Consider the following 57,671-nt stretch of genomic DNA (forward strand, 5'->3'; position numbering starts at 1 on the left):
CGCGCAGCGGCGCGCTCGCCGTGCGAATGGCGCCGCGACAGCCCGTTGCCGAGCCTCACCGCTACATATCGACCGGCGCCGAGTGCGCCGGTTTTTGTTCGCTACCTTGCGAGTCGGGGCTCGCGTCGGACGGCCGCACGGCTCCTTGCACGAGCGGAATACGCACGATAAAGCGCGCTCCGCCTTCGGGCGCGTCCTCGTAATGCACGCTGCCGCCATGCAGCACCATGATGTCGTGAACGATCGCAAGGCCGAGACCGGCGCCGCCGTCCACGCCGTTATCGCTTTGACCGTCGCCGCGAAAAAAGCGCTTGAAGAGATCGGCTTGTTGCGTATGAGGTACGCCCGCGCCATTGTCTTCCACCACGATCTCGGCCATGCGCACATCGTCAATGACGGTTTGCGACACAGTGACCGTTATGCGCCCGCCATCGAAGCGCGAAGGCGGCACGTACTTCAGCGCGTTATCCAGCAGATTCGCGATCACTTCATGCAGCAACACCGGATTGCCGCGCGCGATCAACGGATGATCGTTGGCCGGGTCGTCGAGCCGCTGAAAACCCAGGTCGAGGTGCGACGTCAATGCACGCGGCACCCATTCGGCGCCCGTGTCGAACGCGAGCGCGGCCATGTCCACATTAACAAACCGCGCGGCCTGCTCGGCCGGTTCCGCCCGCGCGAGAGACAGCAACTGATTCGACAGACGCACCGCACGGTCGGCCGCCGCGCGCAACTCGCGCACAGCAGCGAGCGTCTGCTGGGGGTCGCGCGCCACTGCGGCCTGCTCCGCATGCAGCTTGACGGCGGTGAGCGGCGTGCGCAACTGGTGCGCGGCATCGGCAATGAATTTACGCTGCCCGTCCAGCGCGGTCTTGAGACGGCCGAGCAGCGCGTTCACGGCGCCCGTCAGCGGCCGGATCTCGACCGGCACATAGGTTTCGTCCACCGGTTCCAGTGACGTGTGCGTTTGCCGGTTCAGCGAATCCGCGAGATGGGTCAGCGGATTGAGCTGCTGATTCACCACGCGCCACACGATCACCCAGCCGGCGAGCAGCAGCAACAGCAGCGGCATCATGATGGCAACGAGAAACTCGGCGGCGATGCGAAAGCGGTGATGCACTGGCTGCCCGACTTCCACGACGATGGGATTGCCGACCGGCTGATCGACCCGCACTTGCGCCACGCGCACCGTCACCCCTTGGTGCTGCGTTTCGAACACGTACGCATAATGCATGCGCCGCACACTCGTGCCTTGCAGCGGGAGCGTCTCGTCGCCGGCAATTTCCGTCTCGCCATTGCTAATGCGATAGACGAGATGCTCCATCGGATCGGAGAACATGGCTTGCGCGAGCGGCGGCACGGTAATGGGCGCGTCGGGGCCCGCAATCTGGATCTGCTTGGAGATGGCGGTCGCGAGATCCGCGAGCGAGCGGTCGACCACGTGCTGCGTGTACTGCCACGCAAGCCAGTAGGCGATCAGGCCGCTCATTAGCGCGAGCAGCGAAAGGGGAGCAGCCAGGCGCCGGAGCAGCGTGCGGCGCAGGCTATTGGCGGCCGGCTGGGGCATGATCGAACGCGCGGGAAAGAGGCTGGCGCGAGGCGCCCGGAAGTTTCGCCGGGCGCCGGCGACTCGCGCACGCGGTGCGCTGCGCCGGCCCGGCGCCGTCTGGCCGCAAGCGAACGGCGGCCTTCACGACGATTATGCGGCCTGGCGGATTTCCTGCAACAGGTAACCGAAGCCGCGCACCGTGACGATTTCGACGCGGCAGCTCTCGAGCTTCTTGCGCACACGGTGCACGTAGACTTCGATTGCCGTGTCGCCGAGATCGCCGCCGAAATGCGTCAGATGGTCTTGCAGTTGCGCCTTGCTGACCACGCGGCCGTGACGCAGCAGCAGCATTTCGAGCACCGCGAATTCGCGCGGCGACAATTCGAGCGGCTTGTCGTCGTTGAAAATGCGGCGATCGACGCCCGACAGACGCACACCGCCGAGCGACACTTCCGGACGCGGCATGTCGCCATGCGGACCGCTGCGGCGCATCACAGCACGAATGCGCGCTTCGAGTTCGGTGGGCTCGAACGGTTTGAGCATGTAGTCGTCGGCGCCGGAATTCAGGCCTTGCACGCGGTCGTTCAATTCGTCGCGCGCGGTGAGGATGATCACTGGCGTATGGCGATTGCTCTGACGGAAGCGCGAGAGCAGCGTCATGCCGTCGATACCCGGCAGGCCGAGGTCGAGAATCACCAGTTCGTGGCGGTTTTGCGTGAGGGCCTGTTCGGCGAAAATGCCGTCGTGGACCATGTCGACCGTGAAGCCGGCTTGTTCGAGGCTGCTTTGGATGCCGCGTGCGATGGGACGGTCATCTTCGATCAGAAGGAGTCGCATGGATTTCGCTCAATTACAATGGGTTTAGGCGTTCGGGCAAGCGGTTCGCCGGAGCGCCTGCCAGGCAGTCGTCGAGCCGACGTGCTCGCGCCCTCCGGATAATCGAAGCCATGTCCGAGATCAGCATTCAGGAACTCGAAGCCGCGATCAACTTCTGGCGCGCCCGCTCACCTTCGAGCGGAGACGAACTCGTTCTGTGCAAGGAGGCAAGCGCGCTCTCCAAGCCGTATGCGATCCTGATTGTACAGCGTCGGAACACCCTGTCGCGCGACGATCTGGGCGCTATTGCGCGGCAAGCGTGGGATTCTTACGTGCACCTTAAAAATAGCCTGTAGAACTGAAGGTTTGTGTGCGTGGTTGCCTGCAAAGGCCTTTCAATACGATGAATTGTTCGCGGCCGCCGGCTCGGCTGCCATCGTTCCCGCCGTGGCGTGTCCGGTTCGGTGTCGCGCGGTGCGAGGCAATCCGCTCCTGCGTTCTCAGGTGATTTGCGTTGCGCGGCCTTCCGGCCGCATCAGTTCGCGCATGCAATAATCGCGTATTAAGCGCCTATTGGATGCCGGACCGTTACATGCTCGATCTCGACCACTTCGACCTAGCGCTGCTCGACCTATTGCAGCGCTTTGGCCGCGCCACGCATCAGCAGCTTGCCGAACAGGTGCCGCTGTCGCCGTCGCAGATCGGGCGGCGCTTGCAGCGGCTCGAGCAGATCGGCGTGGTGGACGGCTATCGGGTCGTGCTGCGCCCCGAAAAACTCGGCTTGGCCGTGACCGCTTTTACGAGTCTCAAGCTCAAGCATCACGGCGATTCGGTGATCGAACAATTCCAGCAGCAGATCGACCTGTTGCCTGAAGTGCTGGAATGCCATGCAGTGGTGGGCGACGCCGACTATCTGCTGCGCATCGTCGCGCCCGACCTCAGCTATCTGTCCACGTTCGTCATGAAAAAGCTCATGCGTGTGCCCGGTGTGGACAGCGTGCGCTCGAACATCGTGCTCACCACGTTCAAGCGCAACGGCCCGTTGCCGCTTGCACATCTGTCTTCTTCCGGAACGGCCGCCGCCTGATTTGAGCCGGGGCGGCCGCACGCGGTTCATGCCGCCTGCTTCGGCTCGTGAGGCGCGTTGAGCAGATCCACGTAAGCCACTGCCACCAGATCGGATTCCGCTACGCCGAGGCTCGCGAACATCGCGTGGGCTTCAGCGTGTCCGTCTTCCTCGTTGTCGTCCTGCGCGAGCACCACTTCAAGTTCGACGAAATCGCCCAGACCGTCCACGCGGTCCAGATGAATGCGCGTGCGCCCCGCCAGATACACGTGCCGCTCCTTGGTGACGATGCCGCGCGTGGTGAGCGCGGTGGCCAGCAGCGCGTGCATGGCTTCGGGGTTGGTCACGGGACTGCGCGTGTAGTACGACGCCTTCGGCCCGTCGCGGTCATCGCGCTGATAGAAGATCAGTTCGGCGGGCGTGCCATCGTCGAACTGGCGCAGCTTCAGACGCCCGCGCGGCACGTCATAGAAAAAGTCCTGCTGGCGGAAGATGAGCGGCGCGTCCGGCGCGAGTTGCGCCGCGCGTTCGCGCAGTTGCTCGAAATGCTGGGCGCGGGCTTTGATTTCGATGTTGCGTGCCATATCAGGCTCCTGTCGGGATGGAATGGTCGGCTGCTTGCGTCGCGAGCGGGCGAAGCTGCCGGGAAAGACAGAGTCGGTTGGAAGGGAAAAGCAGCGGCGGGCGCGTCAGTGAAGCGCCAATCTAACAAATACTGCGTGACGCCGCGGTTTCATTGCGCATGCAAGCGTCTGGCGGCGCCTGGCCCGCGCTGTCATGAGAACGGCTCATATCGCAACGCACAACGCATGCGCCGCTGCTCGAAGAAGGCCAGACGCTGCTCGGGTGCATTCAGCTTGCCCATTGCAGCTCGATCAGCTTGAGCGCGGCGGCTATCGCGGGCTCGTCCTTGCGTTGGGCCAGCGTGACGAAGCTGAGTTGTGTCGGCACCGTAATGCCTTCGACGATGGTCAGCGCGTGCGCGTGCGCCTCGGCAATCGCAATCGCGTCGCGCGCGAGCGTCAGCCCCACGCCCGATTTGACGAGATCCAGCATGGACGGCTCCTGGTCCACTTCCGCGACCTTGACGGGCTTCACCCCCGCCTCGCTGAATGCGTGCGACAACAGCCGGTTGTGTGCGGACGCAGGCGGCGTCCAGATCCACGGAAAGGCGGCGAGCGAGCGCCAGTCGCGCGCGCCTTTGACGCGGTCCTTCCAGCCGGCTGGCGCCAGCACGCGGTACTGGAAATGCGTGAGGGTCAGTGTGTGAAAGGCCCGCGCATCGCGGCCTTCGTCGTCCGAAGGCACGCCGATGTAATAGCCCACGTCCAGTTCGCCGGCGCGCACCTGCTCGAGCACCCAGCCCGACATGCCGTGCCGCAAGGCCGTCTCGATGTGCGGCCAGGTTTCTACCAGTTGCTTCAGAAAGCCGCCGAGCCGCAGAAACTCGGGGTCGAGAATGGTGCCGATGCGCAAGCGTCCGTGCACCTCCTGGCGCAGCGACTGCGCGGCGCGCTGCACGTCGCTTGCCGCCGCGAGGGCACGCTCCGCGTGCGGCAGCAGCGCCTGGCCGTCGCGCGTGAGCGAAAGCCCGTGCGAGGTCCGCGTGAACAGCGTGACGCCGAGCGTTTCCTGCAAATGCTTGATTTGCAGGCTGACGGCCGGTTGCGTCAGATGCAGTTGCACCGCCGCGCGCGTGAGGTTGCCCTCGCGTGCCACGGTGACGAACGCGCGTAGCAGAGTGAGATCCATCCGCTGATATTAACTCCGCTTATGGCGCAGTTGAGCATTACTCATTGGATTTCCGCAGGCGAAGCGCCGTACGCTCGTGTTTCAGCACGCCGTTTTCAGGCGGAACAATTCGCAGCAGCCATCATGAATGATGGTCCACAACCGCGAGGAGAGAACATGAGCGAGACATATCCCGACGAAATCGTTCGCACGCGCACCGGCGTGCAGCCGCTGACGCACTTCATCAACGGCAAGGCCATAGAGGGAACCAGCGGCCGTTTTGGCGACGTCTTCAATCCCGCGCTCGGCGAAGTCAGTGCGCGCGTGCCGCTAGGCAGCGTGGCGGAAGTGGATGCGGCGGTTGCCGCCGCGTATGCGGCCTTTCCCGCGTGGAGCGAAACCGCGCCCATCAAGCGCGCCCGCGTGCTCTTCAAGTTTAAGGAGCTGCTGGACCGCCATCACGACGAACTCGCGGAACTGATCACGCGCGAGCATGGCAAGGTGTTCTCCGACGCGAAAGGCGAGGTGATGCGCGGTATCGAAGTGGTCGAGTTCGCGTGCGGCATTCCCAATCTGCTGAAGACAGACTTTACCGACCAGATCGGCGGCGGCATCGACAACTGGAACCTGCGTCAGCCGCTCGGCGTGGTCGCGGGAATCACGCCCTTCAATTTTCCGATGATGGTGCCGTGCTGGATGTTCCCCGTCGCGATTGCGTGCGGCAATACCTTCGTGCTGAAGCCTTCGGAGCGCGACCCGTCGGCATCCAACCGTATAGCCGAACTGCTGCGGGAAGCCGGTTTGCCCGACGGCGTGTTCAATGTCGTGCACGGCGACAAGGTCGCGGTTGACGCGCTGCTCGTGCATCCCGACGTGAGCGCCGTGTCGTTCGTCGGCTCCACGCCGATTGCCGAATACATCCACGCGGAGGGCACGAAGCACGGCAAACGCGTGCAGGCGTTGGGCGGCGCCAAGAATCACCTCGTGGTGATGCCGGACGCGGATCTCGATCAGGCCGTCGACGCACTGATCGGCGCCGCGTACGGTTCGGCCGGCGAACGTTGCATGGCGATCTCCGTCGCCGTTGCAGTGGGCCATATCGCAGACGAACTGGTGGAGCGGCTCACGCCTCGCGTAAAGAGCCTGAAGATTATGAACGGCATGGAGTCGGCCGCCGAAATGGGACCGCTGGTGACGGCCGCGCATCGCGAGAAGGTGCTGGGCTACATAGAAGCCGGTATCGCGGCAGGCGCAAAGCTTGTTGTGGATGGCCGCGCTCATCGGGTAGACGGGCACGAGAACGGTTTCTTCCTCGGCGGTACGCTGTTCGACAATGTGTCGACGGATATGAAGATCTATCGCGAGGAAATCTTCGGACCGGTGTTGTGCGTGGTGCGTGTACCTGATTTCGCGTCGGCGGTTGAACTGATCAACGCTAACGAGTTTGCCAACGGCGTGTCGTTGTTCACGTCCGACGGCGGCATTGCGCGCGCTTTTTCGCGGCAGATCCAGATCGGCATGGTGGGCATCAACGTGCCGATTCCGGTGCCCATGGCATGGCATTCGTTCGGCGGCTGGAAGAAGTCGCTATTCGGCGACCATCACGCGTACGGCGAAGAGGGCGTGCGGTTTTACACGCGCTATAAGAGCATCATGCAGCGCTGGCCCGACAGCATCGCGAAGGGCGCCGAATTCACAATGCCGGTCGCGAAGTAACCGCGGACGTTAGCCTTCGGCTGCGCGGCTTGAACAGCGCGCCGAAGGCGTCGATCAAGCCGGGCGTCGCGCCCTCGGCAAAAAATGATTAGGAGACGGAACGATGAGCCACGTGCAAGCCGCGTCGTCGCAGCGGCGTCTGGAAGGCGAATTCGACTACATCGTCGTGGGCGCAGGGACAGCGGGCTGCGTGCTCGCCAATCGCCTGACCGAAGATCCAGACGTGCAGGTGCTCCTGCTTGAAGCGGGCGGCAAAGACGACTATCACTGGATCCATGTGCCGGTCGGCTATCTGTACTGCATTGGCAATCCTCGAACTGACTGGCTTTACAAAACGCAGGCGGAGCCGGGACTGAACGGGCGCGCGCTGTCGTATCCGCGCGGGCGGGTGCTCGGCGGCTCGTCGTCCATCAACGGCATGATCTACATGCGCGGCCAGCGCGAAGACTACGACGAGTGGGCACGCGTGACGAACGACGCGTCCTGGTCGTGGAATTCGGTGCTGCCCATCTTCAAGCGCAGCGAGGATTACTACGCCGGCGCGAGCGAATCGCATGGCGCAGGCGGGCCATGGCGTGTCGAGAAGCAACGCCTGAAGTGGAAGATACTCGAGGAATTTTCAAAGGCCGCGCAGGAGACCGGCATTCCCGCCACCGACGACTTCAACCGCGGCGACAACAGCGGCGTCGGCTACTTCGACGTCAATCAGAAACGCGGCATTCGCTGGAATGCGTCGAAGGCCTTCCTGCGTCCTGCAATGCGGCGTCCGAATCTCACCGTCATTACCGGCGCACACACGCAGCGCGTGATATTCGAAGGGCGCCGCTGCTCAGGTGTCGAATATCGCGGCAACGGTATCGACTTCGTGGCCAAGGCGCGCTGCGAAGTGATACTTGCTTCAGGCGCGGTGAACTCGCCGCAATTGCTCGAGTTGTCCGGCATCGGTAACGGCGCGCGTCTGCAACGACTGGGTATCGAAGTGGTCAACGATCTGCGCGGCGTCGGCGAGAATCTGCAGGACCATCTGCAATTGCGCATGGCGTACCAGGTCGATGGCGTGCGGACGCTCAATACGGCGTCCGCACATTGGTGGGGCAAGCTGATGATCGGCGTGCAGTACGCGCTTTTTCAAAGCGGTCCGATGTCGATGTCGCCGTCGCAACTAGGAGCGTTCGCAAAGTCCGATCGCGAAGACCGCTCGATCACTCGCCCCGACCTCGAATATCACGTGCAGCCGCTTTCACTGGATCGCTTTGGCGAACCGCTGCACCGCTTCAATGCATTCACGGCGTCTGTATGCCAGTTGCGGCCCACTTCGCGCGGCAGCATTCATATCGAGTCGGCAGACGCTTCTGCGCCTCCGCTCATCGCTCCCAACTATCTCTCCACGGACTACGACCGGCACGTCGCCGCCAACGCGTTGCGTCTCACGCGCCGTATTGCCGCCGCGCCTGCATTGGCGCGCTATCAGCCTCGGGAAATCTTGCCGGGCATCGAATACCAGAGCGAGGAAGAACTGCAACGTGCCGCAGGTCTGGTCGGCACCACGATCTTTCATCCGGTGGGCACGTGTCGCATGGGCACCACCGACGATCCCGGCGCAGTGGTGGACAACCGACTACGAGTTATCGGTGTCGACGGTTTGCGCGTAGTGGACGCATCCGTCATGCCAACCATCACCTCGGGCAACACGAACTCGCCCACGTTGATGATTGCGGAGCGGGCGAGCGACATGATCCGCGAGGACCGTCGCGCGCGCGCGAGCGGCAGCATGGCCGCCCATGCTGGACATGCGGTGTCGATGTCCGCAGTGTGACAGGCTTCTCTCGCAGCATGCACACGGCGCGCGTTGCGCACGCGTGACGTTTGCGCGTGCATGTCTCCAATAAGAGACTGCAGCGCACGATTAGTGAGGGCATATCGTCCACTAAGTGCAAATCCCAATGAATGCGCTGCATCATTGGCGCGACAATGGCAGCCATGCTGCGTGCTGCCCCAGGGATTACCGTCCGGATTGGTGCAGCACGCCAACGAGCGTGCACGGGGTGCCGCCGTCCAAAAAAAGTCGCGCAGAGCTTCGCGCGAAAGATCGTAATGCTTCGCCTAACTCCGCATGGAAGGGAACATGATTCTCGGCGATACGATTCTCGAAACGCGCGGCCTCACTCGTGAGTTCAAAGGCTTCATTGCCGTGAACGGCGTGAACCTGCGCGTGCGCCGCGGCTCGATCCATGCGCTGATCGGCCCCAATGGAGCAGGCAAGACCACGTGCTTTAACCTGCTCACCAAGTTTCTCGAGCCGACAGCCGGACAGATCGTCTTTAACGGCGTCGACATCACGCATGAACGCCCCGCGCAGATCGCGCGGCGCGGCATTATCCGTTCGTTCCAGATTTCCGCTGTGTTCCCGCATCTGACGGCATTGCAGAATGTGCGTATTGGTTTGCAACGTTCGCTTGGCACCGCTTTTCATTTCTGGAAGAGCGAGCGCACGTTGCGCCGGCTCGACGACCGCGCAATGGACCTGCTCACGCAAGTGGGCCTGACCGATTTTGCCGATGTGCTGACCGTCGAACTCTCGTACGGCCGCAAGCGTGCGCTGGAAATCGCCACCACGCTGGCGATGGAACCCGAGCTGATGCTGCTCGACGAGCCGACGCAGGGCATGGGTCACGAAGACGTGGACCGCGTCACGGCGTTGATCAAGAAAGTATCGAGCGGCCGCACCATTCTGATGGTCGAACACAACATGAATGTGATTGCCGGCATCTCCGACACCATCACCGTACTTCAGCGAGGCGAAGTGCTTGCCGAGGGCACGTATGCCGACGTGTCGAAAAATCCGCTGGTAATGCAAGCCTACATGGGCAGCGCCGACGCGGCGCTCGCCGGAGCCCACGCATGAACACAATTGCCGAGCGCGAAAGCCTCGAGGTGAGCGGCAAGGCCGCTGGCGCACCCGCGCTGGAGATCGCGGGATTGCAGGCGTGGTACGGAGAGTCGCACATCCTGCATGGCGTCGATCTGACGGTGGATCGCGGCGAGGTGGTAACGCTGCTCGGCCGTAACGGCGCAGGGCGCACCACGACATTGCGCGCGATCATGGGCTTGACCGGCCGGCGCACGGGGTCGATTCGCATTGGCGGCCGTGAAACGATCAACCTGCCCACACATCGCATTGCGCATCACGGCATTGGTTACTGCCCCGAAGAACGCGGCATTTTTTCGAGCCTCTCGTGCGAGGAAAACCTGTTGCTGCCGCCGCCCGTGGGCGACAAGGCACACATGATGTCGCTCGAGGAAATTTACTCGATGTTCCCGAATCTGCAGGAACGCCGCATGAGCCAGGGCACGCGGCTGTCGGGCGGCGAACAGCAGATGCTCGCGGTGGCGCGAATTCTGCGCACGGGCGCGAGCCTGCTGCTGCTCGACGAGATTTCCGAAGGTCTCGCGCCTGTCATCGTGCAGGCACTCGCACGCATGATCGTCACACTGAAGACGCGCGGCTACACCATTGTGATGGTCGAACAGAATTTCCGCTTTGCGGCGCCGCTTGCCGATCGTTTCTATGTGATGGAGCACGGTACGATCGTCGAGCACTTCGGGGCGGGTGAACTCGAAAGCAAGATGCCGGTACTGCATGATCTGCTGGGCGTGTAGCGCTCGCGCCCGATTGCCTCTGATAACCACAAGTGAAGAACCAGGAGACAGGAATGAAAAAGAACCCACTCGCGCGGCTTGCTTCAGTTTGTTTCGCGGTCGCCGCCGGCGCCGCCATCACTACGGGGAGCGCGCAAGCGGCAGACGACGCAGTGAAGGTCGGCTTCATTACGGACATGTCGGGGCTTTATGCGGACATCGACGGCCAGGGCGGCCTCGAGGCGATCCGCATGGCCGTTGCGGATTTCGGCGGCAAGGTCAACGGCAAGCCGATTACCGTGCTGTACGCGGATCACCAGAACAAGGCGGACATCGCGGCGTCGCGCGCACGCGAATGGTTCGACCGCGAGGGCGTCGATCTGCTGATCGGCGGCACGAATTCCGCAACCGGGCTTTCGATGAACACCGTGGCCGGTGAAAAACACAAGGTGTACATCAGCATCGGGGCTGGGGCCGACACGCTGACGAACGAGCAGTGCACGCCGTATACGATTCACTATGCGTACGACACGACGGCGCTCGCCAAAGGCACCGGGTCCGCAGTCGTGAAGCAGGGCGGCAAGTCGTGGTACTTCCTCACCGCCGACTACGCGTTCGGCAAGGCGCTCGAAAAGAACACGTCGGACGTGGTGAAGGCGAGCGGCGGCCAGGTGCTGGGCGCGGTGCGTCATCCGCTGTCGGCGTCGGACTTCTCGTCGTTCCTGTTGCAGGCCCAGTCGTCGAAGGCGCAGGTTCTCGGCCTCGCGAATGCGGGCGGCGACACGATCAACTCGATCAAGGCCGCGAAGGAATTCGGCATTACCAAGAGCATGAAGCTCGCCGCGTTGCTGATGTTCATCAACGACGTGCATAGCCTCGGCCTCGAAACGACGCAGGGCCTCGTGCTCACCGACAGCTGGTACTGGAACAAGGACGCAAATACGCGCAAGTGGGCGCAGCGCTACTTCGACAAGATGCGCAAGATGCCGTCGAGCCTGCAGGCCGCTGACTATTCGGCGACCATGAACTACCTGAAGGCGGTGCAGACGGTCGGTTCGACCGACGCCGACAAGGTCATGGCGCAACTCAAGAAGACCAAGATCGACGACTTCTATGCAAAGGGCTACATCCGTCAGGACGGCAGCATGATCCACGACATGTACCTGATGCAGGTGAAGACGCCCGCGGAGTCGAAAGAACCGTGGGACTACTACAAGATCACCGCGACGATCCCGGGCGAGCAGGCGTTCACCACCAAGGCGGAGACGCGCTGCGCGCTGTGGAAGTGAAGTAGCCTGAAGGTCCGGCCGACGGCTGGCTCGCCATGCCGGCAGCCGGCCGTTGGTGCGCGTCGCTCCGTCTGTTTCATATGCCGCGCGTGGCCGGCGTCATGCGCGTGTTCAACGTGTGCCGGCCCGATCGCGCACAACCGATCTCACCTTGACGATGGGTGAAGGCTTCAATGGACATCTTTGGCATTCCGCTTCCCGCGATGCTCAGCCAGTTGCTGCTCGGACTCGTGAACGGCTCGTTCTACGCAATCCTGAGTCTGGGACTTGCGGTGATCTTCGGCTTGCTGAACGTGATCAACTTCGCTCATGGCGCGTTGTTCATGCTCGGCGCGATGCTCGCGTGGATGGGCTTCTCATACTTCGGCGTGCCGTACTGGCCGATGCTGATCATTGCGCCGCTGCTGGTCGGCCTGTTCGGCGTCCTGATCGAACGCTCGATGCTGCGCTGGCTGTACAAGCTCGATCATCTGTACGGGCTGCTGCTGACGTTCGGGCTCACGCTGGTCGTCGAAGGTGTGTTCCGCTCGATCTACGGCTCGTCCGGCCAGCCGTACGACGTACCCTCGGCACTCTCGGGCGCGACCAATCTCGGCTTCATGTTCCTGCCGAACTATCGCGCGTGGGTCGTGGTGGCTTCGCTGATCGTCTGCTTCGCGACCTGGTTTGTCATCGAGAAGACGCGGCTTGGCGCATATCTGCGTGCGGGCACCGAAAATCCGAAACTGGTTGAAGCGTTCGGCATCAACGTGCCGCTGATGATTACGCTCACTTACGGTTTCGGTGTCGCGCTCGCCGCGTTTGCCGGCGTGCTGGCCGCACCGGTCATCCAGGTTTCGCCGCTGATGGGCCAGCCGATGATCATCACGGTGTTCGCAGTCGTGGTGATCGGCGGAATGGGGTCGATCATGGGCTCGATCCTGACGGGCCTGATGCTCGGCGTGATCGAAGGGCTCACGCGCGTGTTCTATCCGGAAGCGTCGGCCACCGTCGTGTTCGTCATCATGGCGCTGGTGTTGCTGGTGCGTCCGGCGGGTCTCTTCGGCAAGGAAAAATGATGCAGAGAAAAGTGCTCTACGGTCTGCTGCTGCTCGGGCTCCTCGCGGTGCCCGTGCTCGGCATCTATCCGCTCTTCGTGATGAAGGTGATGTGCTTTGCACTCTTCGCCGCCGCGTTCAATCTGCTGATCGGCTACACGGGCCTGCTGTCGTTCGGACACGCAATGTTCCTCGCGTCGGCAGGTTATGTCACCGGTTATGCGATGCAGACGCTCGGCTTCTCGCCCGAGCTCGGCGTGCTGGCCGGCACAGCTTGCGCGACCTTGCTGGGGCTCGTGGTCGGCATCTTCGCGATCCGTCGGCAGGGCATCTACTTTGCGATGGTGACGCTCGCGCTTGCGCAAATGGTCTACTTTGTGTTCCTGCAGGCGCCCTTCACGCATGGTGAAGACGGTCTGCAAGGCGTGCCGCGCGGCAAGCTGTTCGGCGTGCTCGACCTTTCGTCCGACGTCGCGCTGTACTTCGTCGTGCTGGCGGTCATGGTGCTCGCATTCCTTCTGATCGTGCGGATCGTGCATTCGCCGTTCGGGCAGGTGCTCGTCGCGATCAAGGAAAACGAGCCGCGCGCGGTGTCGCTTGGCTACGATACAGACCGCTTCAAGTTGCTCGCCTTCATTCTGTCTGCTGGGCTCGCAGGACTCGCGGGGTCGCTGAAGGTCGTGGTGCAGGGCTTCGAGACCTTGAGCGACGCCTACTGGACCATGTCGGGACTCGTGGTGCTGATGACGCTGGTGGGCGGCATGGGTACGTTGTTTGGGCCGCTGCTGGGCGCCGCATTGATCGTGGCGCTGGAAGATCGCCTGGGCGATATCGGCAGCGTGCTCGCTTCGGCCACGGGCGTGGATTGGTTCCGCTCGCTGGGCGAGTCGGTGACCATCGTGACGGGGGTGATCTTCATTGCGTGCGTACTCGCGTTTCGTCGCGGGATTGTCGGCGAAGTCATCGCGCGCGTGCGGCCACTGCGCGCGTGAAAAGCGCGACGGGCGCACGCGCAACGGTGCGGCCAATTGCTTCGGCGTCCGATCTAATCGCGCTGCTGTGCAGTATGACCCGCAAAGCGCGCTTGAGCCCTTATTTGTGGAACTTGCAGCAACGCCGCTCAAATGCGCCCCAATTCGGTGCCGCAGTGCACCACTAGGGTAATTGCTAGTTGTGGCGGGGAGGGGGCTCGGTTAACCTTCATGCAGTTCTGATGCACCACGAATTTGCAGGTGGAGAACGAGGAGACATGAGGCACTAAGTGCCCGCACGAAAGCGCTGTTGGATTGATATCCAACAGCGCTTTTTATTTTGTGCTTTTCCATTTGCGCCATTCCAGGAATTCGCTAAGTCGGCGGCCATTTTTATGCCGCCGATAATCGACTCGCCTATCCGTATTCCCCCTTCAAAACGCTTGCGGCGTGGGACTCCGGTCCGCTACACTTCTTATTCACCGACCGCTGGGTTGGGATTTAACTCAAGAATTTGCGTACGAATTTAAGGCGAATTGTTTAACGGGGCATAGAGGAGCGGAATGAAGTCGGCATTGCGTTGGATCAGCGCGGCATTAGTCGCCACCGGAGTTTCGGCTGCCTGGAGCAGCCATGCATTCGCAGATGTGAAAATCGGCGTTACCGTCTCGGCAACCGGTCCGGCCGCATCGCTCGGCATTCCGGAGAAGAACACCATCGCGCTGCTGCCGAAAGAAGTGGCCGGCCAGAAGGTCGACTACATCGTGCTCGACGACGCCACAGACTCCACCCAGGCCGTCAAGAACGCCCGCAAGCTGACGAGCGAAGACCACGTGGACGCAATGATCGGCTCCACGGTCGTGCCGAACTCTCTCGCCATGATTGACGTCGCCGTGGAAAACACCACGCCGGTCATCTCACTCGCCGCGGCGGCAAGCATTGTCGAGCCGATGGACGCCAAGCGCGCGTGGGTCTTCAAGACGCCGCAGAACGATATCTTGATGGCCACCGCCATCGCGCAACACATGTCCAATCACGGCGTGAAAACGGTGGCGTTCATCGGCTTCTCCGACGGTTACGGCGAAAGCTGGTTCAAGGAATTCAGCAAGGCCGCGGACCTGGCGAAAATCAAGGTCGTGGCGAACGAACGCTTCGCGCGTAACGACGCATCGGTCACGGGGCAAGTGCTGAAGATCGTCTCGCAGAATCCGGATGCGGTGCTGATCGCAGGCGCAGGCACGCCAGCCGCGTTGCCGCAGAAAACGCTCAGGGAGCGCGGCTACAAAGGCAAGTACTATCAGACGCACGGCGTCGCCAATAACGACTTCCTGCGCGTGTGCGGCAAGGACTGCGAAGGCACGTACCTGCCGGCGGGTCCGTTGCTAGTCGCGGAGCAATTGCCTGATTCGAATCCGGTGAAGAAGAGTGCGCTTGCCTACAAGCGCGCGTATGAAGGCGCTTATGGAGCAGGCTCGGTATCGACTTTCGGCGGTCACGCATGGGACGCGGGTCTGCTGCTGCAACGCGCGATTCCACTCGCTCTGAAGAAAGGGCAGCCCGGTACGCCGGCTTTCCGTGAAGCGCTGCGCGCGGCGCTGGAAGGCACGAAAGATCTGCCCGCGTCGCACGGCATCTTCAACATGAGCGCGAACGACCACGCTGGTCTCGATCAGCGGGCGCGCGTGATGGTGCAGATTGTCGGCGGCAAGTGGAAGTTGGCCGGCGACTGAGGAAAGGCAAAGCGCCAGGTGAGTTCATAGAAAAAGACGCGTGCAGTTGACGCGTCTTTTTTATTGCGCGCTTGAGGCAACGCGGCGCGTGCGCTCGAGCAGTGCAAGCGAAGGGCACTGCGGCGCGAAACGTGCGGCAATGCGGCTTCAGGACAAACCCGCATTTGGGTTGCAGTCTATTGACCGTCGGCGCGGCACAACGCAATACTACTAACATGTTAGTGGTTTAGGTTGCGCGAGTTCGCGGAGGCATTCGGTTATTGCGGCAGTAGGGAGCGACATACAAGCGGCGAAGGCGCGCACATCGAGCAGGGAAAACCATGCTTGGCACGGCCGGACCCTATAACTAGATTCAGACACCCGACCCACGAGTCGGATAACAGATACGCACTTCGGAGCGTTGGAGACTTGCAATGAGAAAGACAAAACAATGGGTACGAACTGGCATCGCAATGGCATTAATGTGCGGTGCAGGCGCGACGTTCGCTCAGGTAAAGATAGGCGTGACGCTGTCCACCACGGGGCCCGCGGCATCGCTCGGGATTCCTGAAAAGAACACCATCGCGCTGTTGCCGAAGGAGATAGGCGGCAAGACGGTGCAGTACATCATTCTCGACGACGCATCCGACACGGGTAAGGCCGTTCAGAACACACGCAAGCTGATCGACGAAGATCACGTGGACGCGATTATCGGCTCAACGGTGACGCCCAATTCGCTGGCCATGCTCGATCCGGCATCCGAAGGCAAGACGCCGGTCATTTCGCTCGCTGCTTCGGCCGCCATCATTTCGCCCATGGACGCAAAGCGCGCGTGGGCCTTCAAACCGCCGCAGAACGACAGCCTGATGGCCGATGCCATTGCCGACCACATGGAGCGTCACGGCGTGAAGACGGTGGGCTTCATCGGTTTCGCGGACGCCTACGGCGATAGCTGGAACAACGTGTTCAGCGCCGCCGCCGCTGCTCACAAGCTGAAGGTGGTGTCGAATGAGCGCTTTAACCGTACCGATGCATCCGTGACAGGCCAGGTGCTGAAGACAATGGGCGCCAATCCCGACGCGGTTTTGATTGCCGGCTCGGGCACGCCGTCGGCGCTGCCGGCCAAGACGCTCAAGGAGCGTGGCTACAAGGGCAAGGTGTATCAGACGCACGGTGTCGCGAACAACGACTTCCTGCGCGTCTGCGGCAAGGATTGCGAAGGCGAGATCCTGCCGGCGGGGCCGATCCTCGTCGCCGATCAGCTGCCGGAATCCAACCCGGTGAAGAAGTCGTCGCTGGCCTATAAGGCGGCCTACGAGCAGGCGTACGGCGCCGGTTCGGTGGCGACCTTCGGCGGTCATGCATGGGACGCCGGCCAGATGCTGCAGCGTGCGATTCCGGAAGCGCTCAAGACGGCTCAACCGGGCACCGAGGCATTTCGCGTAGCGCTGCGCGGCGCGCTGGAAAGCATCAAGGAACTGCCTGTCTCGCACGGCATCATGAACACGACTACGACGGACCACAACGGCCTCGACAAGCGCGCACGCGTGATCGTGCAGATCGTCGACGGCAAGTGGAAGCTGCAGAACGACTAATACAAGAAGCGGTACGCGCCTCTCATGAAGTGCGGCACATGACGCCGCACTGCCATTCTGTTCGACGACAATGGCACCCACCGCCGCGCCGTGCTCCGGCGCGGCGGTTGTCTTTCAGCACCGCAGTTTCGTTGGCGGCCGCGTGCCGGCACGACCGTTCCCAGTTTCGATTTCGACGCTTCAGGACGAGGAAGTATGGATCTATCAATTGCGGCGATCCTCGCGCAGGACGGCATCACCACGGGTGCGATCTACGCGTTGCTCGCGCTCGCGCTGGTGCTGGTGTTTTCCGTGACGCGGGTGATCTTCATCCCGCAGGGCGAGTTTGTTTCGTATGGCGCGCTCACGCTCGCCGCGCTACAAACGCAAAAGTTTCCGGCCACTTGCTGGCTGCTGATGGCGATGGGCGCGGCCTGCTTCGTCGTAGAAGTAGCGGGGCTTATGCGGCACGCGGAGCGGCGCCGACACGCCGCGCGAACGCTCGCTGTGCTGGCCGGCAAGTATCTGCTGTTCCCCGTGGCCGTGTATGCGCTGACTCAAGGCGTTTTCTCGCAGCCTTTGCCCATGATCGCGCAGATCGCGTTGACGCTGCTGATCGTGATTCCGATGGGCCCGTTCGTGTACAGACTCGCGTATGAGCCGATCGCGGAGGCGACCACGCTGCTCCTGCTGATCGTGGCGGTAGCCGTGCACTTCGCGATGGTGGGCCTCGGTCTCGTGATGTTCGGCGCCGAAGGCTCGCGCACCACGGCGTTTTCGGACGCGACGTTCAACCTGGGCAGTCTGTCGATTTCCGGACAAAGCCTGTGGGTGGTCGGCACGGCGGTAGTGCTGATCGGCGCGCTCTATTTGTACTTTGATCGTTCGATCTCCGGCAAGGCGTTGCGCGCGACTTCGGTCAACCGGCTCGGCGCGCGGCTTGTCGGGATCGGCACGACGCAAGCAGGGCGCCTCGCCTTCACGCTCGCGGCGGGGCTTGGCGCGCTCTGCGGCATCCTCGTGGCGCCCTTGACCACCATCTACTACGACTCGGGCTTCCTGATCGGCCTGAAGGGCTTTGTGGGGGCGATTATCGGTGGACTCGTCAGCTATCCGCTGGCGGCGGCCGGCTCGATTCTCGTCGGCCTGCTGGAATCGTATTCGTCGTTCTGGGCGAGCGCTTACAAGGAAGTGATCGTGTTCACGCTGATTATTCCGGTGCTGCTCTGGCGCAGTCTCGCCAGCCCGCACGCTGAAGAAGAAGAGGAGTGACGCGATGAAACGGATCATGACAAACAAGTTCTTCTGGCTCTTCCTCGCGGTGCTGTTTGCGTTGCCGGTGCTGCCGCAGCCGATTCATGTGCCTGAGTACTGGGTGACGCTGCTCAACTACATCGGGCTGTATGCGATCGTCGCCATCGGGCTCGTGCTGCTCACCGGCATCGGTGGAATGACCAGTTTCGGGCAGGCGGCGTTTGTCGGCATCGGAGCGTATGCGACGGCGTACCTCACCACGCGCTTTGGCGTCTCGCCGTGGTTTGCGCTGATCGCCGGCGTGTTGCTGACGGCGTTGATCGCGCTGGTTCTCGGCCTTGTGACGATGCGTCTGTCTGGCCACTTTCTGCCGCTTGGCACCATCGCGTGGGGACTGTCTCTCTTTTACCTGTTCGGTAACCTGGAGATGCTCGGCAAGTACGACGGGATCAACGGCATTCCGGTGCTGAATGTGTTCGGCATCGACCTGGAATCGGGTCGTCACATCTATTACCTGATCTGGCTGGTCGTGCTTGGCGCAGTGGTTTCGGTTCAGAATCTGCTTAACAGCCGGCCAGGGCGGGCAATCCGTGCACTGCGCGGCGGCGGCATGATGGCCGAGGCAATGGGCGTCAATACTGCGTGGATGCGTGTGGTCATCTTTGTGTACGCGGCGGTGCTGGCGTCCGTGTCCGGCTTTCTGTATGCGCATTTGCAGCGGGCGGTGAATCCCACGCCGTTCGGTCTGAACCACGGCATCGAGTTTCTGTTCATGGCGGTGGTGGGCGGTGTGTCTCACGTGTGGGGCGCGGTGCTTGGCGCAGCAATCCTCACGGTGCTGCAGGACTATCTGCAAACACTGCTGCCGAAGCTGCTGGGCGAGAACGGTAATTTCGAGGTGATCGTCTTCGGCATTTTGATGGTGCTGTTGTTGCAATACGCGCGGCAGGGCGTCTGGCCGTTCGTCGCCCGTTTCTTTCCGCGCGGCCCGCGCGCGCGTCTGCCGGAACATGCGGACCCGCTGCCGCAGCGCAGCAAACCGACAGCCGGTGAGACGCTCTTGACGGTGAACAAGGCCCGCAAGCAGTTCGGCGGTCTAGTCGCGGTCAACGATGTGAGCTTCGACGTGAAGGCGGGCCAGATCATTGGCCTCATCGGCCCGAACGGCGCGGGCAAATCTACCACCTTCAACCTGGTGACCGGCGTTCTGCAGGCCACAAGCGGTGAGATTACGTTCCGCGGCGAGCGGATCGATGCGCTCAGTTCACGTGAAATCGTCAAGCGGGGAATCGGCCGCACATTCCAGCACGTCAAGCTGCTGCCGGGCATGACGGTGCTGGAGAATGTGGCGATCGGCGCGCATCTGCGTGGACATGCGGGTGTCTGGCGCAGCGTTGCGCGTCTTAACAGCGCCGAAGAGGCACGGCTGATGGCCGAAGCCGCGCGCCAGATTCGCCGCGTCGGGCTGGAGCAGCATATGTACGACGAGGCGGGCAGCCTCGCATTGGGCCAGCAGCGGATTCTGGAAATCGCTCGGGCGCTCTGCTGCGACCCCACGTTGCTGTTGCTGGACGAACCGGCGGCTGGCCTGCGGTATCAGGAGAAATTGCAGTTAGCGGATCTGCTACGTCGGCTGAAGGCGGAAGGGATGAGCGTGCTGCTGGTCGAGCACGACATGGACTTTGTGATGAACCTGACCGACCGACTGGTCGTGATGGAGTTCGGTACGCGTATCGCCGAAGGCCTGCCGCAAGACGTGCAGCAGGACCCCGCGGTGCTAGAGGCTTATCTCGGTGGGGTGGAGTAATGGAGAACGACATGAGTGCAGCAGCGGCCATTCTCGACGTGAACGGTCTTTTCGTGCGCTATGGCAAGGTCGAGGCGCTGCACGGCGCGGCGATCAAGGTGCGACCCGGACAGATCGTGTCGGTTATCGGCCCGAACGGCGCGGGCAAATCGACGCTTCTGAACGCAATTATGGGCGCCTTGCCGCCCACCGGACACGCGAAGGGCGCGGTTATTTATCAGGGTGAGGATGTAAGCGCCGTACCTGTGGAGAAGCGGGTGGCACGCGGCATGTGCCTCGTGCCGGAGAAGCGGGAGCTCTTCGCATCGATGACAGTGGAGGACAACCTGGTCCTGGGTGCGTACCGGCGCAAGCGGGCAGGCGAGCGCAATTTCCTCGATCAGATCGAACCCGTCTTCGAGCTCTTTCCGCGTCTGAAGGAGCGCCGTAAGCAGGCGGCCGGGACGCTGTCCGGCGGAGAGCGACAAATGCTTGCGGTGGGCCGCGCTTTGATGGGCAAGCCCGATCTGTTGATGCTGGACGAACCGAGCCTCGGCCTCGCGCCGCTGATCGTGAAGGAGATTTTCCATATCATCAGTGCGCTGCGGCAGACGGGCGTGGCTACGCTTCTCATCGAGCAGAATGCGCGCGCTGCGCTACAAATTTCCGACTATGGGTACGTCCTGGAAACTGGCGAACTAGCGCTCGAAGGTCCAGCTACCGATCTGGCGAACAATCCACGAGTCATCGAGACCTATCTGGGACTGGCGAAGAAAGCAGCCTGACTTCGTTGGGCCTGGGCTTTCGAAGCGGCGTGTTTCACGTGAAACACGCCGCTTTTTTCATGCTTGGCCATTCGACCGAATTCGTGCCAAAACCGAACCCGTTATAATTCGCCCATACATTTTCCTTTGAAGGCTCACGCGATGATCTGGCGTGAGATCCGCGATGCTTTTTCCCACAGAATTTGACGTAATCGTTGTCGGCGGCGGGCACGCCGGCACCGAGGCCGCTTTGGCCTCCGCTCGCATGGGCAATAAGACGCTCCTGCTGACGCACAACATCGAAACGCTCGGTCAGATGAGCTGCAATCCGTCGATCGGCGGCATTGGCAAGGGGCATCTGGTCAAGGAAGTCGACGCCTTGGGCGGCGCTATGGCGGCTGCGACGGATGAGGGCGGTATTCAGTTTCGCATCCTCAATTCGTCGAAGGGCCCGGCAGTGCGCGCCACGCGTGCGCAGGCCGATCGGCTGCTTTATAAGCAGGCCATCCGTCATCGGCTTGAGAACCAGCCGAATTTGTGGCTCTTTCAGCAGGCCGTCGACGACTTGATGGTCGAGGGCGACCGTGTAGTAGGAGCAGTTACCCAAGTAGGAATTCGCTTCCGCTCGCGTGCAGTCGTGCTCACGGCGGGCACATTCCTCGACGGCAAGATTCACGTTGGCTTGAACAATTACACGGGTGGTCGTGCCGGCGATCCGGCGGCCCTGTCGTTGTCGGCGCGTTTGAAGGAATTGAAGCTGCCGCAAGGTCGTCTGAAAACTGGGACGCCTCCGCGTATCGACGGCCGCACAATAGATTTCTCGCAATTGGAAGAGCAGCCGGGCGACCTCGATCCGGTGCCGGTGTTCTCGTTCTTGGGCCGCGCCGAGCAGCATCCACGGCAAGTGCCCTGCTGGGTAACCCATACCAACGAACGTACGCACGACATCATTCGCGGCGGACTAGATCGCTCGCCGATGTACACGGGAGTGATCGAGGGAGTGGGGCCGCGGTATTGCCCGTCCATTGAAGACAAGATTCACCGCTTTGCGACGAAGGAGTCACATCAGATTTTTCTTGAGCCCGAAGGACTGACCACCAATGAGTTCTACCCTAACGGCATATCTACAAGCCTGCCGTTCGACGTGCAGCTCGAACTGGTGCGGTCGATGCGCGGGCTTGAGCATGCCCATATCCTGCGACCCGGATATGCTATCGAATACGATTACTTCGACCCGCGGGGCCTGAAGGCGTCGCTTGAGACGAAAGTTATCAGCGGCTTGTTCTTTGCGGGCCAGATTAACGGTACGACTGGCTATGAGGAAGCAGCGGCGCAAGGTCTGCTGGCTGGCGTCAATGCCGGTTTGTTCGTGCAGGGCAGGGAGGCGTGGTGCCCGCGTCGTGACCAGGCGTATCTGGGCGTGCTCGTCGACGATCTGGTGACCCGTGGCGTCTCCGAGCCATATCGTATGTTTACGAGTCGCGCGGAGTATCGCCTCAGCCTGCGTGAGGACAACGCCGATATGCGGCTCACCGAAATCGGCCGCGAACTGGGGGTGGTGGACGACGTCCGTTGGGATGCATTCAGCCGCAAGCGCGACGCTGTTTCACGTGAAACCGAACGGCTGCGGACAACTTGGGTGAATCCGAAGACCCTGTCCGCCGAGGAAGCGACTGCGTTGCTCGGCAAACCGATCGATCATGAGTACAGCTTGGCGGACTTGCTGCGCCGCCCCGGCGTCAGCTATGACGGCGTGTGTGCACTTCGCGAAGGTGCCTGCGCTGCGCCCGGCACATTGGCTGAAGACGAAGTCCTGCTGGCCCAAATCAAGGAGCAGATCGAAATTGGCATCAAGTACCAAGGCTATATCGACCGCCAGGCAGGTGAGATCGAGCGGAACGAGGCGCACGAGAGCACGCGTCTGCCGGAAGGCTTGGACTACGCCGAGGTAAGGGGCCTCTCGTTCGAGGCTCGCCAGAAGTTGACGCAGTTCCGTCCGGAGACCATCGGCCAGGCGTCGCGCATTTCGGGGATCACGCCAGCGGCCATCTCGTTGCTGATGGTGCACTTGAAGCGCGGGCTGGGTCGCCGCGCGACTAAGCCGGCTGAACCCGGTGCCGACAATGTGCCGGTGGCTCAATGACCTCGAAGCAAAACGGCAGCGACCGCGAAGCGCTAGCGCAGCTTCTGGCTGAGGGCGTGAGTGAGTTGGGCCTCGATCTCGACGAGACGCAACGGGCCAAGCTTCTCGACTACGTCGCCTTGCTGGCTAAGTGGAACGCGGTGTACAACTTGACCGCGATCCGTGATCCCCGGCAGATGCTGATCCAGCACATCCTCGACTCGCTTTCGATCGTGCCGCACTTGTCGCAGCGCAATCCGCGCTCCGTGCTCGACGTGGGATCTGGCGGTGGACTGCCGGGCATCGTGCTGGCGATCGTCAAGCCGGACTGGCGCGTCACGGTGAACGACATTGTTCACAAGAAAACGGCTTTTCAGGCACAGGCGAAGGCCGAGCTAGGGCTCAGCAACCTTTCGGTGGTGACGGGTCGTGTGGAAACGCTGCAAGCCGGCGCCGAAGTGCCGGCAAAGTTCGACGTAATCGTTTCGCGAGCATTCGCAGAGCTCGCCGATTTCGTTACACTGGCCCGTCATCTGGTCGCCCAGCATGGCGCCATTCTCGCGATGAAGGGCGTGCGTCCGAACGATGAAATAGCGCGCCTGCCAGCGGGCGCCCACGTGGAACAGACGGTACGGCTCGCGGTGCCGTTTCTGGACGCCGAGCGGCATCTCGTCACGGTACTTGTCGACGAAGCGCGTTAGGCGACCTAGCCGCATCGGCCGCTCTTCACGTTGATCGCGTAATCGCATAGAGACAATCACATTCAAGCAGCAAAAAGGGACACTCCAACGATGGCAAAAATCTTCTGCGTTGCGAACCAGAAAGGCGGCGTCGGCAAGACGACGACGACAGTCAATCTGGCGGCCAGCCTGGCAGCGCAGGGGCAGCGGGTCCTTCTCATTGATCTGGACCCCCAAGGTAACGCAACAATGGGCAGCGGCATCGACAAGGCGGCGTGCGCCAACACCGTCTACGAAGTGCTGGTTGACGGCGTCTCCGTAGCTGAGGCGCGTATGCGTCCAGAAGCCGTCGACTATGACGTGCTTCCTGCGAACCGCGAACTCGCCGGGGCCGAAGTAGAGCTCGTCAGCGTGCAGAACCGCGAGCGTCAGTTAAAGGCGGCGCTTGCCCCGGTCGAAAGCGAGTACGACTTCGTGTTGATCGATTGTCCGCCGGCTTTGTCACTGCTGACGCTCAACGGCCTTTGCGCCGCACATGGCGTCGTCATTCCGATGCAGTGCGAGTACTTCGCGCTCGAAGGCCTGTCCGATCTCGTCAATACGATCAAGCAGGTGCACGCGAACCTGAATCGCGACCTGAAAGTGATCGGTTTGTTGCGTGTCATGTTCGACCCGCGCATTACGTTGCAGCAGCAGGTCTCGGATCAGTTGAAAGAGCATTTCGGCGACAAGGTGTTCGACGCAGTGATTCCGCGTAACGTGCGCCTTGCCGAGGCGCCCAGCTACGGTTTGCCGGGCGTGGTGTTCGACAGGGCCTCGCGCGGCGCGCAGGCTTACGTGCAGTTCGGCGCAGAAATGATTGAGCGGGTGCGCGCACTGAATGACGCGCCCCAGGCATCCTAAGTGGATCAAGGAAGCACAATGAACGCAGTAGCAAGAAAGAAGGGATTGGGTCGCGGCCTGGAAGCATTGCTCGGCGGCAGCGCCGATATCACGGAGGCGGTGGCGATAGAAGGCGCGCCGAACGTGCTGCCTCTGTCAAAGATGCAGGCTGGCAAGTATCAGCCGCGCACGCGGATGGACGAGGGCGCGCTGCAGGAGTTGGCGGCCAGCATTCGCGCCCAGGGACTGATGCAACCGATTCTGGTACGGCCGGTATCGGCGGACAAATACGAGATCATCGCGGGTGAGCGGCGTTTTCGCGCGGCGCGCCTGGCGGGTCTCGAGGAAGTGCCGGTCCTGGTCAAGGACGTGCCCGACCAGGCTGCGGCGGCGATGGCGCTGATCGAGAACATTCAGCGCGAAGATCTGAATCCGCTCGAAGAGGCTCAGGGCATACAGCGTTTGCTCGACGAATTCAATTTCACGCACGAACAGGCGGCCGAGTCGGTCGGCCGCTCGCGCAGCGCCGTGTCGAATTTGCTGCGTCTGCTGAACCTCGCCCCGCCGGTTCAGACCATGCTGCTCGCGGGCGATCTTGACATGGGGCACGCGCGTGCGTTGCTTGCAGTCGATTCCGCGACGCAGATCACGCTGGCGAATCAGGTCGTCAACAAGCGGATGTCGGTGCGCGAAACGGAGAAATTGGTGACGGCAACCACCAAGGCCGTACCGGCGGTCAAGGCGCGTGCGAATCCGGATGGTGGCCGGGACACGCGGCGCCTCGAGGAAGAGTTGTCCGATCTGCTCGCCGCGACTGTCAAGATCAAGCTGGGCCGACGCGGCCGCGGCCAGGTGCTAGTGGACTTCGGCGATCTGGATGCACTGGAAGGCATCTTGGTGCGCTTGCGTGGAAATGCCACTGCCTAGAGCAGAATTACCGCATACAGGTTCATTCCACGTGCAGTGTCGACAACGCGCCGACACTGCTCCAATTGCGTCGGATTCCTAACTGATCTGACGGGGTGCAACCAGTCCACGCCGCCAAAGTAAATCGCCATCGGCATTTGTTGCATTTTCGAGACGTCTGCTGCGGCGCTTTTCAACCCGTAGTGCGGGGCAAAAACCTGCCAGAATGCGCACACGTTTTGCGTGTGCCCGACAGCCTTACATTTGACGTGCTGCGCGCCGCCATGCGGGGTTTTCCACATCGCGAGGCGTCGTTTCGCACTGTTTATTGAACGGCCTAAAGTCTTGAATTGCCTGCAACTATCGCTTACAATCGCCCGGATTTAATTGCACGGCAACCCCGTAAGCGCAGCGAAAGCTCGCTGATCGGAACGGCACTTTCGGAACACTGCGATGGCGGTCAAAGCGTCAAATCAAGCGCCAGAAAATGGGCGTGACAATGGGCGCAAGAATGGGCGCGACGCAAGCCGTAATCGGCGCACCGTTTCCGACACGTCCACCGCTCAGTCAGTCGCGCGCGAGGACTCGTGGGAGGCCGAGCAGGATAACAATATCGTTCCGCTTACCCGGGCCGAGGCAGAGAAGCTTTTTGGCCCGAACGTGAGTCGTCCATCGCGCGTCACTCCTTTCAAGGTCGTGGCAGCGCAAATGGTTTTGTCCCTGGTTGCGACGCTGGTGTGGTGGCTGTTCTATGAGCCACCGGGCGCTGCTGCGCTGTCCGCGTTCCTGGGGGGAGCGATCTGCTGGGTGCCGGGCGCATTGTTCGCGGCGCGGCTGAGAACGCTGAGCGGTGCCGAGACAGTGATGAGTTGGGTGCTGGGCGAAGCGCTGAAGATGGGGGCGACGATCGCGATGTTCGTAGCCATCGCCTTCTGGTATCACGAGGTACGCTGGGTTCCGCTGCTCGTGACCTATCTCATCGCCCTCAAGACGTACTGGATTGCCTTGGCATGGCGCTAGGAAGCAACAGGTAACAGCAAAGATTCAAAGCCGGCGCGTGGCGCCGGCTAGAGCGTGCGGATACGACACGATCCGCGCCCGGCGCGTTCCCGCGATAGAGCATTGCGGTGGGAGCGGCCTAAGACGATTTTCGACAATTTGGGTGGCTTTAACGATATGGCAGCTAGCGAAGGCACGCGCGCAATGGATCCGTCCGAGTACATCGCGCACCACTTGCAGAACTTTTCCACCGCGCACCAAACGTCGATTTTCGACATTCACGTGTGGAATCTGGACACCCTTTTCTGGTCGATCGTTTGCGGTCTGGCCACCATCATCATCCTGCATCTCGCTGCCCGCAAGGCGACGTCCGGCGTGCCCGGCCGTTTCCAGTGCGCAATCGAGATGCTGGTCGAAATGGTCGAGGATCAATCGAAATCGATGATCCACGGCACGCGCACTTTCATCGCGCCGCTGGCCCTGACGGTTTTCGTCTGGGTCGCGCTGATGAACTCGCTCGACTTTATCCCCGTTGACCTGCCGGGTCACGTGATTGGCTGGCTGGGTCTGTCCGAAGCCATCCCGCACCACCGTATCGTTCCGACTGCCGACCTGAACGGCACGATCGGCATCGCGCTCGGTGTGTTCGCGCTGATGATTTACTACAACTTCAAGATCAAAGGCGCCGGCGGCTTCGTGCACGAACTGCTGTCGGCTCCGTTCGGCGCGCATCCGCTGCTGTGGATCCCGAACCTTGCACTGAACATCATCGAGTTCGTCGCGAAGACGGTCTCGCTCGGCATGCGGCTGTTCGGCAACATGTACGCGGGCGAACTGTTGTTCCTGCTGATTGCCCTGCTCGGCAGCATCTGGAGCTTCGGCGCGGACACGACGGTGCTTGGCTTCATCGGCCACGTGATCGCGGGCAGCGTGTGGGCAATCTTCCACATCCTGATCGTTCTGCTGCAAGCGTTCATTTTCATGATGCTGACGCTGGTGTACATCGGCCAGGCACACGACACGCACTAACCTGCGCTGCCGTAGAAAGAATCGTAGTTTTTCAAATCCCAGTTCCAACCAGTTCTAAAAGACTTTTCACAAAGGAGTGATCATGCAAGCTTTCATCGCCAACATCCAGGGTCTGACCGCCATCGGTATCGGCATCATCATCGGCCTGGGTGCAATCGGCGCCTGTATCGGTATCGGCCTGATGGGCGGCAAGTACATCGAAGCATGTGCCCGCCAGCCGGAACTGATGAACCCGCTGCAAACGAAGATGTTCCTGCTGGCTGGTCTGATCGATGCGGCGTTCCTGATTGGCGTTGGTGTGGCAATGCTGTTTGCGTTCGCGAACCCGCTGCTGGCGAAGCTGGCAGGCTGAGGTTCCTCGGAAGTTTGCGCCTGAGCTATAACTAAAGGCGCAGGGCGGAACGGGCACTTGGGCGCTGATCGAGCACTGAATCGATGAGCGCCTTGCCGTTTCACTTTCCGAACTAGCAACGTTTAAGGAAACACCGTGAATCTCAACGCAACCCTGTTTGCGCAAATGGTCGTGTTCCTGATCCTCGCGTGGTTCACGATGAAGTTCGTGTGGCCGCCGCTGATCAACGCCCTCGACGAGCGCTCGAAGAAGATCGCTGACGGTTTGTCGGCTGCCGAAAAGGGCAAGGCAGAACTCGAAGCCGCACACAAGCGCGTCGACCAGGAACTCGCCAAGGCACGCAACGACGGTCAGCAACGTATTGCAGACGCAGAAAAGCGTGCTGTCGCAGTCGCTGACGAAATCAAGGCGCAAGCGCAAGCTGAAGCCGCTCGCATCATCGCGCAAGCGAAGGCCGACGCGGAGCAGCAAGTCGTGAAGGCGCGCGAAACGCTGCGCGGCGAAGTCGCTGCACTGGCAGTGAAGGGCGCCGAACAGATCCTGAAGCGCGAAGTCGACCAGGCAGCGCACGCTGACCTGCTGAATCAACTGAAAGCTGAGCTCTGATCATGGCCGAACTTGCAACCATCGCCCGTCCGTACGCAGAAGCGCTGTTTGGCGTGGCCGAAGCTGGTGACATCGCCGCCTGGTCCACGCTCGTGCAGGAGCTGGCACAGGTTGCGCGTCTGCCCGAAGTGCTGTCGATCGCCTCGAGCCCGAAAGTAAGCCGCGCCCAGGTCAGCGAACTGCTGCTGGCTGCGGTCAAGTCGCCGCTCAAGGACAACGCGCAAGCGAAAAATCTGGTGCAAATGCTGGTGGACAACCATCGCCTGCAATTGCTGCCGGAAATCGCCGTGCAGTTCGAAGAGTTGAAGAACGCCCGCGAAGGGGCGGCCGATGTGCTGATTACCAGCGCATTCCCGCTCGAAGGCGCGCAGTTGAACGACCTCGTCGCAAGTCTCGAACGCAAGTTCAAACGCAAGCTGAAGCCGACGGTCGAGGTCGATTCGTCGCTGATCGGCGGCGTGCGCGTGACGGTCGGCGACGAAGTGCTCGATACCTCGGTCCGCGCGCGGCTTGCCAGCATGCAAACGGCTCTGACGGCGTAAAGCGCCTCGCGCCAGGCGGCTGGCACGCAACAGAATTGACTATCAGGAGCGAATAATGCAACTCAATCCCTCTGAGATCAGCGAGCTGATCAAGAGCCGGATCCAGGGCCTTGAAGCGAGCGCAGACGTTCGCAACCAGGGCACCGTGATCTCCGTGACCGACGGTATCGTGCGTATTCACGGTCTGTCGGAAGTGATGCAGGGCGAAATGCTCGAATTTCCGGGCAACACGTTCGGCCTCGCACTGAACCTCGAGCGCGACTCGGTCGGCGCCGTGATCCTGGGCGAGTACGAGCACATCTCGGAAGGCGACATCGTCAAGACGACGGGCCGCATTCTGGAAGTGCCGGTGGGCCCGGAACTGCTCGGCCGCGTGGTCGACGCGCTCGGTAACCCGATCGACGGCAAAGGCCCGATCAACGCGAAGAAGACCGACGCAATCGAAAAGATCGCTCCGGGTGTGATCTGGCGTAAGTCGGTTTCGGAACCGGTCCAAACCGGTCTGAAGTCGATCGACGCGATGGTGCCGGTTGGCCGTGGCCAGCGTGAGCTGATCATCGGCGACCGCCAGTGCGGCAAGACCGCAGTCGCAGTCGACGCGATCATCAACCAGAAGGGCAAGAACCTCTTCTGTATCTACGTCGCGATCGGCCAGAAGGCTTCGTCGATCATGAACGTGGTCCGCAAGCTCGAAGAAACCGGCGCGCTGGAATACACGATCGTCGTCGCTGCTTCGGCCTCAGAATCGGCTGCCATGCAGTACCTGGCACCGTACGCCGGCTGCACGATGGGCGAATACTTCCGCGACCGCGGCCAGGACGCGCTGATCGTTTACGACGACTTGACCAAGCAGGCTTGGGCATACCGTCAGATCTCGCTGCTGCTGCGCCGTCCGCCGGGCCGGGAAGCATACCCGGGTGACGTGTTCTATCTGCACTCGCGTCTGTTGGAACGTGCTGCTCGCGTCTCGGAAGAGTACGTCGAGAAGTTCACCAACGGTGAGGTGAAGGGCAAGAGCGGCTCGCTAACGGCACTGCCGGTCATTGAAACGCAGGCAGGCGACGTGACGGCATTCGTTCCGACGAACGTGATCTCGATTACCGACGGCCAGATCTTCCTCGAAACCGACCTCTTCAACGCAGGTATCCGCCCGGCAATTAACGCCGGTGTGTCGGTGTCGCGCGTTGGTGGTGCGGCTCAGACCAAGGTCGTGAAGAAGCTGTCGGGCGGTATCCGTACCGACCTCGCACAGTACCGTGAACTCGCAGCGTTCGCGCAGTTCGCGTCAGACCTCGACGAAGCCACCCGCAAGCAGCTGGAGCGCGGCCGCCGCGTGACGGAACTGCTGAAGCAGCCGCAGTATCAGCCGCTGCAGGTGTGGGAACTGGCTATCTCGCTGTTCGCCGCGAACAACGGCTACCTCGACGATCTGGAGGTGTCGCAAGTTCTGCCGTTCGAAAAAGGCCTGCGCGAATACCTGAAGTCGAGCCACGCTGACCTGGTCAAGCGCATCGAAGACAACAAGGAACTCTCGAAGGACGACGAAGGCCTGCTGCACACGGCCCTCAAAGACTTCAAGAAGTCCGGCGCTTATTGATCCGCAAGTGATCCGCAAGGCATAAGCGGACCTCGAAGCGGCGTGCGCTGCATGTGAATGCCGCCGCGCTGCTTCGATCGCTTTGCATGGGACCCGGGTAAGCAATACGGCGCTCACTCGGGCCGACAAGGAGCAAGCAATGGCTGGAATGAAGGAAATTCGCGGCAAGATCAAGAGCGTGCAAAACACGCGCAAGATCACGAAAGCGATGGAGATGGTGGCGGCATCGAAGATGCGCCGCGCTCAGGAGCGCATGCGCGCTGCTCGCCCGTATGCCGACAAGGTCCGCGATATCGCTGCACACATGAGCCGTGCGAACCCGGAGTATCGTCACCCGTTCATGGTGTCGAACGAAGGCGCGAAGACGGCGGGCATCATCCTCGTCACGACCGACAAGGGTCTGTGCGGTGGCATGAACACCAACGTGCTGCGGGCGGCGCTGCAGAAGTTCAAGGAACTGGAAGGACAGGGTAAGACGATCGAGGCAACTGCGATCGGCACCAAGGGTCTGGGTTTCCTGAACCGCTTGCGCGCCAAGGTGGTGTCCAATGTCGTGCATCTGGGCGATACGCCGCATCTGGAAAAGCTGATCGGCGCGGTGAAGGTGCAGCTCGATCTGTACTCGGAAGGCAAGGTTTCGGCGGTGTATCTCGCATACACGCGCTTCGTCAATACGATGAAGCAGGAGCCGGTGATCGAGCAACTGCTGCCGCTCGCGGCAGATCAGTTCGAGCGCAAGGAAGAGCAGGGCGCGACGCCAAGCACCCAGTGGGACTACATCTACGAGCCGGACGCGCAGGCAGTGGTGGACGAACTGCTGGTGCGTTATGTCGAGGCGCTGGTCTATCAGGCCGTCGCGGAAAACATGGCATCGGAGCAGTCGGCCCGTATGGTCGCAATGAAGGCCGCTTCGGACAACGCGAAGACGGTCATCAACGAACTGCAGCTTGTGTATAACAAGAGCCGTCAGGCCGCGATCACGAAAGAACTGTCGGAAATCGTCGGTGGCGCGGCGGCCGTCTGACCTTGATGGTCAGCCATGTCGCCTTGCGTGCGCCCTTGAGGCGCACCGTCCAGGCAACCGGTCTGGGCGATTCCATCGAAACAGCGCCTTTGCGCGAGTGAAGAATTGAGTATCTAAAGGAAAAGCGATGAGTACTACTGCTTTGGTAGAAGGCAAGATCGTACAGTGCATCGGCGCGGTGATCGACGTGGAATTCCCGCGTTCGGACATGCCGAAGATTTACGACGCGCTCATTCTGGAAGGTTCGGAACTGACCCTCGAAGTCCAGCAGCAGCTGGGCGACGGCGTTGTCCGTACCATCTGTCTGGGTGCATCGGACGGCCTGCGCCGTGGCACGGTCGTGAAGAACACCGGCAAGCCGATCAGCGTGCCCGTCGGCAAGCCGACGCTCGGCCGCATCATGGACGTGCTGGGCCGTCCGATCGACGAAGCGGGCCCGATCGCAAGCGACAACACGCGCTCGATCCACCAGAAGGCACCGGCGTTCGACGAACTGTCGCCGTCGACCGAACTGCTCGAAACGGGTATCAAGGTTATCGACCTGATCTGCCCGTTCGCCAAGGGCGGCAAGGTGGGTCTGTTCGGTGGCGCCGGCGTGGGCAAGACCGTGAACATGATGGAACTGATCAACAACATCGCGAAGGAACACGGTGGTTACTCCGTGTTCGCAGGTGTTGGCGAGCGTACCCGTGAAGGGAACGACTTCTATCACGAAATGAAGGACTCGAACGTTCTGGACAAGGTCGCGCTGGTGTACGGCCAGATGAACGAGCCGCCGGGCAACCGTCTGCGCGTCGCGCTGACCGGCCTGACGATGGCTGAGCACTTCCGTGACGAAGGCCTCGACGTGCTGTTCTTCGTCGACAACATCTACCGTTTCACGCTGGCCGGTACCGAAGTGTCGGCACTGCTCGGCCGTATGCCGTCAGCAGTGGGTTATCAGCCGACGCTGGCTGAAGAAATGGGCAAGCTGCAAGAGCGTATTACGTCGACCAAGACCGGCTCGATCACGTCGGTTCAGGCCGTGTACGTCCCTGCGGACGACTTGACCGATCCGTCGCCGGCTACGACCTTCGGTCACCTGGACGCAACCGTCGTGTTGTCGCGTGACATCGCTTCGCTGGGTATCTACCCGGCCGTGGACCCGCTCGATTCGACCTCGCGTCAGATCGACCCGAACGTGATCGGCGAAGAGCACTACTCGATCACGCGCGGCGTGCAGCAAACGCTGCAGCGCTACAAGGAACTGCGCGACATTATCGCGATTCTGGGCATGGACGAACTGGCGCCGGAAGACAAGCTCGCCGTGGCGCGCGCTCGTAAGATCCAGCGTTTCCTGTCGCAGCCGTTCCACGTCGCGGAAGTGTTCACGGGCTCGCCGGGCAAGTACGTTCCGCTGAAGGAAACGATCCGCGGCTTCAAGATGATCGTTGAAGGCGAGTGCGACCACCTGCCGGAACAAGCCTTCTACATGGTCGGCACGATCGACGAAGCCTTCGAAAAGGCCAAGAAGATCCAGTAAAGGTCGGGTGGAACGAAGCGGACGCCGGCGTCCGCGCGGTAACTGCCAAGTGGCAGTTTTCGCACAACCGGCGTCTTCACTACGCTCAACCCGCCACAGGAGTCGACACATATGGCAACTATCAAAGTAGACGTCGTCAGCGCGGAAGAGCAGATCTTCTCGGGCCAGGCGAAGTTCGTCGCGCTGCCGGGCGAAGCGGGTGAACTCGGCATTCTGCCGGGCCACACGCCGCTGATCACGCGGATTCGTCCGGGCGCGGTGCGCATCGAGGCTGAAAACGGCGAAGAAGAGTTTGTGTTCGTCGCCGGCGGCATACTTGAAATCCAGCCGGGCGCTGTGACGGTTCTTGCCGACACCGCTATCCGCGGCAAGGATCTCGACGAAGCCAAGGCTGAAGACGCACGCAAGCGTGCGGAAGAAGCGCTGCAGAACACGGGCTCGAACCTCGAGTACGCAACCGCCCAGGCGGAACTGGCGTATGCGACGGCTCAACTCGCTGCGATCCAGCGTCTGCGCAAGCTGCGCGGTCAAAGCTAAGCAGCACGTATCAAAGAAAAAGCGGCCCTTGTGGCTGCTTTTTTTTGGCTCCGACTTGACGTTTACGGAAAGGTCAGCGAGATTGTCAGTCGCCGAACTGGCGGTCCAACTGCGGCGAGACCTGTGGCGCGAGGCGCTGGATTCCTGCGGGTAAGACTTGATGCCGGACGGGCGCGCGCCGGTGGCACAATCGGTTTCAAATTCATTTCAATAGGGCGATCTGCTCACGGAGACAGCACCATGGCAACGCAAATGTCAGGCGAAGGCGCAATCATCGAGCCGAAAGACGGACTTTCATATGTCCGCGGATCGACAGACATTCCGTTGAGCGAGGCGACCATCGGCGAGTTTTTGCGCGAGACCGTCGGGCGCTTCCCGGACCGCCCGGCCGTGGTGTTCCGCGAGCAGCGAATTCGGTGGACATGGAAAGAGTTCGCCGAAGAAGTCGACGTGCTGGCCGCTGGATTCCTCGCGCTTGGCATCGTCAAAGGCGACCGGGTGGGTATCTGGTCGCCCAATCGTGTGGAATGGCTGCTGACCCAGTTTGCGACCGCGCGCATCGGCGCGGTGCTGGTGAACATCAATCCTGCCTATCGGCTGGCTGAACTCGAATACGCGCTGAACAAAGTCGGTTGCAAGGCGATTGTCGCGGCCGAGCGCTTCAAGACGTCGATGTACCTGGAAATGCTGCAGCAACTCGCGCCCGAACTCGCGACGCACACGCCTGGCGAACTGCACGCGGCAAGGTTGCCGGAGTTGCGCTACGTCATTCGCATGTGCGACACCGAAACGCCGGGCATGCTGAGTTTCTCCGACGTGATCGAGCAGGGGCGCGCGACACTCGACGTTGCGAAGCTCGACGCGATAGCGGCAACGTTGTCCTGCCACGAGCCGATCAATATCCAGTTCACCAGCGGCACGACCGGCAACCCGAAGGGCGCGACGCTTACGCACAGCAACGTGGTCAACAACGCGCGTTATATCGCGATGGCGATGAACCTGAGTGAGCAGGACGCGCTGTGCATCCCCGTGCCGCTCTATCACTGCTTTGGCATGGTGCTCGCGGTACTGGCGTGCGTCTCCGTGGGCGCCAACATGGTGTTCCCGGGCGAGGGCTTCGATCCTGCGGCAACTCTGGCGGCCGTCGCTGAGGAGAGGTGCACGGCATTGCACGGCGTGCCCACCATGTTCATTGCCGAACTCGATCATCCGGACTTTGCTTCATACGACCTCTCACGCTTGCGCACGGGAATCATGGCGGGCTCGCCGTGCCCCATCGAGACGATGAAGAAGGTGGTCTCCAGGATGCATCTGAACGAGATCACGATTGCATACGGCATGACTGAGACAAGCCCGGTCTCATTCCAGAGCTCGACGACCGATCCGCTCGACAAGCGCACCACCACCGTCGGCCGGATTCAGCCGCATCTCGAGGTGAAAATCATCGATTCCCTGGGCAACGTCGTACCCGTCGGTCAAATCGGCGAGCTTTGTACGCGCGGCTATTCGGTGATGCAAGGCTACTGGGGCGACGAAGAAAAAACGCGCGAGAGCGTCGTGGACGGCTGGATGCATACCGGAGACCTGGCCACGCTGGACGCCGAAGGCTATTGCAATATCGTCGGCCGCCTAAAGGACATGCTGATTCGCGGCGGCGAAAACGTCTACCCGCGCGAGATCGAGGAATTCCTGTTCCGCCACCCGAAAATTCAGAGCGTGCAGGTGTTCGGCGTGCCGGACTCCAAATACGGCGAAGAAGTGTGCGCTTGGGTCGTCCTGCATGCTGGCGAGCACGCCACGGCGGAGGAGATCCAGCAGTTCTGTCATGGCCAGATCGCGCACTACAAGGTGCCGAAGTACATCCGCTTTGTCGACGAACTGCCGATGACCGTGACTGGAAAAGTGCAGAAGTTCGTGATGCGCCAGCGCATGATTGACGAGCTTAAGCTGCAGGAAGGGAAGACTGCCTGATTGGACGACGCACGGCGGTAGCGCTGCAGAAGGCCGCCGCAGAGCGGCCTTTCCATTGAAGCCAACGATGCGAATCCCGCGCGCGGGCACAACATCGATCAGATGCGAAATAGCCGGTAAAAGATGCTATCTTGCACTGCGCAAACGTTTGGCAAGACGAAAAAAAAGCGGGCCTGGAGCCCGCTAAAAACCACACGCTACGGGGTTAGCGCGAGGAGACCAAAGTAGGAACCGACTAAGACGACGACCCGGCGTCGACTACGGTCCCAGCAAGGATGCCCCTTCTCAGGGCTTCGGCATACGCCGACCGGCAAGTGCATCGTATCCGCTCACACCACGCACCCAGCCACATCCGTGTTGAAACCGTTGAGGGCATTGTGGGCGAATTACCTGGACAGCGCCGTAACAAAGTGTTTCAGGTTGTAACGCCCGCCAGATAAGGCGCTGCGGGATTTATTGCGTAGAAGAACCACGAAATCAGTATATTTTACCGATGACTGCAGGGCAATTTAATACGGTTGTTTAATGATATTCGCGAAGCATACCGCCGCATAAACCGTTAAGCCGATTCCGCATGAAATGGTTGCGTCCTCATCTTTTGGGTGGCGAATTGCCGCTGTTACAACTGTCTCAGGCGCCCCAGGATTTTTCGTTTGCTAACGTCGCACGGCAAATGCGCCGCAACATAGATCGGGCAATTCGCAGATCCACAAGGGGCTCGTTCACTGGCCGCCCTGAAAATGACCGCCGCTGCCTGGTCCAGAAGCTCAGAAAGCCTGGCGTTACACAATGTAGGCCACGCGCCGCCGCGAGTCCCGCCGGGGCGCTGGCTGCCAGTGCGCGCGACCAATGACGGGCGCTGAACAGGCACATCGCGCGCCTCGCGCCGCTCGCGACCGGCTCAAACCCCTCGCGTGTGACTTCACTTCAACCACTTATCGGTCACAGCCTGATACTCGCCGGTAGCCCGGGCCAGATGCAGCCACTGATCGACGTACTGCTGGAATGCCACGTCACCGCGTGGCAGCAGCCACGCTTTTTCGCCGTACTGGAACGGCTTGTCGGGGTGCACCGAGCAAAGTCCCGGATTCAGCTTTTGTTGCAGCAGGGTCTCGGACGCGTCCGTCACCATCACATCGGCCTTGCCAGCGAGAATCTGCTTGAAGATCGTCACGTTGTCCGGATAGACCGTCAGGTTCGCGTGCGAAAAGAACTGCTTCGCGAGACGCTCGTTGGTGCCGCCCGGATTCACGATCACGCGCGTCGCCGGCTGATCGATCTGCGCCACGGTCTGGTACTTGTTGACGTCGTCGCACCGAACAATAGGCGTTTTGCCGTCGACCATATAAGCCTGCGTGAAGAACGCGCGCTTTTGCCGCTCGAGCGTCGGCGACACTCCGCCCACCCCGATATCGCATCTCGCGACGAAATCGTTCATCAAGTTCGGCCATGAGGTCTTGACGTACTCTGCCTTCACACCGAGCGACTTCGCAAGCGACTCGGTCATGTCGATGTCGATCCCCTCGAACTGGCCATCTGTCTTGTAAAACGAGTACGGCTTGTAGTCCCCGGTGGTGCATGCGCGCAGTGTGCCGCGAGCGAGAATTTCGTCGAGCCGCGAAGCCGTGGGAGCAGTCGAAGCCGTGCCGCCAGTAGCGGACGCCTGCGCCTGAGCGGCGCCGCTATGAACCAGAACGCCCGTCAGCGCGCCGAGCAGTGCGAGTGCAACTTTGTTCATGGTGTCTCCTTTCGTTATGTGTTGTTGTGCAGGTTTGGCGGATCATAGCCCTCCAGGTTGCCGGTGAACATCGGTCGTTCGGCCAGGTTGCGTTAGGGCGGCAGCGTGCGCAAAATGGCTGAGACTATCGAGCTCCGCAGTTATTGCCCGCATCCAGCCAATGCGGCGGGCGTCCGTCCGGTAAAATGCCGCTTTGCCCTCAGTCGCACGCAACGTGGCCCATAACCTCCTGAACGACACCTTCCTGCGCGCGCTGCTGCGCCAGCCCACCGACTACACACCTGTCTGGTTGATGCGGCAAGCCGGCCGCTATCTGCCGGAATACAACGCCACACGTTCTCGTGCGGGCAGTTTTCTCGGTCTGGCGAAAAATCCGGCGTTCGCGACGGAAGTCACGCTGCAACCTCTCGAGCGCTATCCGCTCGACGCCGCGATTCTGTTTTCCGACATCCTCACGGTGCCGGACGCAATGGGCCTCGGCCTCGAATTCGTCGCCGGCGAAGGGCCGACATTCGCGCGCCCCGTACGCACGGAAGACGATGTGGCGCGCCTCGCGGTGCCGGACATCGACGCCACCTTGCGCTACGTGACCGACGCCGTGCGTGAGATTCGCCGCGCGCTAACGGACGCTCAAGGCCGGCAGCGCGTGCCGCTCATCGGCTTTTCGGGCAGCCCCTGGACCTTGGCCTGCTATATGGTGGAAGGCGGCGGCTCCGCGGACTTCCGCATCGTCAAGTCGATGCTGTATGCGCGCCCGGATCTGATGCATCGCATTCTCGAAATCAATGCAAATGCAGTCGCGGCTTATCTGAACGCGCAGATCGAAGCCGGCGCGCAGGCGGTGATGATCTTCGACACGTGGGGCGGAGCGCTTGCGGACGGCGCGTATCAACGCTTCTCGCTGCACTACATGCAGCGGGTCGTGAATCAGTTGACGCGCGAGCGCGACGGCGAGAAGGTGCCCGTCATCGCCTTCACGAAGGGCGGCGGGCTGTGGCTGGACGAAATCGCGGAGACGGGCGTCGATGCAGTCGGCCTCGACTGGACCGTGAATCTGCGCAAGGCACGCGAGCTTGTGGGCGGCAAGGTCGCCTTGCAGGGCAATATCGACCCGTCGGTGTTGTTCGCGCCGCCGGCGTCGATCCGCATGGAGGCGCGCGCGGTGCTGGACAGCTTCGGCAATCATCCGGGGCATGTTTTCAACCTCGGTCACGGTATTTCGCAGTTCACGCCGCCGGAAAGCGTCGCCGAACTCGTTGACGAAGTGCATCGCCACAGCCGCGCCATTCGGAGCGGCGCTCACACACCGGGCTAATACCGTAACTTCTACCGCTTTTTGTTGCATTGCAATGCGCTGGGCTCCGGGACTAAGGGAAATTCGCGGTACGCGGGCCGCCCACAGGCACTCTGGCAGTTGTCAAGACTTGACTTATACACATTCCTCACGTTGCGGCGCAGTAGAACGTTTAGTCGTGTCCCGACCCTTGCAAAGTGCTTGTTGGCATGATCTGAGCCTTGTCTGGCAAGGGTTTGACGGCTTCGGCGGGAAGTGTGCGGAACCCCACAGAAGGCCGCTGTGGCGCGGTTTTCGGGCCGTTCGGACGAAGTTCTCAACAAAGTTATCCACAGGCGCGCGGGGGCAAAACCAATTGTTCAGCCGAATCCAAAACTTAGCGCCGAATTTGAAGTTTTACTTTAACTTCGGCCGGGCGGCTCATCGCGGTGCAAATCTCGGTGCCCGCTGCGGCCCCATGACGCGGCTCGCCGCAGCGGGCAGTCACGCCGCCGAATGACGGACTCGTTCGTTCGCGTCGCGCTAGACCACCCGCTGCCGACTCTATTCGACTACCGCTGGGGCGCGTCGCAACCCGCCGTCCCGGGCACGCTGGTCAGCGTGCCGTTCGGTCGGCGCGACGTGGTAGGGCTCGTTTGCGAAGTGACTGCTCACAGCGAGGTTCCCGCCGATCGTCTGCGCGCAGTCAACGCAGTGTGCACGGCGTGTCCTCCGCTGTCGGCCGAATGGCTCGCGCTTGCCGCCTTTGCCGCCGATTACTATCAGCGCGGCCTCGGCGAAGTGGCGCTGCCGGCGCTGCCGCAGGCGCTGCGCGACGCTTCACGCTGGCAGCGCCTGCTGGCTCCGGAAGAACGCTACAGCCTGACGCCACAAGGCCGCGTTGCACTGCCCGAGGTCTTGCCGACCCGCGCCACGGCGCTGCGCAACCTCGCGCAGGCGTTAGCCGGCGCGGACTTTCTCCTTGCCGCCGACGCCCGCGCACTGCACCCCAAGGCCATCGCGACACTCGCCGCATGGCAGGCAGATGGCTGGGTCGCGCTCGCTCTGGTCGATGCTGCCACGGCGCTGCCCGCGGCATCCTCGACCGCATCGTCCACCGCTGGGCCGCCGCGGCCACCGCAAGCGCTCCCCACGCTCACCGGCGAACAGTCCGCTGCCGTCGAAGCTATCCGCGACGCGCGCGGTTTCGCGCCGTTCCTGCTGCATGGCGTGACCGGCAGCGGTAAGACAGAAGTGTATCTGCGCGCGCTCGCCGAGATTCTCGCCGCCGACGTGGACGCACAAGCGCTCGTGCTGGTGCCTGAAATCAACCTCACGCCGCAGTTCGAGGCGGCGTTCCGTGCCCGCTTCGCGGCGCTGGCCGATAGCGCCATCGTCACGCTGCACAGTGGCCTTGCCGAAGGCGAGCGGGCGCGCAACTGGTTCGCGGCGCACGCGGGCCGCGCGCGGATCGTGCTCGGCACCCGCCTAGCGGTGCTCGCATCGCTGCCGCGGCTCGCGGTTATCGTGGTCGACGAGGAGCACGATCCTGCTTACAAGCAGCAGGAAGGCTTGCGCTATTCGGCGCGCGATCTCGCGATCTATCGTGCGAAGCAGCTCGGCTTGCCGGTCGTGCTCGGCTCGGCCACGCCGTCGCTGGAAAGCTGGTGGCAGGCCGAGCAGGGGCGCTACACGCGGCTCACCTTGTCGCGCCGCGCCGTCGCGGACGCGGTGCTGCCTGCCGTGCGCCTGATCGATCTGGAAGACGAGCGCCGCCGTGGGCGCGCGTCGGTGGAAGGCTTGTCAGGGCCGCTGATCGCCGCGCTGAAGGCGCGGCTCGAGCGCGGCGAGCAGAGCCTGGTGTTTCTGAACCGGCGCGGCTATGCGCCGCAGCTCGCGTGCGATGCGTGCGGCTGGGTCGCCGGTTGTCCGCGTTGCAGCGCCTATGTGGTGCTGCACAAGCCTGAGCGCGCGTTGCGCTGCCATCACTGCGGCTGGGAGTCGCGCATTCCGCGCTCGTGTCCGGACTGCGGCAATGTGGATATCGCGCCGATGGGCCGAGGCACGCAACGGGTCGAGGAGACTCTGATGAGCGCGGTGCCGGGGGCCCGAGTGTTGCGCATCGACGCGGACAGTACGCGCCGCAAGGGCAGCGCTCAAGCGCTTTTCTCCGACGTGCACGCGGGCGAAGTCGACATTCTCGTCGGCACGCAGATGATCGCGAAGGGGCATGACTTTCAGCGCGTGTCACTAGTCGGCGTGCTGAATGCGGACACCGCGCTCTTTTCCCACGACTTCCGGGCGAGCGAACGCCTCTTTGCGCAACTCATGCAGGTCAGCGGCCGGGCCGGACGCGCCGGCTTGCCAGGCGAGGTGCTGGTGCAGACGCGCTACCCACGGCATGCGCTTTATCACGCGCTGGGGCGTCACGATTACGTGGGTTTCGCCAATTCGACGCTGGCCGAGCGACGCGACGCGCATTTGCCGCCGTTCGTCTATCAGGCATTGTTGCGCGCGGAGGGCCGCACGCTCGAAGCGGCGCTCGCCTTCTTACAGCAGGCCGCGGCGGAGCTCACGGGCATTCCAGTTGCCGAACGCGTGACTGTCTACGACGCGGTGCCGCTCACCATCGTCAAGGTGATGCATGTGCACCGCGCGCAGTTGCTGGTGGAAAGCGCGTCGCGCGCCGCGTTGCAGGCCACGCTGCGCGCGTGGCAGCCGCTGCTGCGCAGCTTGAAGGGCGTTCTGCGCTGGAGCCTCGAAGTCGATCCGCTCGACATCTGAGCGCCGCCTGATGGGCGGCATCGGCATCCGTCAATACCGGCAGCGACTGCGCGCGGTGCGAGCGCGGGCTCGCACCGAATTCGAATAACTCGCAGCCGGAAGGGCGACGCGCGCCGCAGCGCGCCTCGCCAATACGGCCGATGCGCGCGAAGAAGCATGCAGACCACGCGCCGCGAGTTGCCGGTAGCGCGCGGAAGACCTGTAGTCGCTGGAACAAAGCATGATGGATCTCCAGTTTTTGCTTCTTCGCGTTACTGACGGCAATGGCCGCCGGAATCCGCGCGCCAGCTCGCGCATAGCTGGCACGACCCAGCAGCGCCGCCGCGCTCACTTCTATGCCTGCTCGTCTACTCGTGCAGCGCAGCCTGCGCCTGACCCGCCGATTCGCGCGCTTCGGCTGCTTCGCGTTTGCCCGACCTGCCGGTCGCGCCGCGGATGAACAGCACGGCGCAGCTTGCGCACATCGCCCAGATGCCCAACACAACGAGCCACTTTTCCATTTCAGTCCTCAACCCCGTACCTGTTGTTGTGCGCGCCGTGAGGCTGCGCCCGCTATGACTTCTATAACGGCGCGCCGTCCGCTTTGATAAGGGCGCGACGCAAAAGAAATCGCGCCAGGGAAAATACCAATACTTACCGCCGTGTGCGGCGCCGCCGCCATTTGCCGCAAACGCCCACCAGACAAGGGTTACGACGGGGTGCAACCAATCCTGTGCGGCGGTTGCACCTTTTTATTGAGAAGCGTACGATTCGCCAACTTTTAGTCTTTCACCAGCATTGCGTCTGGTCTCCGAAGAAGGAAACATGGCTAGCACCACCCTTGGCGTCAAGGTCGACGACCTCCTGCGTTCCCGGCTGAGAGATGCCGCTACTCGCCTCGAACGCACTCCCCACTGGCTCATCAAGCAGGCGATTTTCGCGTACCTCGAAAAGATCGAGCAGGGCCAACTGCCGCCGGAACTGTCGGGCGCGGCCGGTTCGGCCGATATGGCAGACGGCGCAGCCGTCGAACAGGACGAGGACAGCGCGGCGCATCCGTTCCTCGACTTTGCGCAGAACGTGCAACCGCAGTCGGTGCTGCGCGCGGCGATCACGGCGGCCTACCGGCGGCCCGAGCCCGAGTGCGTGCCGTTCCTGCTCGGTCAGGCGCGTCTGCCGGCGAGACTCGCGGGCGACGTGCAGGCGCTCGCCGGCAAGCTTGTCGAGACGCTGCGTGGCAAGAGCCGAGGGGGCGGCGTCGAAGGTCTGATTCACGAATTCTCGCTGTCGAGTCAGGAAGGCGTCGCGCTGATGTGCCTCGCCGAGGCTTTGCTGCGCATTCCCGACCGCGCCACGCGCGACGCGCTGATTCGCGACAAGATCAGCAAGGGCGACTGGAAGTCGCATGTCGGCCAGGCGCCGTCGCTGTTCGTCAATGCCGCGACCTGGGGTTTGATGATCACCGGCAAGCTGGTCACCACCAACAGCGAGACGAACCTTTCGTCGGCGCTCACGCGTCTGATCGGCAAGGGCGGCGAGCCGCTGATCCGCAAGGGGGTGGACATGGCGATGCGCCTGATGGGCGAGCAGTTCGTCACGGGTGAGAACATTTCCGAAGCGCTCGCCAACAGCCGCAAATACGAAGCGCGCGGTTTCCGCTACTCGTACGACATGCTCGGCGAAGCAGCCACGACCGAAGCCGACGCGCAGCGCTACTACGCCTCGTACGAGCAGGCGATCCACGCGATCGGCAAGGCGGCCGGCGGCCGCGGCATCTACGAAGGCCCAGGCATCTCGATCAAGCTCTCGGCGCTGCACCCGCGCTACTCGCGCTCGCAGCAGGAGCGCACGATGAGCGAGCTGCTGCCGCGTGTACGTTCGCTCGCAATCCTCGCGCGCCGCTACGACATCGGCCTGAATATCGACGCTGAAGAAGCCGACCGCCTAGAACTGTCGCTGGATCTGCTCGAGGCGCTGTGCTTCGACCCGGAACTGGCCGGCTGGAACGGCATCGGTTTCGTGGTGCAGGCTTATCAGAAGCGCTGCCCGTTCGTGATCGACTACATCGTCGATCTGGCGCGCCGCAGCCGTCACCGCATCATGGTGCGCCTCGTGAAGGGCGCCTACTGGGACACCGAGATCAAGCGCGCGCAAGTGGACGGTCTCGAAGGCTATCCCGTCTACACGCGCAAGATCTACACGGACGTCTCGTATCTCGCGTGCGCGAAGAAACTGCTCGGCGCGCCGGACGCGGTCTATCCGCAATTCGCCACGCACAACGCGCACACCCTGTCAGCGATCTATCACCTCGCCGGCAACAACTACTATCCTGGCCAGTACGAGTTCCAGTGCCTGCACGGCATGGGCGAGCCGCTGTACGAGGAAGTCACCGGCCCCGTCGCTGCCGGAAAGCTGAACCGTCCGTGCCGGGTCTATGCACCGGTCGGCACGCACGAAACGCTGCTCGCCTACCTTGTGCGCCGTCTGCTGGAAAACGGCGCGAACACCTCGTTCGTGAACCGCATTGCCGATGAAAGCGTCGCGATCCAGGACCTGATCGCCGATCCGGTGGAAGAAGCGTCGAAGATCGTGCCGCTTGGCGCGCCGCACGCGAAGATTCCGCTGCCGCGCAATCTGTATGGCGCCGAGCGTCTCAATTCGATGGGCCTCGATCTGTCCAACGAGCATCGTCTGGCGTCGCTGTCGTCGGCGCTGCTGGCAAGCGCGAATCATCCGTGGCGCGCCGCGCCGATGCTCGCCGACGATCAGATCGCCTTGGGCAATGCCCGCGACGTGCGCAATCCGGCGGATCATCGTGACCTGGTCGGCACAGTGGTGGAAGCGACCGCCGAACACGTGAGCGCCGCCTTGACGCACGCGGTCGCCGCCGCGCCGATCTGGCAGGCCACGCCAGTGGAGGCGCGTGCCGATTGCCTCGCGCGCGCCGCCGATCTGCTCGAAGCGCAAATGCATACGCTGATGGGCCTCGTCGTGCGCGAAGCGGGCAAGTCGCTCGCCAACGCGGTGTCGGAGATCCGCGAAGCCATCGACTTCCTGCGCTATTACTCGACGCAGATTCGCAGCGAGTTTTCGAACGACACGCATCGTCCGCTCGGGCCGGTGGTGTGCATCAGCCCGTGGAATTTCCCGCTCGCCATCTTCATGGGCCAGGTGGCGGCTGCGCTCGCGGCCGGCAACACCGTGCTCGCGAAGCCGGCTGAGCAGACGCCGCTGATCGCCGCGCAAGCCGTGCGCATTCTGCGTGAGGCCGGTGTGCCGGCCGGCGCAGTGCAACTGCTGCCGGGCGACGGCGAGACCGTCGGTGCCGCGCTGGTTGCCGATGCACGCACGCGTGCCGTCATGTTCACCGGTTCGACGGAAGTTGCGCGACTCATCAACAAGACGCTCTCGGGCCGTCTCGATCCGGAAGGCAAGCCGATTCCTTTGATCGCGGAAACGGGCGGCCAGAACGCGATGATCGTCGATTCGTCGGCGCTCGCGGAACAGGTCGTGGCCGACGTGCTGCAGTCGTCGTTCGATTCGGCCGGTCAACGTTGTTCGGCGTTGCGCGTTCTCTGCCTGCAGGACGACGTCGCCGACCGCACGCTCGAAATGCTGACGGGCGCCATGCGCGAACTGAGCGTCGGCAACCCGGATCGCCTGTCGACGGACGTGGGCCCGGTGATCGACGTGGAAGCGAAGCGCGGCATCGACGCGCATATTGCCGCGATGCGCGAGAAAGGCCGCAAGGTCGAGCAGTTGCCGCTGCCGGAAAGCTGCGCACAAGGCACGTTTGTGCCGCCCACGTTGATCGAGCTCGACAGCATCGACGAATTGAAGCGCGAAGTGTTTGGCCCAGTGTTGCATGTGGTGCGCTATCGCCGCAGCCAGCTCGACACGCTGCTCGAACAGATTCGCGCAACCGGCTATGGCCTGACGCTTGGCATTCATACGCGAATCGACGAGACCATCGCTCACGTGATCAGCCGCGCACATGTCGGCAACATCTACGTGAACCGCAATGTGATCGGCGCAGTGGTCGGCGTGCAGCCGTTCGGTGGCGAAGGTCTGTCGGGCACGGGTCCGAAGGCCGGCGGCGCGCTGTATTTGCAGCGCCTGCTGTCCACCCGTCCGGCCGGTTTGCCGAAGTCGCTTGCGCAGGCGCTCGTCGCCGATGTACCGCAAGCGGCGGAAAAGGGCGACAATCCGTCCGCCGCGCTGAGCGCGCTGCGCGACTGGCTGATCGCCGAGCGTGAGCCGCAACTCGCCGCGCGCTGCGACGGCTACCTGTCGCACATGCCGGCCGGCGCAACGGCGGTGCTTTCCGGACCGACCGGCGAGCGCAACACATACACGCTTGGCGCGCGCGGCACGGTGCTGTGCATGGCGTCGACGGCAAGCGGTGCGCGGCTGCAACTGGCTGCCGTGCTGGCTACGGGAAATCGCGCGTTGTTCGAGGGCGCCGCGGGTGAACAATTGGTTGCGCAGTTGCCGGCGTCGCTCAAGTCTTATGCAAGCGTACGCAAGAGCGCTGACACACCGTTCGACGCCGTGCTGTTCGAAGGCGATAGCGACGAACTGCTGACGCTCGTGAAGGAAGTGGCAAAGCGCCCCGGCCCGATCGTGTCGGTGCAAGGCGCCGCTTCGCGTGCGCTCGAGAACGGCGACGAAGACTACGCGCTAGAGCGTCTGTTGACCGAGCGCTCTGTCAGCGTGAACACGGCAGCTGCCGGCGGTAATGCGAATTTGATGACGATCGGTTGAGCAAACCTCGACGGTTGAAGCAGTCATTAAAACGGAAGCGGTAACGGCGATCCCGAAAGCCGCTCCATCCACACCTGGTACCAAGGAGAAGATATGCAACACAAGATGAAACAGCTGGCAGGCGCAGCATTGGTTGCGGCGATGTCGCTGGCGGGGACGGCCAACGCTCAATCCACGGAAGACGTGAAGATCGGTTTTGCCGGTCCGATGACGGGCGCACAGGCTCACTACGGCAAGGACTTCCAGAACGGCATCACGCTCGCCGTGGAAGACATGAACGCGACCAAGCCGGTGATCGGCGGCAAGCCGGTTCGCTTCGTGCTCGACTCGGCCGACGACCAGGCTGACCCGCGCACCGGCACGACCGTCGCGCAGAAGCTCGTGGACGACGGCATCAAGGGCATGCTCGGTCACTTCAACTCGGGCACGACCATTCCGGCATCGCGCATTTACGCGAACGCGGGCATTCCCGAAATCGCAATGGCGACGGCGCCGGAATACACGCAACAAGGTTTCAAGACCACCTTCCGCATGATGACGTCCGACACGCAGCAAGGTTCGGTCGCCGGCACGTTCGCGGTCAAGACGCTGGGCGTGAAGAAGATCGTGATCATCGACGACCGCACGGCTTACGGCCAGGGTCTCGCCGATCAGTTCGAGAAGGCAGCGAAGGCGGCGGGCGGCACGATCGTCGATCGTGAATTCACGAACGACAAGGCTGTGGACTTCAAGTCGATTCTGACCAAGGTGAAGTCGGTCAATCCGGATCTGATCTACTACGGCGGCGCGGATTCGCAAGCAGCGCCGATGGCCAAGCAGATGAAGGCGCTTGGCATCAAGGCGCCGCTGATGGGCGGCGAAATGGTTCACACGCCGACCTTCATCAAGATTGCAGGCGACGCGGCGAACGGCACGGTGGCTTCGCTCGCCGGCCTGCCGCTGGAAGAAATGCCGGGCGGCAAGGACTACGTTGCGAAGTACAAGAAGCGCTTTAACGAGGACGTGCAAACGTACTCGCCGTACGCTTACGACGGCGCAATGGCGATGTTCGCAGCAATGAAGAAGGCGAACTCGACCGATCCGGCGAAATACCTGCCGGAACTCGCGAAGACGTCGATGCCGGCCGTGACGTCGTCGAACCTCTCGTACGACGCCAAGGGCGACCTGAAGAACGGCGGCATCACGCTGTACAAGGTTGTCGACGGCAAGTGGACGACGCTGCAAAGCGTGGGCGGCAAGTAAGTCTCCGAAATCTGAAGCAACGCCTCGCCGCGTCAGAATGGAGCGGCGGGTCGTGGCAAGTTGCTGGAAAACCCCGTGAGCGTATTTGCTTGCGGGGTTTTTTGTTTCTGTTGAACCCCGCGCATTCATCTCCGTTCATTCCATTTCCTGCAGCAACTCTTGCAGAGTTCTCAATTGGCTGATCTTCGTCAAGCCGTCTGATGTATTCCTAGTGGCCCCTGCGGTTATGCTGACCCTTCGATTCACCGTTACAGCGCAGATAAAACTTAGTACGACTACGCAAATAAATCGAATTCATGAAGGGATGAAGGCGCCGCGCACTTGTACGCCGGGCGCGTTTCGACCATATAAAAAAGGGCGGCCAGGATGTCGAATACAAACACAAGAGAAATCACCGCATGGCTGAGGGAATACACCCGTTCAAATTTTCAGAGCCAATGGGACGGTGCGAACACAAGTCTGGCCGATCTCGGAATTGATTCGCTCACTGGCGTGGATCTCATTTGCGCGTTGGAACGCCGGTTCGCTGTTTCTATTCCTGCAGATCTGTTGACGCTTATTTCCGCCTCAGACGATCTCATCGATGCGCTCGCAACCATGCGCGAGCATCGGCAAGGCGATGTCGCCGAAGCAAGTCTATATCAATCGTTTGTTAACCCCTGGCTTGCCGGAAAGCTTCAGCAACTGAAGATCGACCGCTCTTTCGTTCGTGCGCATGGGCCTTTTCTTTACGATGAGGACGGCGTGCAGTACCTCGACTTTCTGGCGCAATACGGGGCCGTGCCGTTCGGCCATCATCCGGACGAGATATGGCAGGCCGTGAAAGCTCTACACGACGACGGCGAGCCGGTCTTTGCGCAGCCCTCACTGTTGCCGGCTGCGGGGCGCCTTGCAGCGCGCTTGATAGAACTGGCGCCAGCCGGCCTCCGGTATGTGACGTTCACCAACAGCGGCGCGGAATGCGTCGAAGCGGCGCTGAAGATGGCACGACTCGCTACCGGTCGCCTGCGCATCCTCGGCACGCACAACGGGTTTCATGGCAAGACGTTCGGGGCTTTATCGGCAACCGGCAAGCCTGATTATCAGACGCACTTCGGATTGCCCCTCGCCGGCTTCGATCACATCGAATACGGTGACGCAGCCAGGCTCGACGAGCACCTCACAGCGCTTGCACAGCAGTACGCAGCTTTCATTGTCGAGCCAATCCAAGGGGAAGGCGGCGTTTGCGTTCCGCCTAAAGGTTACCTCGCGCAGGTCGAAGCAATATGCCGACGGCACGGCGTTGTATTGATTGTCGACGAGGTGCAGACGGGGCTGGGACGAACCGGCGCTATGTTCGCCTGCGACTATGAAGGCGTGCGTCCGGACATTCTTCTGCTTTCCAAAGCGCTAGGTGGCGGCCTCGTGCCCGTCGGCGCCGTGCTATGCAGCGAGGCGGTGTACCGCGAAAAGTTTGCATTGAAGCACTCATCGACCTTTGCCGGGAATGCTTTAGCCGCACGTGTAGGCCTTGCCACGATAGAACGCCTCGCGCGCAACCACGGCGAGCTATTGCAACAAATCCGCGAACAGGGCGCCTATCTCAAGCAAGGGCTTGAAGCGCTGCGTGAGCGCTATCCGCTTCTAATAGAAGAAATTCGCGGCCGCGGCCTGATGCTCGGTATTCGCTTCAGTTCCGACCGCAGCGGCTGGCCGGAGAACTTCCTTGGCATCGCGGCGCAAGAAGGCGAGCTCGCACAGTTTGTCGCCAGCTATCTGCTTAACGTCGAGCGAATCCGCTTCGCGCCGACGCTCAACCGTGGTGACGTGTTGCGGGTGCAGCCGCCGCTCACTGTTACGCGAGAGCAGTGCGATATGGCCGTCGAGGCGCTCGATCGAACGCTTCGCGTCCTGTCGACACGCGACACCGGACTTTTTTATCGCGCACTGCTGCGGCGCGAGGCTCCGTCAACGCAAGCCGTCGAGACAGCAAGCCCGGCGCTGGAGCGTACTTCCACCGCAGCGGTCAAAACCTCGCCGCACGTGTCGGTGCCTCTGGACACGCATCGCTTCGCATTTCTGCTCCATCCGCTCGACGCCCAAAGCTACGCAGACTATGACATCAGCCTGCGAGCGCTCGATGCAGAGGAGCTCGCCGAGTTCGAGCAAAGCATGGACGGCATGGTCGATCCGGTAGTCGGCTCCACTGTCGATATCCGCTCCGCTACCGGAGCGCATGCGCGTGGTGACTTCATCATGATCAGCCACACCGCCGCTCAACTGAGGCGACTCTCGCAACGCGATGCAGTCGTGGCGCTGCAACAGGCCGTCGCGCTCGCTCACGCGCGGGGTGCACAGATTGTCGGGCTCGGTGCCTACACGTCTGTCGTGAGCGGAGGGGGCGCCCAGTTGCTCAACTCGGAGGTGCCGTTGACATCGGGCAACTCCTACACCGTTGCCGCTGGCATCGAGGCGCTAGACGATGCCATTGTGCGTATCGGACAACGGTGGGACACCCGCACGGCTGCGGTCGTCGGCGCAGCTGGCGCGATCGGCGCGTGTATGGCAGTTTTGCTTTCGCGGCGTGCGCAACGGATTATTCTCGTCGGCAATCCGGCTCATACGAGGGTAATCGGCCGCGCGCGCCTTTTAGGCACCGCCCGGATGATTATCGAGGACGCCCTCGCCGCGCCGTTCGGCGCCGCTCATGACGGCTCCGTCGCCGCACACATCGTCAACGCAGTGAGGGGCTCTCTCCCTGCGAACGCTGACTCGCTCATCGCACAGATGGAGGCAGACGGCGTGCTCGTGCTGAGCGCAGATATCTCGTCGTTGCGTGACGCGAATGTGGTGCTTGCTGCGACCAGTTTTCCGGGCGAAGTCGTCCCCGCCGATGCACTCAGTTCGGGTGCGGTTGTTTGCGACATATCGAGACCTCGCTCAATTCCTGCATCGCTCGCGGAAGGTCGTGACGACATTCTCGTCATCGACGGCGGGATCATCGCTCTGCCAGGTGCACCGCGAATTGGTCCTTATGGGATAGCCCCAGGTACTTCCTACGCCTGCATGGCAGAGACGATATTGCTTGCACTCGAAGGACGGTTCGAGAACGTAAGTATCGGCAGCACCTTGAGCATCGCGGAAATCGCGCGGCAACAGGAGTTGGCCAGGAAGCATGGTTTCTCGCTCGCAGGTCTACAGAGTTTTGGCCGCACGCTCGCCGATTCCGTATTGCAACGGTACATGCAGTGCACGCGCGAGCCGGCATTCGACAACACGGTCGAACTCGCCTGAGCCTTCCTGCCTACCGCCCTAACTTCCGTGGATTCTTTATGAGTATTCAACTTGCCCCACTGGAACTATTGGTTCCAGCAAGCCCCTACAAAAGTTCGAGTCTCGCGGATGTGGCTCGTGACTATGCACATATCGCACCGTCAGCCACGCCGTTCACTTTCGTCGACTTCTCGTTTGCCGAACCGCAGGATCGTGCAATCACCTACGCGCAACTCGACGAGAGGGCCCGTCGCATCGCCGCACTGCTTCAAATGACCGGCAAGATCGGCGACCGCGTGCTGTTGCTCTACCCGGCGGGGCTTGATTACCTGTGCGCGCTGTTTGGTTGCCTTTATGCAGGCATGGTGGCGGTGCCCTCCTATCCACCGCTCAATCCGCGTCTGCGTGACCGTTTGTGCTCGGTTGCCGCGGATTGCGGTGCAACTGCCGCATTGACCACTGCGGCAACCCTCACGCAATGCGGCGAAGCGGTGAATGCGCTGCCTACGCTGCGTTGGCTTGCATCCGACGGCGCGCTCGATCACCTCGAAGGCGAATGGTGCGATCCGTTGGTATCTCGCGAACATATTGCCATTCCGCAGTACACGTCTGGCTCCACCGGCACGCCGAAGGGCGTCGTGGTCACGCACCGTAACCTGCTCAACAACGTCTATCTCATCGCGCTGCATCTCCAGTTCAGGCCCGGCGATCATCACCTGACGTGGCTGCCGCCTTATCACGACATGGGGCTCATTGGCGCGCTGCTGGGTTCCTTCTGCGCCGGCGTCACGGTGAGTTTCATGGCGCCTGCGGCGTTCCTGCGGCGTCCCGAGCGTTGGTTCAGCGAACTTTCAAAGCGGCGTTGCACCGTGAGCGGCGCGCCGAACTTCGCGTACGAGTTGTGTATCGACAAGGTGCCGGACGAGGCTTTGCGCGAGTTCGACCTCTCTTGTTGGCAACTCGCTTATTCAGGCGCGGAGCCCGTGCGAGCCGACACGCTGACACGTTTCGCTGCGCGCTTCGGTCAATGCGGATTCAACCGGCATGCTTTCTATCCGTGTTACGGCATGGCCGAGACCACGCTTTTTGTCACCGGCAAGCGGCGCGACGAAGCGCCTCGCACCAAATGGGTGGACAGCGTTGCCTATGCAAACGAAGGGCGCGCGATTGCCTGTGAACCATCGGGTACCGGCGTGCCCGCACGCGAATTCGTGAGTTGCGGCGAGACGGCTGTAGACCTCGATGTGCGGATTGTCGCGGTGGAGAGCAGGCAGGAACTTCCCGCGGGTCGCGTCGGCGAGATATGGGTGGCGGGCGCGTCGGTGACGGCTGGGTACTGGCAACGCGAAGAAGAGACAGCCGCTGCGTTCAACACACGTCTTGCCGGCCGTTCCGAAGCCTATCTGCGTACCGGCGACCTGGGGTTCATGGACCAAGGCCAACTGTACGTAAGCGGTCGGCTCAAGGACTTGATCATCATTCGCGGCGTCAATCATTATCCGCACGACATCGAACATGCCGTCGACGAGTGCCACGATGCGGTCCGTCCAGGCTGTGGAATCGCGTTTAGCGTCGGCGTCCGCAACGACGAACAGCTGGTGTTCGTGCAGGAGGTGGGCCGCCGCGACGAACTGCGCGCCGACGAGATCATCTCCTGCATGCGCGGCGCGATCTATACGCATCACGGCATCCAGCCCTATGCGGTTGTGCTGATCGCTAATGGAAGCATTCCAAAAACGACGAGCGGCAAGCTGTCGCGCCGGCCTTGCCGTCAGCAGTTTCTGGAGGGCCGTCTGCAAGTGGTGTCGCAATGGATTAACGCGGCATTTACAGGCGAAAACGCCGCTGACGCCACCCATACCACGGCCACAGTCGCCGCCTGAAGCGCTGCTTCAATAGGAGGTTTTGATGTCTATGTCCCTGATGCAGCCGGCTGCCTTCGCGCCGGCGTTCGACCCGCTTGTCCCCCATCCCGCTCATGTGCGCGATCCCTACCGCGTCTATGCGCAACTGCGCGAGCACGCGCCGATGTACCGGTCGCCGCACGGCGTATGGATAGCGAGCAGGTATGCCGAGGTAGCGTTCATGCTGAAGGACGCCCGTTTCGGCCGCGGCTATTTTTACTTCGAAAATCTCGCGCACCGTCTCGGCGCGGGCATTGTTGAACAGCCGGTGTATTCGTCCGCGCGCAACATGATGGTGATGAAAGACGGCCGCGATCATCTACGCCTGCGCGAAGTCGTGGCGCGGTCCTTTTTGCCTCGACGGATCGAGGCGATGCGTCCGTTCATGTTGTCGGTTATGTACGAGCTCATCGAAGCGGCACGTAAGAAGCCCACCTTCGACGTGATGCTCGATCTCGCCTTTCCGCTTCCTAGTGCAGTGATCTGTCACATGATCGGCGTTCCGAAAGAAGACTGGCAGAAGTTCTGCCAGCGCAAGGCCAACGGTTCGCGCGCCCTGGAGCCTGCGCCCTTGAGCCCGCTTGAGATGTTCGAGCAGAACGAAGCTGTCAACGAGGCTCGCCAATATTTTGAATGGCTGCTCGAACTGCGCCGACAGCACCCGGGCGATGACCTTACCTCTCAACTTGCCGCGGCCGAAAACGCCGGTTTGATCACACGAGCGGAGGCCGTGGACAACCTGCGGATGATGTTCGTGGGCGGTCAGGAAACCACGGTGAACACGATTGGCAACGGTCTTCTCGCGCTCTACCGCAACCCTGAGCAACTGCATGCGCTCCGGAACGACCTGACGCTGCTGCCTCGCGCCGTAAGCGAGATGGTGCGCTACGACTCTGCCGTTCAGATGACGCCCCGGCAGGCTCGCGAAGACGTCGAGGTTGCCGGGGCGTCCATCCGATCCGGCGAGACGATCCTTTGCATTCTCGCGTCGGCCAACCGCGACGCAGCGGCGTGGCCAGACGCTGACCGCTTCGACGTGACGCGCACCGGCAACCACCCGCTCTCTTTTGGCGGCGGCCCACATTACTGCCTCGGCGCGCACCTGGGGCAAGTGGAGGCCGAGGTAGCTCTGCGAGCCATTTTTGAGCATCTGCCAAACCTCCAGCCAGATATCGAGGAGCCACGTTGGCTGCCGGGCACGGTGGTATTCCGTGGACTGCAAACGCTGCCGGCTACAGCGTAAGAGGAGCCCGACATGATCCGCAAGTTCCTCACCGGTCTCGCCGCCGTCGCGTTGATCTTCGCGCTGCCGGCTTTGCTGCTTCAGCCGCAGGCGCTTCTCTCGTCGAAACTCTGGGCGGTCGCCATGGCAGGCATGCTCGCCTCGCTGACGCAGCCAGCGTATAGCCCACTCGATCATGATGCGCCGCCCGAAGATCGAGGCACGGCAAAGCAGCTCGTGTGGACGGTCTACCTGACCCTGCTCGCGGGCATGGTCGAGTCTTTGACACTGCGCTACCCCGAGAGCATGGCATGGGACGCGTTCGCGGTTGGCGCGTTTGGCGTCGCGATTGCCGGGGCGTTGTTGCGCGCATGGGCTGTGGCGGCCCTAGGACGGTTTTTTACCTGGCACGTTCGGGTCCAGAGGGGACAGCAGGTCGTGTCGAGCGGACCTTATCGTCTGATGCGTCATCCGAGCTACACCGGAGCGTGGTTCCTTTACGTCGGAATTCTTCTTGCCATGCACGCCCCGCTTGCCGCGGCGCTGGCTGGCTTCCTTCTGCTGGTCGCGTTCGTGAGGCGCATCGGGTACGAAGAACAACTGATGCTGCACACCTTCGGCGACGAGTATCTCAGCTATAGCCGCCGCGTAAAACGCCTCCTTCCACTCGTCTGGTAATTTCGGAGAGATACACCGTGCTGACACTTCATCACTCGCCGTTTTCAGTTGCTTCACAAAAGGTCCGGCTCGCGCTTGCCGAAAAGCAGCTGGAATGGAACGACAGACTCATCGACCTCCTTGCGGGGGAGCATCTTTCGGCGGACTTTCTCCAACTCAACGCCCGCGCCGAGGTTCCCGTCCTCGAGCACGACGGACGCGTGCTGACTGACTCGTGGTTGATCTGCGAGTACCTCGACGAGGCTTTTGCACAGCATCCGCTAATGCCTGCCGCCGCACCGGATCGCTATGTGGCGCGCCAATGGAATCAGTGGATAGATCGCGAATTGCATCATGCGTCTGGCGTGGTGACGTATGCCGTGCTCGCGCGGCCTTTGCTGCTCGAACAGCCACATGAGGTCGTGAGCGCTTTGTTGCAGGCGATCCCCGATGCGAAGGTTCGTGCCTGGCGCGCGAGCGTGCTCGAGCATGGTCTCGACGCGCCGGAGCTGAAGCACTGTGTTGGCCAGTATCGCGCGTTCTTCAGGCGCATGGAGGCGCAACTCGGCGACGCACACGCGTGGCTCGCCGGCTCCACATGCAGTCTTGCCGACTTTGCGGCACTGCCCTATGTCATGCGCGCCGAACACGTGGGACTGGGCGACATGATGACTTTTGAGGAAGTGCCGAACGTCCGCGCGTGGTATCTGCGGATGCTCGCGAGGCCCTCCATGCAGGCGTCGTTCGTACGGTACCTGGATGCAGACTCGCAGAGCCTGCTGACGAAGCTGGTGATCGCGGCACATCAGAAGTTAGCGGCGCTAGTGCAGCAGACGGCCTGACGAGGACCCGATGGATCACCACAACCTCTTTGAGACGCCGGTGACGTACAGACTGATCCGCCTCGAGTACCTGGCCGCGCTCACCATATGCGTCGGGTTGCTCGTCGCGCACTGGACACAGATTCGCTGGTGGGCGTTCGCGTTCCTGTTTCTATATATCGACCTGATCGGTTATCTGCCAGGCGCCGTCGCACACCGGCGTCAGTATGGAAGAATCGCGCGTCGTTTCTACGTTCTGTACAACGTTGCGCACAGCGCTCTATCAGGTCTTTTCGTCGCAGCGGCGTGGGCCTGGTTTGTCGAGCCCGAATGGGCCCTGCTGGCCATTCCCATTCACCTGTGCGGCGACCGGGCGATATTTGGCAATTTTCTGAAGCCGTTCGGGCTGAGCTTCGAGCCTGCGTTGCATCCCGACTTCGCGGCATTCAAAACAAGCTATGCACAAAGTGTCGCGCACGAGAGAGGAGGCGCAGATGCAGCCTGAGCTTTGCGTGACCACGTCAGCCCCTACCGCGCCTGAACAAGCGTTGGACACGCTGCGGACATACGCTGATCATCCGTCCGCCCTTCTGGCAATGAACCGGCACACCTCACGATTTCAAGTGCCGGATATCGGCGGCATGATCGCCTATCGGTTCGCGGGGCGGGCGCATGTGGTGATGGTCGCGGGGATTACCGCGGCACCCGACAAGCGCGCCGCATTGCTCGATCGGTTTTTGCAATGGGCGTGCCGCGAGCGCCGCAAAGTTGTCGCGGTGCAGTTGCTGCGCGGCGACGCGGAGCTGTTTGTGAGCCGCGGGTTCAGCGTTAATCAGATCGGCGCTTCGTATAGCGTGACGCTTGAGCAATTCAAGCTTTCGGGCACGCCGTTCATCAAGCTTCGCAACAAGATTTCCCGCGCCCGCCGCAGCGGCGTGCGCGTGCTCGAACTCGGTGCCGACCTGTTGGCCACGGCGCCTGTGTGGGACGCCATCGCAACTATCGACCGCGAATGGATCGGAGAAAAAGGTGCGAAAGAGCTGGCGTTCCTGATAGGCGAGGTGGGTGCTCCTGCAGACTTCGACCGGTCCTACAAGCGGATCTTCGTGGCCATGCTGAACGACACACCGGTTGCATATGTGCTCTATACCGCGAGCTTCGGTCAGCACTCCGGCTGGATGCACGACCTCAGCCGCCGCAAGCCCGACGCGCCGAGCGGGGTGATGGAACTGATCAACGTAACGGCCGTCGAGCGCTTTATCGCCGAAGGCGCCCGCATGCTGAACTTCGGTTTTACGCCGCTGACGTCGCTGAATCCCGCGCATGAGTTGCCAGCATTCAGCCGAATGACGGCGTGGGCCTTCCAGCAACTGGCACAGCATGGCAGCTTTATCTACCCCGCGCAGGCGCAACTGCAATACAAACTCAAGTGGGCACCGGACCTGGTTCAGCCTGAGTATGTTGCCTTCGAGCGAGGCGGCACGCTCGGGGGATTGTGGCAATTCCTGCGTCTGACGAGGGCCATCTGATGGCGCGTGTCGTTCCGCCAGTCGTTCAGGCTGCTCATACAAGCGTGTGGCTCGACAGTCCAATCGACGAGCTCACTGCCGCTGCGCCCGGCGACACGGCTTGCGACGTTGCGATAGTCGGCGGAGGTCTCGCGGGACTGTCCACGGCCTTGCATCTCAAGCTGCTTGCGCCGCGGCTCGATGTACTAGTGCTCGAAGCGGGTCGCATCGGATATGGGCAGAGCGGCTTGAGTTCGGGCCAGTGCGCGCCGCGAATCGGCCCGCCGATAGAAAAGCAGGTGAGATCGCTCGGAGCTGAGTTCGCAAGAGCGGCGCATCAATATTCGCTCGATGCAGTTGAGTTGGTGCGCCAGGTCGTGGCGGAATTCGCCATCGACTGCGAGATGCACCACGCGGGCCAGTGGCAGGTCGCGTTGCGGGACACCGACGCATTGCAGCTTGAAAACCGCGCGCAGGTTTTCTCTTCACTGGGCTTCGACCTGCCGTTGCTTTCGGCTGATGCAGTGCGCGCGTCGCTACCGGATGCCCACCGCATTCGCAACGCGCTTGTGTTTCCGGCGAGCACGCTTAATCCCGCGCGACTGTGCGTCGGCCTGAAGCGGGCGGCGCTCGCACACGGCGTTCGCATTCACGAAAACACTCGCATTGTCCGCATGGAGCGCAGCACCAGCGCACTCGTCACAGCTCGCGGCACGGTTCGGGCGTCGCACGTCGTCCTGGCGGTGGACAGCGGCATCGGCAACCTGGGTTTGCTGCGGCGCAACGTCATACCGGTCGCTGCGTTCGGCGCGCGCACGCGGCCGCTCTCTGAGGCGGAGCGCGCTTCGATTGGCTGG

46 protein-coding genes (1 of these 46 only partly in view) are annotated in these 57,671 nt (G+C 62.0%); 40 read left to right on the forward strand and 6 right to left on the reverse strand.

Annotated features, from left to right (window positions below):
- Nucleotides 1-61: 61 nt before the first annotated feature.
- Both F757_RS0105830 and F757_RS0105835 read right to left on the reverse strand, forming a co-directional pair.
- Nucleotides 62-1,567, reverse strand: coding sequence for a sensor histidine kinase (locus F757_RS0105830; RefSeq protein ID WP_027210592.1), 1,506 nt, complete (start codon nt 1,565-1,567; stop codon nt 62-64).
- 132 nt (nt 1,568-1,699) lie between these two features.
- Nucleotides 1,700-2,386: a response regulator gene (locus F757_RS0105835; RefSeq protein WP_007180058.1), complete on the reverse strand. Its 687-nt coding sequence runs from the start codon at nt 2,384-2,386 to the stop codon at nt 1,700-1,702.
- Nucleotides 2,387-2,496: 110 nt separating this feature from the next.
- On the opposite strand from F757_RS0105835, the gene F757_RS0105840 reads away from it, so the two are divergent.
- Entirely contained in the window at nt 2,497-2,721 is a 225-nt protein-coding gene (locus F757_RS0105840) for a DUF3717 domain-containing protein (protein ID WP_027210593.1), read from the forward strand.
- 236 nt (nt 2,722-2,957) lie between these two features.
- Nucleotides 2,958-3,452, forward strand: a complete 495-nt coding sequence (locus F757_RS0105845; RefSeq protein ID WP_027210594.1) for an Lrp/AsnC family transcriptional regulator — start codon at nt 2,958-2,960, stop codon at nt 3,450-3,452.
- A 26-nt stretch (nt 3,453-3,478) separates the two neighbouring features.
- Here the strand turns inward: F757_RS0105845 and F757_RS0105850 are convergent, their stop codons facing one another.
- Nucleotides 3,479-4,015 (reverse strand): class IV adenylate cyclase, encoded by a 537-nt coding sequence (locus F757_RS0105850; protein WP_027210595.1) that lies wholly within the window; start codon nt 4,013-4,015, stop codon nt 3,479-3,481.
- A gap of 268 nt (nt 4,016-4,283) precedes the next feature.
- Entirely contained in the window at nt 4,284-5,183 is a 900-nt protein-coding gene (locus F757_RS0105855) for a LysR family transcriptional regulator (protein ID WP_027210596.1), read from the reverse strand.
- Nucleotides 5,184-5,339: 156 nt separating this feature from the next.
- Here F757_RS0105855 and F757_RS0105860 point away from each other — a divergent pair, with 156 nt between their 5' ends.
- The 26 genes from F757_RS0105860 (at nt 5,340) to F757_RS0105990 (ending at nt 35,670) form a co-directional block, all read left to right on the forward strand.
- On the forward strand, nt 5,340-6,878 hold the full coding sequence (locus F757_RS0105860) for a CoA-acylating methylmalonate-semialdehyde dehydrogenase (RefSeq protein ID WP_035466362.1): 1,539 nt from the start codon (nt 5,340-5,342) through the stop codon (nt 6,876-6,878).
- A gap of 103 nt (nt 6,879-6,981) precedes the next feature.
- Entirely contained in the window at nt 6,982-8,694 is a 1,713-nt protein-coding gene (locus F757_RS0105865) for a GMC family oxidoreductase (RefSeq protein WP_027210598.1), read from the forward strand.
- Nucleotides 8,695-9,003: 309 nt separating this feature from the next.
- Nucleotides 9,004-9,783 (forward strand): ABC transporter ATP-binding protein, encoded by a 780-nt coding sequence (locus tag F757_RS0105870; protein WP_027210599.1) that lies wholly within the window; start codon nt 9,004-9,006, stop codon nt 9,781-9,783.
- Nucleotides 9,780-10,538, forward strand: a complete 759-nt coding sequence (locus F757_RS0105875; RefSeq protein WP_027210600.1) for an ABC transporter ATP-binding protein — start codon at nt 9,780-9,782, stop codon at nt 10,536-10,538. Before F757_RS0105870 ends, F757_RS0105875 begins: the two co-directional genes overlap by 4 nt.
- A gap of 53 nt (nt 10,539-10,591) precedes the next feature.
- Nucleotides 10,592-11,806, forward strand: a complete 1,215-nt coding sequence (locus F757_RS0105880; protein WP_027210601.1) for an ABC transporter substrate-binding protein — start codon at nt 10,592-10,594, stop codon at nt 11,804-11,806.
- A gap of 173 nt (nt 11,807-11,979) precedes the next feature.
- A complete protein-coding gene (locus F757_RS0105885; RefSeq protein WP_006050831.1) occupies nt 11,980-12,864 on the forward strand; it encodes a branched-chain amino acid ABC transporter permease in 885 nt (294 codons plus the stop codon).
- Complete coding sequence (locus tag F757_RS0105890) at nt 12,864-13,835, forward strand: branched-chain amino acid ABC transporter permease (protein WP_027210602.1); 972 nt, start codon at nt 12,864-12,866, stop codon at nt 13,833-13,835. The genes F757_RS0105885 and F757_RS0105890 overlap by 1 nt, the downstream gene beginning before the upstream one ends.
- A gap of 542 nt (nt 13,836-14,377) precedes the next feature.
- The gene (locus tag F757_RS0105895; protein ID WP_027210603.1) at nt 14,378-15,544 is read left to right on the forward strand and encodes an ABC transporter substrate-binding protein; all 1,167 of its coding nucleotides are present in this window, start codon (nt 14,378-14,380) and stop codon (nt 15,542-15,544) included.
- Between the two features lie 413 nt (nt 15,545-15,957).
- A complete protein-coding gene (locus F757_RS0105900; RefSeq protein ID WP_027210604.1) occupies nt 15,958-17,118 on the forward strand; it encodes an ABC transporter substrate-binding protein in 1,161 nt (386 codons plus the stop codon).
- A 195-nt stretch (nt 17,119-17,313) separates the two neighbouring features.
- The gene (locus F757_RS0105905) at nt 17,314-18,369 is read left to right on the forward strand and encodes a branched-chain amino acid ABC transporter permease (protein ID WP_027210605.1); all 1,056 of its coding nucleotides are present in this window, start codon (nt 17,314-17,316) and stop codon (nt 18,367-18,369) included.
- A 4-nt stretch (nt 18,370-18,373) separates the two neighbouring features.
- A complete protein-coding gene (locus tag F757_RS0105910; RefSeq protein WP_027210606.1) occupies nt 18,374-20,158 on the forward strand; it encodes a branched-chain amino acid ABC transporter ATP-binding protein/permease in 1,785 nt (594 codons plus the stop codon).
- 11 nt (nt 20,159-20,169) lie between these two features.
- Complete coding sequence (locus F757_RS0105915; RefSeq protein WP_232221364.1) at nt 20,170-20,922, forward strand: ABC transporter ATP-binding protein; 753 nt, start codon at nt 20,170-20,172, stop codon at nt 20,920-20,922.
- Between the two features lie 163 nt (nt 20,923-21,085).
- A complete protein-coding gene (mnmG, locus tag F757_RS0105920; RefSeq protein ID WP_027210608.1) occupies nt 21,086-23,044 on the forward strand; it encodes a tRNA uridine-5-carboxymethylaminomethyl(34) synthesis enzyme MnmG in 1,959 nt (652 codons plus the stop codon).
- On the forward strand, nt 23,041-23,724 hold the full coding sequence (gene rsmG, locus F757_RS0105925) for a 16S rRNA (guanine(527)-N(7))-methyltransferase RsmG (RefSeq protein ID WP_027210609.1): 684 nt from the start codon (nt 23,041-23,043) through the stop codon (nt 23,722-23,724). The genes mnmG and rsmG overlap by 4 nt, the downstream gene beginning before the upstream one ends.
- A gap of 90 nt (nt 23,725-23,814) precedes the next feature.
- Nucleotides 23,815-24,606, forward strand: a complete 792-nt coding sequence (locus F757_RS0105930; protein WP_027210610.1) for a ParA family protein — start codon at nt 23,815-23,817, stop codon at nt 24,604-24,606.
- Nucleotides 24,607-24,624: 18 nt separating this feature from the next.
- A complete protein-coding gene (locus F757_RS0105935) occupies nt 24,625-25,512 on the forward strand; it encodes a ParB/RepB/Spo0J family partition protein (protein ID WP_027210611.1) in 888 nt (295 codons plus the stop codon).
- Nucleotides 25,513-25,944: 432 nt separating this feature from the next.
- The gene (locus F757_RS0105945; RefSeq protein ID WP_027210613.1) at nt 25,945-26,511 is read left to right on the forward strand and encodes an ATP synthase subunit I; all 567 of its coding nucleotides are present in this window, start codon (nt 25,945-25,947) and stop codon (nt 26,509-26,511) included.
- 156 nt (nt 26,512-26,667) lie between these two features.
- The gene (atpB, locus tag F757_RS0105950) at nt 26,668-27,519 is read left to right on the forward strand and encodes a F0F1 ATP synthase subunit A (RefSeq protein WP_015004084.1); all 852 of its coding nucleotides are present in this window, start codon (nt 26,668-26,670) and stop codon (nt 27,517-27,519) included.
- Nucleotides 27,520-27,601: 82 nt separating this feature from the next.
- Nucleotides 27,602-27,871 carry a F0F1 ATP synthase subunit C gene (gene atpE, locus F757_RS0105955; RefSeq protein ID WP_006050844.1) on the forward strand — a complete coding sequence of 90 codons (270 nt, stop codon included), beginning with the start codon at nt 27,602-27,604 and terminating at the stop codon, nt 27,869-27,871.
- Nucleotides 27,872-28,006: 135 nt separating this feature from the next.
- Nucleotides 28,007-28,477 (forward strand): F0F1 ATP synthase subunit B, encoded by a 471-nt coding sequence (locus F757_RS0105960; RefSeq protein WP_013340940.1) that lies wholly within the window; start codon nt 28,007-28,009, stop codon nt 28,475-28,477.
- A gap of 2 nt (nt 28,478-28,479) precedes the next feature.
- Nucleotides 28,480-29,019: a F0F1 ATP synthase subunit delta gene (locus F757_RS0105965; protein WP_027210614.1), complete on the forward strand. Its 540-nt coding sequence runs from the start codon at nt 28,480-28,482 to the stop codon at nt 29,017-29,019.
- Between the two features lie 55 nt (nt 29,020-29,074).
- Complete coding sequence (gene atpA / locus F757_RS0105970; RefSeq protein WP_015004083.1) at nt 29,075-30,616, forward strand: F0F1 ATP synthase subunit alpha; 1,542 nt, start codon at nt 29,075-29,077, stop codon at nt 30,614-30,616.
- 139 nt (nt 30,617-30,755) lie between these two features.
- Nucleotides 30,756-31,640 (forward strand): F0F1 ATP synthase subunit gamma, encoded by an 885-nt coding sequence (gene atpG, locus F757_RS0105975; RefSeq protein ID WP_027210615.1) that lies wholly within the window; start codon nt 30,756-30,758, stop codon nt 31,638-31,640.
- A 127-nt stretch (nt 31,641-31,767) separates the two neighbouring features.
- A complete protein-coding gene (atpD, locus tag F757_RS0105980) occupies nt 31,768-33,162 on the forward strand; it encodes a F0F1 ATP synthase subunit beta (RefSeq protein ID WP_027210616.1) in 1,395 nt (464 codons plus the stop codon).
- A 111-nt stretch (nt 33,163-33,273) separates the two neighbouring features.
- The gene (locus F757_RS0105985) at nt 33,274-33,699 is read left to right on the forward strand and encodes a F0F1 ATP synthase subunit epsilon (RefSeq protein WP_020067428.1); all 426 of its coding nucleotides are present in this window, start codon (nt 33,274-33,276) and stop codon (nt 33,697-33,699) included.
- Between the two features lie 240 nt (nt 33,700-33,939).
- Entirely contained in the window at nt 33,940-35,670 is a 1,731-nt protein-coding gene (locus F757_RS0105990; RefSeq protein WP_027210617.1) for an AMP-binding protein, read from the forward strand.
- A 922-nt stretch (nt 35,671-36,592) separates the two neighbouring features.
- Here F757_RS0105990 and F757_RS0105995 read toward each other — a convergent pair.
- Nucleotides 36,593-37,408: a transporter substrate-binding domain-containing protein gene (locus F757_RS0105995; protein WP_027210618.1), complete on the reverse strand. Its 816-nt coding sequence runs from the start codon at nt 37,406-37,408 to the stop codon at nt 36,593-36,595.
- Between the two features lie 214 nt (nt 37,409-37,622).
- Between F757_RS0105995 and hemE the strand changes: the two genes are divergently transcribed.
- Both hemE and F757_RS0106005 read left to right on the forward strand, forming a co-directional pair.
- Nucleotides 37,623-38,723: a uroporphyrinogen decarboxylase gene (gene hemE / locus F757_RS0106000; protein WP_027210619.1), complete on the forward strand. Its 1,101-nt coding sequence runs from the start codon at nt 37,623-37,625 to the stop codon at nt 38,721-38,723.
- 474 nt (nt 38,724-39,197) lie between these two features.
- On the forward strand, nt 39,198-41,465 hold the full coding sequence (locus F757_RS0106005) for a primosomal protein N' (protein WP_027210620.1): 2,268 nt from the start codon (nt 39,198-39,200) through the stop codon (nt 41,463-41,465).
- Between the two features lie 347 nt (nt 41,466-41,812).
- Here F757_RS0106005 and F757_RS36080 read toward each other — a convergent pair whose 3' ends face one another.
- Nucleotides 41,813-41,965 (reverse strand): hypothetical protein, encoded by a 153-nt coding sequence (locus tag F757_RS36080; protein ID WP_198021350.1) that lies wholly within the window; start codon nt 41,963-41,965, stop codon nt 41,813-41,815.
- Nucleotides 41,966-42,269: 304 nt separating this feature from the next.
- Between F757_RS36080 and putA the strand changes: the two genes are divergently transcribed.
- The 10 genes from putA to F757_RS0106060 all read left to right on the forward strand — a co-directional run.
- Nucleotides 42,270-46,208, forward strand: coding sequence for a trifunctional transcriptional regulator/proline dehydrogenase/L-glutamate gamma-semialdehyde dehydrogenase (gene putA / locus F757_RS0106015; RefSeq protein WP_027210621.1), 3,939 nt, complete (start codon nt 42,270-42,272; stop codon nt 46,206-46,208).
- A gap of 93 nt (nt 46,209-46,301) precedes the next feature.
- Nucleotides 46,302-47,450 (forward strand): branched-chain amino acid ABC transporter substrate-binding protein, encoded by a 1,149-nt coding sequence (locus tag F757_RS0106020; protein ID WP_027210622.1) that lies wholly within the window; start codon nt 46,302-46,304, stop codon nt 47,448-47,450.
- 366 nt (nt 47,451-47,816) lie between these two features.
- A complete protein-coding gene (locus tag F757_RS0106025) occupies nt 47,817-50,723 on the forward strand; it encodes an aminotransferase class III-fold pyridoxal phosphate-dependent enzyme (protein WP_027210623.1) in 2,907 nt (968 codons plus the stop codon).
- Between the two features lie 38 nt (nt 50,724-50,761).
- Complete coding sequence (locus F757_RS0106030) at nt 50,762-52,585, forward strand: fatty acyl-AMP ligase (protein ID WP_027210624.1); 1,824 nt, start codon at nt 50,762-50,764, stop codon at nt 52,583-52,585.
- A 31-nt stretch (nt 52,586-52,616) separates the two neighbouring features.
- Nucleotides 52,617-53,849, forward strand: a complete 1,233-nt coding sequence (locus F757_RS0106035) for a cytochrome P450 (RefSeq protein WP_035466369.1) — start codon at nt 52,617-52,619, stop codon at nt 53,847-53,849.
- Between the two features lie 12 nt (nt 53,850-53,861).
- A complete protein-coding gene (locus F757_RS0106040) occupies nt 53,862-54,506 on the forward strand; it encodes a methyltransferase family protein (RefSeq protein WP_027210626.1) in 645 nt (214 codons plus the stop codon).
- 17 nt (nt 54,507-54,523) lie between these two features.
- Entirely contained in the window at nt 54,524-55,327 is an 804-nt protein-coding gene (locus tag F757_RS0106045; RefSeq protein WP_027210627.1) for a glutathione S-transferase family protein, read from the forward strand.
- Between the two features lie 10 nt (nt 55,328-55,337).
- On the forward strand, nt 55,338-55,811 hold the full coding sequence (locus F757_RS0106050) for a membrane protein (protein ID WP_027210628.1): 474 nt from the start codon (nt 55,338-55,340) through the stop codon (nt 55,809-55,811).
- The gene (locus F757_RS0106055) at nt 55,801-56,835 is read left to right on the forward strand and encodes a DUF2156 domain-containing protein (RefSeq protein WP_027210629.1); all 1,035 of its coding nucleotides are present in this window, start codon (nt 55,801-55,803) and stop codon (nt 56,833-56,835) included. The genes F757_RS0106050 and F757_RS0106055 overlap by 11 nt, the downstream gene beginning before the upstream one ends.
- Nucleotides 56,835-57,671 carry the 5' portion of an NAD(P)/FAD-dependent oxidoreductase gene (locus tag F757_RS0106060; RefSeq protein ID WP_027210630.1) on the forward strand. 486 nt of this gene lie beyond the right edge of the window, so the window shows 837 of its 1,323 coding nt (coding positions 1-837); the start codon lies at nt 56,835-56,837; its stop codon lies off the right edge, out of view. Before F757_RS0106055 ends, F757_RS0106060 begins: the two co-directional genes overlap by 1 nt.

The organism is Burkholderia sp. WSM2232, from assembly GCF_000472545.1.
Lineage (GTDB): Bacteria > Pseudomonadota > Gammaproteobacteria > Burkholderiales > Burkholderiaceae > Paraburkholderia.

What these genes read in the sequence shown, in the direction of transcription:
- F757_RS0105900 (WP_027210604.1), top strand. Translation starts at nt 15,958, where the DNA reads ATGAGAAAGACAAAACAATGGGTACGAACTGGCATCGCAATGGCATTA.
- F757_RS0106050 (WP_027210628.1), top strand. Translation starts at nt 55,338, where the DNA reads ATGGATCACCACAACCTCTTTGAGACGCCGGTGACGTACAGACTGATC.
- F757_RS0105830 (WP_027210592.1), bottom strand. Translation starts at nt 1,567, where the DNA reads ATGCCCCAGCCGGCCGCCAATAGCCTGCGCCGCACGCTGCTCCGGCGC.
- F757_RS0105890 (WP_027210602.1), top strand. Translation starts at nt 12,864, where the DNA reads ATGCAGAGAAAAGTGCTCTACGGTCTGCTGCTGCTCGGGCTCCTCGCG.
- F757_RS0105835 (WP_007180058.1), bottom strand. Translation starts at nt 2,386, where the DNA reads ATGCGACTCCTTCTGATCGAAGATGACCGTCCCATCGCACGCGGCATC.
- F757_RS0105870 (WP_027210599.1), top strand. Translation starts at nt 9,004, where the DNA reads ATGATTCTCGGCGATACGATTCTCGAAACGCGCGGCCTCACTCGTGAG.
- F757_RS0105935 (WP_027210611.1), top strand. Translation starts at nt 24,625, where the DNA reads ATGAACGCAGTAGCAAGAAAGAAGGGATTGGGTCGCGGCCTGGAAGCA.
- F757_RS36080 (WP_198021350.1), bottom strand. Translation starts at nt 41,965, where the DNA reads ATGGAAAAGTGGCTCGTTGTGTTGGGCATCTGGGCGATGTGCGCAAGC.
- mnmG (WP_027210608.1), top strand. Translation starts at nt 21,086, where the DNA reads ATGCTTTTTCCCACAGAATTTGACGTAATCGTTGTCGGCGGCGGGCAC.
- atpE (WP_006050844.1), top strand. Translation starts at nt 27,602, where the DNA reads ATGCAAGCTTTCATCGCCAACATCCAGGGTCTGACCGCCATCGGTATC.
- F757_RS0105905 (WP_027210605.1), top strand. Translation starts at nt 17,314, where the DNA reads ATGGATCTATCAATTGCGGCGATCCTCGCGCAGGACGGCATCACCACG.
- F757_RS0105990 (WP_027210617.1), top strand. Translation starts at nt 33,940, where the DNA reads ATGGCAACGCAAATGTCAGGCGAAGGCGCAATCATCGAGCCGAAAGAC.
- F757_RS0105985 (WP_020067428.1), top strand. Translation starts at nt 33,274, where the DNA reads ATGGCAACTATCAAAGTAGACGTCGTCAGCGCGGAAGAGCAGATCTTC.
- F757_RS0106020 (WP_027210622.1), top strand. Translation starts at nt 46,302, where the DNA reads ATGCAACACAAGATGAAACAGCTGGCAGGCGCAGCATTGGTTGCGGCG.
- F757_RS0106040 (WP_027210626.1), top strand. Translation starts at nt 53,862, where the DNA reads ATGATCCGCAAGTTCCTCACCGGTCTCGCCGCCGTCGCGTTGATCTTC.
- F757_RS0105910 (WP_027210606.1), top strand. Translation starts at nt 18,374, where the DNA reads ATGAAACGGATCATGACAAACAAGTTCTTCTGGCTCTTCCTCGCGGTG.
- F757_RS0105880 (WP_027210601.1), top strand. Translation starts at nt 10,592, where the DNA reads ATGAAAAAGAACCCACTCGCGCGGCTTGCTTCAGTTTGTTTCGCGGTC.
- F757_RS0106005 (WP_027210620.1), top strand. Translation starts at nt 39,198, where the DNA reads ATGACGGACTCGTTCGTTCGCGTCGCGCTAGACCACCCGCTGCCGACT.
- F757_RS0105930 (WP_027210610.1), top strand. Translation starts at nt 23,815, where the DNA reads ATGGCAAAAATCTTCTGCGTTGCGAACCAGAAAGGCGGCGTCGGCAAG.
- F757_RS0106030 (WP_027210624.1), top strand. Translation starts at nt 50,762, where the DNA reads ATGAGTATTCAACTTGCCCCACTGGAACTATTGGTTCCAGCAAGCCCC.
- F757_RS0105915 (WP_232221364.1), top strand. Translation starts at nt 20,170, where the DNA reads ATGAGTGCAGCAGCGGCCATTCTCGACGTGAACGGTCTTTTCGTGCGC.
- F757_RS0105965 (WP_027210614.1), top strand. Translation starts at nt 28,480, where the DNA reads ATGGCCGAACTTGCAACCATCGCCCGTCCGTACGCAGAAGCGCTGTTT.
- F757_RS0105840 (WP_027210593.1), top strand. Translation starts at nt 2,497, where the DNA reads ATGTCCGAGATCAGCATTCAGGAACTCGAAGCCGCGATCAACTTCTGG.
- atpD (WP_027210616.1), top strand. Translation starts at nt 31,768, where the DNA reads ATGAGTACTACTGCTTTGGTAGAAGGCAAGATCGTACAGTGCATCGGC.
- F757_RS0105845 (WP_027210594.1), top strand. Translation starts at nt 2,958, where the DNA reads ATGCTCGATCTCGACCACTTCGACCTAGCGCTGCTCGACCTATTGCAG.
- atpB (WP_015004084.1), top strand. Translation starts at nt 26,668, where the DNA reads ATGGCAGCTAGCGAAGGCACGCGCGCAATGGATCCGTCCGAGTACATC.
- F757_RS0106035 (WP_035466369.1), top strand. Translation starts at nt 52,617, where the DNA reads ATGTCCCTGATGCAGCCGGCTGCCTTCGCGCCGGCGTTCGACCCGCTT.
- F757_RS0105875 (WP_027210600.1), top strand. Translation starts at nt 9,780, where the DNA reads ATGAACACAATTGCCGAGCGCGAAAGCCTCGAGGTGAGCGGCAAGGCC.
- F757_RS0105995 (WP_027210618.1), bottom strand. Translation starts at nt 37,408, where the DNA reads ATGAACAAAGTTGCACTCGCACTGCTCGGCGCGCTGACGGGCGTTCTG.
- F757_RS0105895 (WP_027210603.1), top strand. Translation starts at nt 14,378, where the DNA reads ATGAAGTCGGCATTGCGTTGGATCAGCGCGGCATTAGTCGCCACCGGA.
- F757_RS0105860 (WP_035466362.1), top strand. Translation starts at nt 5,340, where the DNA reads ATGAGCGAGACATATCCCGACGAAATCGTTCGCACGCGCACCGGCGTG.
- atpA (WP_015004083.1), top strand. Translation starts at nt 29,075, where the DNA reads ATGCAACTCAATCCCTCTGAGATCAGCGAGCTGATCAAGAGCCGGATC.
- rsmG (WP_027210609.1), top strand. Translation starts at nt 23,041, where the DNA reads ATGACCTCGAAGCAAAACGGCAGCGACCGCGAAGCGCTAGCGCAGCTT.
- F757_RS0106025 (WP_027210623.1), top strand. Translation starts at nt 47,817, where the DNA reads ATGTCGAATACAAACACAAGAGAAATCACCGCATGGCTGAGGGAATAC.
- F757_RS0106055 (WP_027210629.1), top strand. Translation starts at nt 55,801, where the DNA reads ATGCAGCCTGAGCTTTGCGTGACCACGTCAGCCCCTACCGCGCCTGAA.
- F757_RS0105945 (WP_027210613.1), top strand. Translation starts at nt 25,945, where the DNA reads ATGGCGGTCAAAGCGTCAAATCAAGCGCCAGAAAATGGGCGTGACAAT.
- putA (WP_027210621.1), top strand. Translation starts at nt 42,270, where the DNA reads ATGGCTAGCACCACCCTTGGCGTCAAGGTCGACGACCTCCTGCGTTCC.
- atpG (WP_027210615.1), top strand. Translation starts at nt 30,756, where the DNA reads ATGGCTGGAATGAAGGAAATTCGCGGCAAGATCAAGAGCGTGCAAAAC.
- F757_RS0105855 (WP_027210596.1), bottom strand. Translation starts at nt 5,183, where the DNA reads ATGGATCTCACTCTGCTACGCGCGTTCGTCACCGTGGCACGCGAGGGC.
- F757_RS0105885 (WP_006050831.1), top strand. Translation starts at nt 11,980, where the DNA reads ATGGACATCTTTGGCATTCCGCTTCCCGCGATGCTCAGCCAGTTGCTG.
- F757_RS0105850 (WP_027210595.1), bottom strand. Translation starts at nt 4,015, where the DNA reads ATGGCACGCAACATCGAAATCAAAGCCCGCGCCCAGCATTTCGAGCAA.
- F757_RS0105865 (WP_027210598.1), top strand. Translation starts at nt 6,982, where the DNA reads ATGAGCCACGTGCAAGCCGCGTCGTCGCAGCGGCGTCTGGAAGGCGAA.